Here is a 57671-nt window from a genome sequence, read left to right as displayed (position 1 = left end):
TACATCATAATTCTTTAGATCATTGTAAGTAATGGGCGTAGATTGGCGAAGCTCGTGTACATCATAGCCATTGCTCGCGAGGGCTTGGCCGAAGTCTGAAAATCCACCATCAATCACCCAATCTGCTGCGCCAGCTGTCTGTCCATGAGTATTATCAAACAGCACTTTTTTACCAGCGTTCTCATTGACCACTTTCGCTGCAATGAAGGGGGCTGGGTCCGCCGGACCTTCTGCCCGTACCGGTTGCATGCTGCCCGCAACACCAGCATACAACGATAAAGTGAAAACCATAGCAGTTGCATATTTGAAGCTACGGGATGTAAAACGACGAAAGATTCCCATTCTTTCCCTCCTGTTTGTTGGTTTAAAGCCCTTCTGGGGGGCATCAGATACAAATTTTAGCATTCATTTATGTTCGAATATGCATTGTTTTGTAAATCTTTAGGAATAATGGATAGGAAGGAAATTCCAATAAAAGAGATACACTGTATGCAGCAATGTGAGCACCGCAAATAGGATTTTCCCGGCAGCCCGGGTTCTTCTTTCCCCTGTAATCAGCTTTGCGCCATTCACGATCAATACCCACACGGCAATGAGTGCTGAAATGAGTGGCAGTGTGCAAATTCCCCAGATATACCACGCGGAATAGCCATACACGATCTGATTGTTACCATAGACGACCTGCACTCCGAGAAAAATCGTGTTTAGTGACGCAATGAATGCAAGGTTGGACGAAATGTGATTATTCGTTTTACGGATAGCTTTGATCACATATCTTACGATCCAAATTAGCAAGGTTGTGATGAAAAATAAGGAGGCGGCTGCATAGCTGACAAGCAGAGTCCAGGTGCGGTGCCAAAGTGTCGTTTGCTTCATGGTTTTACTATCCGGGGCAACCATCATCCACGTACCGTTTTCCTGATACAGCAAAATTTTAAGCTGGCCCTCCTTTTCCACAAACAATCCATCGCCTGCTGCTTGAAAAACTTTGTCTGTTGCTTCATTCTCATTTGGGTATTTTCCTTTAACAATTAACGTATGATCATCTTGAATTCGCACGGTGTATGTAATGTTTCCCAGTATTCGAATCCATTTTCCCCACCCATGAACAGGATTAGAATCCACCTGATATACACCCTCAATCTCTGGCGAAAGCTTCACTTGCGTGGTAGAACGAGCCAGTGACTGAGAAGCGGCCTGCGGATTTGCGGGCAGCATTTGGGCTATCGCATCGATGACTTTTCCATGAAGCAGAGTGTCCGTGTCAGCTGAATTAATGATCACAAAAATGCCGATCTTTTGTGACGGAATCAGTACCATTTCGGAAATAAAATCATCAATTTCCCCGGTAGCCCACAGCATAGGTACTCCTGTCTCCAAATGACCACGAAAAAATCCGTAGCCCACGCCATCCAGGCGTGCATCGACTGCAAATTGCTGCGCATGCATCACTTTTACCGTATGTGGTTGGAGCACCACTTTGCCCTCATACTTGCCTTGGTTTAAATGAGTGATCAAGTAATGGGAAAACTCGTTGGGTGTGACGTTCAACGCTCCTGCTCCGGGCAGATTGATATACGACAAAGGCTGTTTCAAATACGCTCCATCCTTCCACTGATACGACTGGGCCTGTGCAGGATGATTTAACGGCAATTCCAGTGTCGCGCTGGGCATATTCATCGGCTGGAACAGATGTGTACGAAGGTAATCATTCAGTCCCTGACCGCTTACTTGCTCCACGATATTACCGATCAGACCGAAGGCGACATTACTGTATTCATACTGAATTCCAGGTTTGCGGATAGGTGGCTGATTTTGAAAATACGTGCTGAGATACTGTTCTGTGGGTAAAACGCCTGCCCGAGTCGAGCTGTTAATGTCGTACAGCGCTTCATCCAATCCTGAGGTATGTGTCAAAAGCTGATGCAAATTGAAAGGCTGATTCTGGTATTGCGTAGCTTTATAGCTGTGGAGATAGTTATTCACGTCTTCATTCAAATCAAGCTTGTTTTGCTCAACCAGCTGCATCGTGGCGCTTGCACTAAATGATTTGGTTAGAGAGCCGACACGAACAATGGTCTTTGCTGGATCGAATGCCATTTTCCGCTCCAGATCTGCATATCCGTAGCCTTTACTAAAAAGAATTTGGGTTCCCTGAGTCACGACGACCGCAGCCCCCGGAATATGCAATTTTTCCAATTTTGTAACCATGATATCGTCCACTTTTTTTTCCAATGAATTAGGTGTTATGCTGTCTATTGCCCATGCCGGAGCAATGAGCAGGTTCCAGAGAAACAACGCTGCTAAAAATGCGGATAGGTAGCAAATGCCTTTATTCTTCATATTGAAGTACCATCCTTACGTATGAAGTTGATTTAATGATTTGAACCGTGCGGTGATTGCATAGCGAGCAGATATTTATACTCCGTATGGAAGCCATCAGCATGGCGCTATGGAATCATCGCACTTCCCATCGCGGGAGTGCACATAATAAAGCGAATCCTGATCGAGTCGTGTAAGCAGACGGCATCTTACCTGTCGATCAGGATTCATGTGTTACAGATTAAAAAATTAGTGATTCAGTTCTTAAAATCATCAACCGTAGATTTTCAAGATTTATGATGTGCTAAATCTTGTGTCATGTCTTTGTCCGTGTTCCGAGTTATCTTTTGTATTGCGGCACGGATACTTTTTACATTTTTCTCGATAAATCCGGGTTCCAGTAGTTCATAATGATTACCAATCAAGCTATGCTCTTCATAGCTACCTTGTGTAGCGTCTTTCCATAAAAGTCGATTATCTCCTGTACCCCTCACCGTTTCCGATCCAACGGCGACAAAGCCGTGAATATTCGCCTGAACGCTCTCTGTATTCACAAGCTGGTTGCCATACACCGCGTAAGCGATCATTTTACGTTGGTACGTTTCATTCAACAGCTCACGGTAGGAGTCGGGAACCTGTTCCAGCATGTCATGAATTTCATGCTCTGTTTCTTCAGCTGTGAAGGGCAGGGCTTCCGCCCTTTTGACCGAATCGAGCATAAAAATATCTGATACGGTATGACCTTGACGTTCCAGTGTGTCAGCAACCTTATGCGCCAGATTACCACCTATGGAATAACCAAGCAGTACATACGGACCTTGCGCTTGCGTGCTGACGATCAAATCAACGTAACGTGCCAGCATGGCCTGCTCATCGGCAGCATCATCCACGAACTCCAATCCATACACGACTGCGTCCTGATCCAGTTGTTTGGCCAGCTCCGCGAACGACAGCCCGTATCCAAGCATAGGAGGAAAGCAGAAGATGGAGATCGGACCGTGTTCATTCAACCGTATGATTGGACTATCGGCCTTGTATTCCAGATCCGCTTTCAATAATGTGAGCGCCTGCTCTTCTATAGTCGGGAAGTCCATAACACTACGGATGGGGAGCTCAATGTCTGTGGCAAGGTGAACTTTGCGTATAAGCTCCAGTACTTTCAAGGAATGTCCACCCAACGTGAAAAAGTCATCATGGATACCCACTTGTGGAATTTCAAGCACTTCCTGCCAAATGGATGCCAGCAACTGCTCCACATCGGTTCGCGGGGCGACATATTCTATACCCGTGTGCAGCCCTTTGTCCGGCACAGGTAAAGCTTTGCGATCGATTTTGCCGTTTGTCGTCAGCGGAAGCCGATCCAGTTGTACAAATGCGGATGGAATCATATAGCTCGGCAGACTGGCCGACATCGCAGCTCGAATCTCACGGACGGTCAGCTGTTCATCGGCAGTGAAGTAAGCACATAATTGCTGTTGACCCGTTCCATCCCGCAAAGCGATAACGACGCTATCCCGCACGGACGGTACACTTGCCAGCCGCGCCTCCACTTCGCCCAGCTCAATCCGGTAACCGCGAATTTTAACCTGTTGATCAATCCGTCCGGCGTATTCCAATATGCCGTCTTCACGCCAGCGAACAAGATCGCCTGTACAGTACAGGCGATCTCCGTCCACCCACGGGTTAGCAAGAAATCTCTCAGCCGTCAGCTCAGAACGATTTAAATAACCACGTGCAACTCCGTCTCCGCCGACAACCAGCTCACCCCATGCTCCGACCGGCTGCAGGTTAAATGACGAATCCACAACATACGCCGTCGAATTGCGGATGGGGCGTCCGATCGGTACAGAATCCAGCTGTTCTTCCGTAATGTGATACGTCGTCGAAAAGGTTGTATTTTCCGTGGGTCCATAGCCGTTAATGATGTTCATATCCGGGTTATCACGCAGGACCCGGTTAATATGGGGTGCAGACAAAACATCACCACCAACCAGCAAATACTTCACATCGCCGAAAAGTTTACTATCCTGCTGTGAAAGTTGATTAAATAGCGGTGTAGTCAGCCACATCATGGTGACGCGATGATCCCGTATCGTCTCTTTAAGTTTGGCCGCGTCCAATAGATCATCCTTATGCACAAGAACAAGCTGACCGCCGTTCAGCAGCGCGCCCCAAATTTCAAACGTAGATACATCAAATACAAACGCGCAAGTCTGCAGCATTCGGGTCGATTCATCAAATGGCACATAATCCGTATTGCGGACAAGGCGCACGACACTATGATGCTCAACAACGACACCCTTAGGCTTACCTGTTGAACCTGAGGTATAAATGACATAAGCAGCATGATTACCCGCTCCATCTATACCCAGATTGGAGGCATTTGCACTGTAGGACGTATCCTCATTCAGATTGACAATCTGTCCGTCAAAATAGCAACGATCCAGCAAATCTTGTTGAGCCAGCAGCAGTTTGGCTCCCGAGTCCTCCAGCATATAACGGATACGGTCCTCCGGATATTGTGGATCTACCGGCACATACGCGCCACCAGCCTTCAAAATAGCGAGTGTTCCCGTAATCATATCCAGCGAGCGCTCCGTCAAAATGCCAACAGGTTCATCGGGTTTCACCCCTGCATCACACAGCGTATGCGCTAATCGGTTGGCTGTCTCATTGAGCTCCCGGTAGGTCAATGATTGATGACCCAAAGCGACGGCAATATGATCCGGCGTACGCTCTGCCTGCTCCTCAAACAATTTTTGGATCGTGTGATTGCTTGGATATGCAGAGGCAGTGTTATTAAACTCTCCTGTAATTTGTTGTTTTTCCGCCGCTGTAACCAGTTCCAGCTCTTCTATGCAAACATTCGGGTTAAGCAAAACTTGCTCCAACAGATTCACAAAATGTCCATGCAGACGCTTAATGCCTGTTTGATCATAACTTAACGCATTATACATAAAACGAATCTTGATGCATTCTCCTGGCATAACGACTAAGCTCAGATCATAGTTAGTCTGCTCCGCAGCCACCACGTTGGAGATCGGGAATAGTTCCTGCCCGTCACTTCCCAGTTCTTCGACCTGCTCATCTACCGGATAATTTTCAAACACCATAATATGGTTAATTAAATCCTGTTTCTGATCGGTCAATGCCTGAATCTCAAACAGTGGATACGTATCATACGCATGAGAAGCCAGAGCCTGCTCCTGCGTTTTCTTCATAACTTCTGCAAAAGATTCCCCTGCCTCACTAAGGATGCGAACAGGAATGGTATTAATGAACAAGCCGATAATATCCTCTACCCCGATAATATCCGATGGACGGCCTGAGACGACACTGCCAAATACGACGTCACTGTGGTTGTTATATTTTTGCAGTAAAATCCCCCATGCGGTTTGTAGTAACGTATTCATGGTCACTTGATATCGCTTAGCCGTCTCCTCCACCCGGAGGGTCAACTCACGTTCCAAAACCGTCACCCAATCACTAGCCGTGTTGCCTCCACTCTTGCGACCGGATTTTACAGCTGGTAATGCTGTTTGCTGCTCATATCCGGATAAATAGCTGCTCCAGTAGTCGGTTGCCGCCTTGCGATCCTGTGCTTCGAGCCATTCAATAAAGCGGCTGTACGGCACTGCGGGTGCTAGCTCTGGTACTCTGCCCTCCTGAAGTGCTGCATAGCTTTCAAACACTTCTTTATTTATAAGGGACAGACACCAGCCGTCCATGACGATATGATGGAAGCTCCATACAAAATGATAGCTGTCTTCTCCGGTACGTAAAATCGCTACACGCAGCAGAACATCCCTACGCAGATCAAAGCCTCGTGCTTTATCTTGTAGCTTGAAATTTTTCACCCGGGTATCTATTTCATCCTTCTCCAGATGGTGTAAATCTTCATATTGAAAGCCGCAATCCTGATTTCGATACACCACCTGCAACGGTTCCGTATCTCTGCCAAAATAAAAATGTGTACGCAGCGCCTCATGTCGCCGAACCAGAATATTCAGGCTTTCTGCAAAAGCCCGAATGTCCATCTGACCTCGCATATCATAAGAAACCTGCTCAAAATACGCGTCATTCGCGGCTGCTTGACTATCTAGCTGGCTGTGAAACAGCATCCCTTTCTGCATCGGGGTCAGTGCATATACATTGTCGATCTCACCTGCAGCACCCATTTCAGATAAGAGGCTGTCCAAACCCTCCACACTCATTCCTTTATAGGAAATATCACTCGGGGTCAGCTCCGGGTGTTCTTTATGGATGCAATGCACCAAAATTTCACGCAGGCTCGATTCCAGTAATTTCGCCAATCGCTCGATCGTCTCCGGTCTATAGCTGGTACGGCTATAGCTAATCGTCAGACCCAGTTGACCTCCCGAAATGATGCCACCAAAATCCAGCGTATACGTTCGAGCCATGGTCGGGCTCAGCGGCATCCCACCCTCATATGAGGATGATTGCAAGTCGTTCCCTTTCATATCCTGATCGAACTGTCCCAAATAGTTAAAGCTGATTTCGGGGTCTGTCGTAAATAGGGCTGGAGATGCCTCCGGTGCCTGTGTCTGATGATCGGCTAAGTATTTCAGTACACCGTAGCCAATCCCTTTTTGCGGGATGCCGCGCAGTCCTTCCTTCACCCGCTTAATCCGTTGCGAAAGTGCCAGTTCTTCCGGCATATCGAGCAAAACAGGATATTGGCTTGTAAACCACCCTATCGTCCGGGTAATGTCCACCTCTGGTAAAATGGCTTCACGTCCATGTCCCTCCAGATTAATCAGGAACCGATCATTTCCACTCCATGCTTGCAATGCCATTCCTACCGCCGTTAGCAACAGGTCATTAATTTCTGTACGGTAGGCACGATTGGCCTGTTTGAGCAGCTGCTCTGTCTCTGCGTGTGTCCACAAAGCAGTAACCGACTCACTATCGCCAATCAATGGCTTTTCGTGCTCATTATACCCGTAATCCTGCGGCAAAGGAGCCCGTTCCGCTTGTGCAAGTTTCCCCCAATACGCTTGCTCACGTTCCATAGCTGGGCTGTTGGCATAAGCGTGCAGCTGCTCGGCCCATGTTTGGAACGAATCTGTTTTATGAGGCAGCTGAATCACCTGTTCACCCTTGGAAGCTTGATCATAGGCAGTCGCCAAATCCTCGAATAAAATGCGCCAAGATACCCCGTCCACCGCCAAATGATGAATCACGACCAGCAGATGATCTCCATCCGGGCAACGGAACAGCCCCAGTCTCATCAGCGGACCTTCACTTAGAGAAATACCAGATTGAATTTCATTGCACTTCGCTTCAATTATCTTCGCCAAATCTTGCTGGTTTACATCGCTGTCATTATAGTCAAAGCACTCTAGATGGTACGGTTCGCCTTCCTCTACACTGCGGTTCCATGCTGTACATCCGTTCTCCGACAAACTAAAAACCATACGCAGTGCATCATGGTGCGATGTAATCTGATGGAGCGCCCGCCGTAGTGCCTGTTCGTCATAGCCTTCCTGACGATAGAGCATGACAGATTGGTTAAAATAGTGTGGTTCTCCCGTTGGCTGTTCAAAAAACCAGCGCTGAATCGGTGTAAGCACTACATTTCCTGTAACCTCGCCCTGCTCGGCTATTCGGTTAACAGGCTGAATATATGTGCTTAGTCCTGCAATTGTCGGGTATTTGAACAAGTCCTTCATTTCCAGCTTGTATCCAGCCTGAAATAAGCGGGACGATACTTGAATGGCCTTGATGGAGTCACCACCCAAATGGAAAAAGTTATCCTGTATTCCGACTTTCGGGATACCAAGAATGGCTCCCCAAGCCGTAGCCAGTGCCTGTTGGACATCCGTCTCGGGTGCCACATAGTCCATACCTGTATCGAGATTGTGCTCAGGTGCGGGCAGTGCCCTGCGGTCTACTTTGCCATTCAGCGTCAAAGGCAGTCTGGAGAGCTGCACAAAGTAGGACGGCACCATATAGCCAGGCAGATCCTGCGACAAAATGTTACGTAAGTCGCTGGCGCTCAGTTCGCTATCTGTTACAAAATAGGCACATAGCTGTTTTTGTCCGTGATCGTCCTGCCGCACGGTAACAACTGATTCCTTCACACCTGGAATCGTGGACAAACGGGTTTCAATTTCACCCAGTTCAATGCGGTAGCCGCGAATTTTGACCTGTTCATCCATTCTTCCCTTGTACTCCAGTACACCATCAGCACGCCAACGCACTAAGTCCCCTGTACGATAGCAATATTCTCCAGACCGGAATGGACTTTCAATAAATTTTTCCGCCGTAAGCTCGGGCCGATTCAGATATCCACGCCCAACACCATCACCACCGACGATCAGTTCCCCCCAGGCCCCGATAGGTTGCAGCTTCAACGAACGATTGACCACATAAGCGGTCGAGTGATCAATTGGACGGCCAATGGGAATAGCCTGGGTTTGCGGTTCTGTAATGTCATAGATGGTGGAAAAGGTGGTGTTCTCCGTCGGCCCATAAATATTGGCTAGGCGAAGCTGCGGGTACTCCTTCAACACACGATTGACGTGCGGTACAGACAACACATCACCACCCACGAGCAACTCCTTCAAGGACGCAAATACTCCGATTTCTTGCTGCGAATACTGATTGAATAAAGCCGTGGTCATGAACATCGTGTTAACACGATACTTGTCAATTGCCTGTTTGAGCTTGGAGGCATCCAGAATAGTGTCATGACTTACCACATACAGTTGTCCCCCGTTCAGCAGCGTTCCCCAGATTTCAAATGTGGAGGCATCGAACACAACTGCGCCCAATTGCAGCATACGTGTATTTTCATCAAGCGTGGCATAGCTTTTGTTTTTCACTAGGCGCACGACATTACGGTGCTCAATCATCACGCCCTTCGGCTTGCCTGTCGTACCAGAGGTGTAGATCACATACGCAAGATCCGAGGAAGATCCCCCTGTTGTAATCGGAAGTGTTCCATCCGTATGAGCGTCAAATTCAGATTTGGTACTCCATCGTTGTTCATCACTCAAATCGATGACCGGAATGCCTGGTTCAAAAGGCATCTGCTCACGTCGTTGTAACAGTAACAGCCCCGCACCGGAATCCTCCAGTAAATAACGGATACGCTCTTCAGGATAATCAGGATCAATGGGAACGTAAGCCCCTCCGACCTTCAAAATCGCCAGCATACCGACGACCATTTCAATGGAGCGTTCAGCCATAATTGCTACTCGCTGTGTCTCTGGCTCGGACCCGCGCCGTATCCCATGGGAAGCGAGAATGCGTGCCAGACGGTCGGCACGTTCATTCAGCTCACGGTAGGTAAGCTGCATGTCCGCAAAGGTGATGGCCAGCCGATCAGGTGATTGTGCTACCTGTTCCTCGAACAGCACATGCAGTGCTTGATCTCGTGGATACGGATAGTCTGCTACCGTATCATTGAATCTCTGCACAAGCAGCTCTTTTTCTTGGGCCGAAACCATTTCTATAGCCGAAAGAGCGATATCCGGCTGTTGAGTAACCGCATTGATAAGCTGCTGCAAATGTTCAGTCAGTCGTTCAATGGTTTCTCGTTTGTACAGCCGAGTTCCGTATTGAAGAGCACAGGAAATTTGTTCCCCATCCTCCACTGCGAACAGACTCAAATCAAATTTGGCCGTCGTTTGCTCACTTGGATAAGATGCCAATTGCAGCCCCGCCAGCTGCTGCTCTTTTTGCTCTATGTTTTGTAGTGCAAACATGGTATCAAATAACGGATTACGGCTTAAATCTCGATCCACGCCCAGCTTCTCCACTAGCTCTTCAAACGGATAATCCTGATGTTCAAAAGCCTTTAACGCGTTTTCCTTGACCTCCAACACATAATCGCGGAACGTTTTCCCGCCTTCTGGATAATTACGGATTGCCAGTGTATTCACGAACATCCCGATCAGACTGCCCAGATCCGCATGGGGCCGCCCTGCAATTGGCGAACCGACAATAATATCCTCCTGCCCGCTATAGTGGCTAAGCAAAGCCGAATAGGCAGCCAACAACACCATATATAATGTCGATTCCGTCTGCACCGCAATGCTTTTTAAGCCTTCGCTTTGTCGTTGGTCAAGCGTAAATTCCAGCACATCTCCTTCAAAGCTTCTCACCGCTGGGCGTGGATAATCAGTCGGTAGATCAAGCACTGGTAGCTCTCCTGCGAAGGTATTGAGCCAGTAGTTTTCCTGTTCCCGGTAGCGTTCACTTTGCTGCTGCTTCTGTTGCCAAGCGGCGTAGTCTTTATACTGAATGCGTAACGAGGGCAGCGTGTCGCCTGCATATAAATGAATGAAGTCCTGAATTAGTACATTTATAGAGGTGCCGTCCGAAATGATATGATGCATATCCATGAGCAAAATATGATGCTCTGGGTCTGTTTCAATCAAACCAACTCGGAATAACGGAGCCTGCCCCAGATCGAATGGTTGGACAAAGTTACGTACCAGCTCATCCGTTTCCTTTGCGGTAGCTCCGTGAGCATTAGTCAATTCCATGCAAAAAGGAACCTCGTCATGTACTCGCTGGACAGGTTCACCGTTCATGGTCTCAAAACTTGTGCGCAATGTTTCATGGCGATTAATAAGCTGACGGAATGCACTATCCAGTGCCTTGTGATCAAGTGAACCGGTCAGAGTTAGGACACCAGGTATGTTATAGCTAATTCCCGCTCCATCTAGCTGATTGAGGATATACATCCGTTTTTGAGCCGAAGAGACCGCATAAAATGGCTTATTCTCCGTAACAGGGATGGATTCATAAGTGGTTTGCTCCAGTGCTTCAATAACTTGCGCCAGCTGTTCAATGGTCGGATGCTGGAACAGATCCTTTAGCTGCACATTTCTATGCAATTCCTTATAGATGAGTGATATGACATGTGTCGCCCGCAGGGAATGTCCTCCTGCCTCAAAAAAGTTATCCTTAATGCCAATGCGCCCAAGCTCAAGCACATCTTTCCAGATGCTAGCCAGTTGTGCTTGTAATTGATTTTGAGGAGGTACATATTCTGCGCCTGAGCCTACACCTCCCTCTGGCTGTGGCAACGCTCGGCGATCCACCTTGCCATTGGGCGTCAGTGGCAATTGCTCTAGCTGTACAAAATACGACGGTACCATGTAGCCCGGCAGCTCCTGACTCAAAGCGCTACGCAGCTCACTTGTCGCTACTTCCGTTTGGGTGACCACATATGCGCAGAGCAGCTTTTGCCCCTGCTCATCTTCATGTGCAATTACAACAGCTTCTCGGACTGCCTCCAGCTTCAGCAGCTGTGCTTCCACCTCGCCCAGCTCAATCCGGTAGCCTCGAATTTTCACCTGCTCGTCGATCCGTCCCTTATATTCCAGCGTCCCGTCCGCATTCCAACGCACCAGGTCCCCTGTTCGATAGCAGCGTTCGCCACCACGGAACGGGCTGTCAATGAACTTTTCGGTCGTCAGTTCTGGGCGGTTGCGGTATCCGCGAGCCACCCCGTCACCGCCGACAATCAGTTCCCCCCAGGCTCCAACAGGCTGGAGCTGCATCGAACCGTCCACGACATATGCCGTCGAGTTATAGATCGGGCTGCCAATGGGCACAGATCCCGATTGAACGCCAGTAATGGCTTGTGTGGTAGAAAAAGTCGTATTTTCCGTCGGACCGTAGCCGTTAATAATATGTAGATTCGGATGGGCCTCCAATACCCGATTAATATGCGGTACGGACAGCACATCACCACCGACCAATAGCTCCCGCATCCCCTCAAATAGTTCCAAGTCCTGCTGGGATAGCTGATTAAAGAGTGGTGCGGTCAGCCACATCGTGGTAATGCCGTGATTGCGGACAACTTCCTTGAGCTTGGGCGCGTCCAAAATAACATCCTGACTCACCAGCACCAGCTGTCCACCGTTCAATAGCGCACCCCAAACTTCGAAGGTGGACGCGTCAAAGACAACAGACCCGGTCTGCAAAATGCGTGTGTCGGCATTCAAGCGTGCATAGTTTGTGTTTGTCACCAAACGCACGACATTACGGTGCTCCACCATAACCCCTTTGGGCTGGCCTGTAGTCCCTGAGGTGTACATAATATAGGCCAAGTGACCAGCTGCGCTCGCCTGTGGTTGTTCTTTAGCTGCATAAGTCCGCTGTATTTGTTCTGGTTCTGCTTGTTCTGATTGCGTAGCTTTTGGTTGCATGATTTCTGGTTGTATGGTTGTCGTAGAAGCAAGTTCGGGACTGGCCGAAATGGAGTAGAACGGATCTAGGCAGTCCACGTATCCCGGATCAGTATTCGTCCCGTGATCATTCGGTAAAATGGGATCGTAACGATCAGCATCATCCGTTCCATAAATTGCGGCATCGCTAAGGTCAAGCACCATTCCCTTAAAATCAGTGGGCCGATGTTCCATTCGCTGCACGAGCAGTATGTCCGCACCGGAATCCTTCAGCAAATAGCGTACACGCTCATCCGGGTAATCAGAATCAATGGGTACATACGCTCCACCTGCTTTGAGAATTCCGAGCATACCGACAATCATCTCAATCGAGCGTTCAGCTACAATGCCGACCGTCTGCTCGGTGCGGATTCCCTGCTTACGTAAAGAATGAGCCAGTCGGTTGGCCTTTTCATTCAATTCTGCATAGGTTAGGCTATCTTGCCCATACACTACCGCCACCTGCTGTGGTGTCTGCTTCGCCTGTTTCTCGAACAATTCATGAATAGACGCATGACGTGGATAATCCACATTTGTATCGTTGAAGGTATGGAGCAGCTGCTCTATTTCTTGCTCTGACAGCACTTGTGCTGTGGAAATCGCCAACTCTGGCTGCTGCAAAACAATAGTGTACAGCCGCAGAAGCTGCTCAACAAAGTGCTCAATCGTCGTCTCGCTATAACGGTCGCTACTATACTTTACGTTTAGGGAAACCGCTTCATGTTCCCATTGAAACTGGAAATCTAGTTCAGATTGTACGTGATCCAAAAAATCAGAAATATGAATATTTCGCAAGGATACTGTGGTGTGAATAAGAGGCTTTCCATCCTCATCACGTTGAATGTCAAGTAATTCAGAATAGTTCCAAAAAGGAATGTTTTGATGTTCAATAGCTTCGCCGACAGAGGTTTTGATTTGAGACAGCAAGGCTTTGAAGGTTGTGCTGGAATCCAGCGTATTTTTCAATAAAAGTAGATGGTTGATCGGCTTTGTAGCACCGTTGCTAGACTTGGCTACCGGAATGCCCAGCAGCACACGTTCCTCACCTGTGTATTTATGCAATAAGCTCTCTACTCCAGCAAGCAGGACCATAAACACGGCCCATGGAGCGCCACCTGTTATAGATGATATTCTTTGGGAAATTTCAGTTGGAAATGTGAGCGTGTACATATGGGAATTTAAACTCGTTACAGTTGTACTTCTGGACACATGGTTAGTGTATGGTAGGCAGATGGTATGATCCTCAGATTCCAGTTTATGACTCCAGTAATTTTTTTCCTTCTCAAATAAGGCTTTCAATGACATCCCTCCTGCTTCTCGGGGCCTGTTCCCCGGTTGGATGGTGCGTTGTTACGTACATGAGCGTTGTGTCAGAAAAAGAATACTTTGCAGGCAAGGGCAGTCGGACAAGCCGCCGCCCTCTGCACACGCAAAGTGAACTCATTGCATTTTAGAAAACGGATTTAAAAAACAAAGTCGATGGAATCCGGTGAGAAGCCTTCCGGCCGCTCGTCCGAGTTCACCTGAATATCGCCTAACAGCAAATCTGGATCGATTCCAATCTGGGACAGGATCGCTATCAAATCTCTGGTTAATCTCTCAATAGCGTCGGCCCCAAACAGCTTCGTGCAATATTCAAACGAACCCTTGATTTCCCCGTCTTCATCACTCATAGACAAGGTCAAATCGAATTTGGAGATGCTGTGCTCCTGAACATATGGACTGAAGGACAGCGTTTCTAGCTTCGTTTCCTGCGACTCTGTATTTTGCAGTACAAACATGGTGTCAAACAACGGGTTACGGCTTGCATCCCGTGCTACATCCAGCTTTTCCACCAACTCTTCCAGTGGATAATCCTGATGCTCAAAGGCTTGCAGCGTACGATCTCTGGCTTCCTGCAAGTAGCTGTGGAACGTTTGGTTGCCCTTCGGCTGATGCCGGATGGCTAGCGTATTGACGAACATTCCGATCAGTGGCTCCAGCTCAGGCAACAAGCGGCCTGCTACTGGCGTACCGATGATCAAATCGTCCTGACCGCTGTATTTGGACAGCAGAACGGTGTAGGCGCTCAACAGCACCATGTACAGTGTACTTCCGGTTTGTGTCGCAATTCGGTGCAGTTGCTCGGATACATTCGCGTCCACTGTAAATTCATACATCGCACCTTCGAAGCTGCGAACAGCAGGTCTAGGATAAGCAATTGGCAAATTCAGTACCGGCAACTCTCCAGCTAAATGCTCCAGCCAGAAGTGTTCCCGGCGTTGGTATGATTCACGCTGCATCTCCTGCTGCTGCCACACGGCGTAGTCTTTGTACTGAATTTGCAGCGGCTCCAATGCCTGTCCTTCGTACAGTTGTACCAACTCCTGCACGATATTGTTCGACGATACACCGTCTGAAATAATATGGTGCATGTCGTACATCAGGAGATGGCGCTCTGGTCCGGTTTGAATAAGACGGACACGCAGCAGTGGTGCCTGGCGAAGGTCAAAGCTGCGTACAAAGGACTCGATATAGGCATCGGCTTCGGACTCCCTGGCTTGCAGGTGCTCTACTGCAAACTCCACTTGATCGTACACCCGCTGTACGACCTCGCCTTCCAGCATTTCAAAGGAAGTCCGCAGCGTTTCATGACGAGCTATTAACTGACGGAACGCATCCTCCAGCCGATCGGCCTGAAGCGGTCCCTCCACGGTTAGTACACCCGGCATATTGTAGCTGAGATCCCCACCTTCCAGATGGCTCAAAATGTACAGTCTTTTTTGAGCCGAGGAAACCGGGTAGTATGCCTGTTTCGCCGCCGCAGGAATCACCGTATAGGTGTCTGTGCCGTGCGTTGCGATGAGCTGGGCTTGCTGCTCAATCGTAAAGTGTTGGAACACTTCACGCAGCGTAATCCGGCTGTCCAGTTCCTGATGGATTTTGGCCACCAGCGTCGTTGCCCGCAGGGAGTGCCCACCCACGTCAAAGAATGAGTCGGTGACTCCTACGCTGGACAGCTTCAAGACATCCTGCCAGATTTGGGCTAGCTTGGCTTCCAGCGGCGTCCGCGGTGCAACGTACTCCAGGCCTCCTTCGAGGCGTGCTTCCGGCGCCGGCAGCGTCTTGCGGTCGATTTTCCCGTTCGGTGTCAGCGGGAAACGATCCAGTTGTACCACATACGTCGGGATCATGTAATCGGGCAGCTTCGGCTGCAGCGCATTCCGTAGCTCCGGCAAACTCAGGGACGCTGAAGCTATGATGTAGGCACACAGGTCCTTATGTCCGTCTTCGTTTTCCCATGCTGTGACCACGGCTTTCTGAATGCCATCCACGGTCAGCAGCTGCGCTTCCACCTCACCCAGCTCGATCCGGTAACCCCGGATTTTCACCTGATGGTCGATCCGGCCCAAATACTCAATACTGCCGTCTGGCATCCACCGTGCCAAGTCGCCCGTGCGGTACATCCGGTTTGCGTGAGTGCTGTCCGCTGGATCGGTTGCTGCCGCATCAGCGAACGGATTCAGGACGAACTTCTCTGCCGTCAGCTCCGGCAGGTTCAGGTATCCTCGTCCCACACCTGCACCCCCGATATAGAGTTCACCTGCGATACCGATCGGCACCAGCTGTTGCTGGCTGTTCAGGATGTACACAGACTGGTTCGCGATCGGCGTTCCGATAGATACCGTATGCTCCCCTTTTTCCAGTAGTGCGTTCAGGGACTCCACATCTTCAATCGTATAAGCGGTCGCATCTACCGTCGTTTCGGTCGGACCGTACACGTTCGTAATCACCGGACGATACCCGGACCACTTGTGCAGGAACACTTGTACCAGCTGCACGGATAATGCTTCGCCACCGATCAGGTAATGCTTCACTTCCGGCGCTTCCGTCACACTGACGCTTTCGTTCAAAATATGCAGATGCGCAGGTGTGCCGTCCGACAGATCAATCCGGTGCGTGCGGTAGTAGGCGATCAAATGCTCTCCGCTCAGACTGACGTCACGGGACACCACATGCAGAGTGTGGCCTAACAGCAAGCTGGCAAAGATTTGCTTCACCGAAGCATCAAATACAAATGCTGACAGCCATGCGACATGAAGCGGCTGTTCGTAACGGCTGTATACTCGTTTCCATAAAGCATCTACCAGATTGCTAACACTGCCCTGCTCGATCATGACCCCTTTCGGCTGACCGGTGGTGCCTGACGTGTAAATCATATAGGCCAGGTTATGCGGGCCGGCGACAGGGATCAGGTTGCTCGCATCCTGTGCTCCCAGTTGAGCTTGAACGTCCTCGTCATCCAAGACTACAGCTCGAACTGTGGATGGCAAGCTGAGCGACAGGTTGGCAACTCTACTTGTAATCACGACCTTGGCCCCACTGTCTTGGAGCATGTAGTCGATGCGCTCCTGCGGATACATCGTATCCATCGGCACATACGCGCCTCCGGCCTTCAGTACCCCCAGAATGCTCACCAGAATATCCGCAGAACGTTCCAGCAATACGCCAACCGGTTGATCTGCTTCGACCCCTTTGGCTCGTAACACACGAGCCAATTGGTTCGCACGCTCATTCAGCTCAGTGTAGGTCAGCGCGGTGGCCCCAGACACAACGGCTATCCGCTCAGGGTTGCGCTCAGCTTGCTCTTCAAAGCGTTCGCTGAGCGAACGGCCTTGTAATGCTCCAAGCAGGCTGTGCGCATTCGGATCATTGAACACCTTCAGAATCTGCTCGGTTTCTTCTACCGTAATCAACTCCAGCTCTCCCAGCTTCGCATCCGGGTTCGCCGCCACGGCTTCGGCCAAGCGAACAAAGTGACGCGTCATCCGTTCTACCGTTTCGCGCTCGTACAACGCAGTTGCATACTGCAATCCGAACTGGATACCCGCCTCTTCCTCTCTGGCTTCCAGCGTCAAATCAAACTTCGCTGGCGTTTGTTCCAAGCCGTATGGACGGAAGCTCAGATCTGCCAGTTGCAGTTCGCCTTCCTCGGTGGTTTGCAGGGTGAACATCGTATCGAACAGTGGATGGCGGCTCATATCCCGCTTCACATTTAGCTTTTCCACCAGCTCCTCAAATGGGTAGTCCTGATGTTCATAGGCTTGCAGTGCACAAACTTTCACTTCTTCCACGTAGCTGCGGAAGGTATGTTCCGCTGTCGGATAGTTTCGCAATGCCAGCGTTCCGACGAACATCCCAATCATCGGCTCCAGATCGGCATGCGGTCGTCCGGCAATCGGTGTGCCAACTACGATGTCCTCTTGCCCGCTGTATTGGTGTAAGAGCGCGGTGTACGCCGCCAGCAGCACCATATACAGCGTGGAGCCTGTGTGCGCCGCCAGTTCCTTCAGGCGTTCGCTAGCTTCGCGCTCCAGCCCGAACACCACCGTATCGCCTGCGGTACTTCGCACCGCCGGACGGGCAAAGTCCGTAGGTAGATCCAGTACAGGCAGTTCCCCCCGGAAGGTGCCCAGCCAGTACGCTTCCTGACGTTGCATCCACTCCTGATGGGCTTCGCTTTGCTGCCATACCGCATAATCCTTGTACTGTATCCGCAATGGCGAAAGCTCTTCACCGTCGTATAAGCGGACAAATTCATCGGTCAGTACTCCCATGGACACGCCATCCGAGACGATGTGGTGCATATCGAGCATGAGTAAATGCTGCGATTCCTGCTCGGTTCCTTGTACGCCCAAATCTACCAAGCCTACCCGCAGCAGCGGAGCAGCTTGCAGATCGAACGGACGGACAAAGCGGCGTACCAATGCCTGCGTTTCTGGGCTGACTACCATATCTGCGGCCATGTCTGTATGCGCAGTCCTATCTTCGGCCTGTACCTTCGTATATTCCACCACAAATGGTACAGTATCCTCGATCCACTGCATCGGCTCACCGTCCACCAGCTCAAAGCGAGTGCGCAAGGTCGCATGACGGGCAATCAGTTGACGGAACACGTCCTCCACTCGCTTCACGTCCAACGGACCACTCACTTGCAGCACTGACGGCATGTTGTAGTTCACATCATTCGGGTCGAACTGATGCAGTACATACAATCGTTTTTGCGCCGAGGAAAGCGGGTAGAAGTTGCGTTCTTCCGTCACCGGAATGGACGCATACGCCACTTGATCCAGACCTTCCATGACCGTTGCCAGTTGTTCAATCGTTGGCGCTTCAAAAATACTGCGCAGTGGAAGCGGCTTGTTCAGCTCCTTGTGAATTTTCGAGGCCAGCGTCGTCGCCCGCAGCGAGTGTCCGCCAATCTCGAAGAAGTTTTCCTTCACACCGACCTGCGCCAGACCCAGCACATCCTGCCAAATTTGCGCCAGCTTCACTTCTACCCACGTCCGCGGTGCGACATAATCAGCTCCGCTTTGCAGGTTGCCTTCCGGTGTTGGCAGTGCCTTGCGGTCGATTTTACCGTTCGGTGTCAACGGCATCTGCTCCAGCTGTACCAAATACGAAGGCACCATGTAGTTTGGAAGCTCCTCGCCCAGTAAGCTGCGCAGCTCACCAGCGCTTACTTCCCGTTCAGCAACATAGTACGCCACCAGTTGGTTTTGCCCCTGTTCGTCCGCTTGTGCCAGTACGATGACCTCTTGTACGTCCTCCACCTTCAAAATTTGTGCCTCGACTTCGCCCAGCTCGATCCGGTAACCCCGGATTTTCACCTGATGGTCGATCCGGCCCAAATATTCAATGTTGCCGTCTGGCATCCATCTGGCCAAGTCACCCGTACGGTACATTCGTTCGTAGCCGGCTTCACCAGCTGCAAACGGATTTGGTATAAATTTCTCAGCCGTCAGCTCTGGGCGATCCAGATAACCACGGGCCAGACCCGGACCGGACACGCACAGTTCACCCGCTACGCCTACCGGAGCCAAATGTCCATGCACATCCACCATGTACACCCGATGATTCGGTATAGGGCGTCCGATGGAAATGAGTTGTCCTGCTCTCTCGTCCTCGGATACCGGCCAGACGGACGTCGCCACCGAGTTTTCGGTTGGACCGTAGCCGTTGTAGTACGCCACCTGATCCTTCCACTTGTATACCAATTCTGTTGAGGATGCTGAACCCGCAGTGAACAGAACACGCAGGTATGGCATCCGCTCCGGCTCCAGATACACCGCATAGGTCGGTGGTAACGTCGCCACCGTAATCTGATGTTCTGTCATATAATGTTCGAATCTCTCATAGTCCAAAATCGTCTCTGACGTTGGTACATACAACGTGGCTCCGCAGAACAGCGCCTGGAAGATTTCCCAGCAAGCCGCATCAAACGAATAGCTAGCAAACAGCAACGTATGATCCGACGTGCGGATCTTGAGCGTCTGATCAAAATACGTTTTCAGATTGCATAGACCGCGATGCTCCAACATAACACCCTTCGGCTGACCCGTCGTACCTGACGTATAAATGACATAGGCCAGATCGTTCGGACCAGACAACGGCTCCAGATTGGAACCATCCTCGTGATACACACCCTGTGCCCCATTCAGCACCAGCACGCTACCGTCGAAAGCCACTTTATCAACCAGATGGTTTTGCGTTAACAACAGCTTCGCACCCGAGTCGTCCAGCATGTAGCGGATACGCTCCTCTGGATAGGTCGGATCGATGGGCACATATGCGCCCCCGGCTTTTAAAATCCCGAAGATGCCCACGATCATGTCCACCGAACGCTCGGTCATCAGACCCACCAGTCGATCCTTCGTCACGCCTTGACTACGCAAGGTGCGCGCCAGACGATTCGCACGTTCATTCAGCTCGCGATAGGTCAGCTGCTCTCCTTCAAAGAACAACGCTGGCTGTTCCGGTGTCTGCACCGTTTGTGTCTCGAACAAGCCATGAATCGTTTGCTCGCTTGGATACTCAGCAGCTGTATTGCCCCATACGGTGAGAATTTGCTCACGCTCCTGCTCACTTACCATATCCAGCTCCTGCACCCGAATGTCCGGCTTCGCTACCACCTGCTCCAACAGCTGTATCAGATGGCCCTGAGTCCGTTCAACGGCTTCCCGATCATATAACTTCGCATTGTATTCAAATCGGATTTTCATCGCTTCCTGCGGCATAACAACCAGATTGAAATCATAGTTGGTTTGTTCAATCATGCCGGCATTGCGAATTTCAAAGTCCGACGCTGCACCTTCGCCAAGTTGCTCGACCTGCTCCTCCACCGGATAGTTTTCAAACACGATAATGTGGTTGATCAGGTCTTGCTTTTGCTCGGTCAAGGCTTGAATTTCATACAGCGGATACGTTTCATAATCTTGAGAAGTCAGCGCCTGCTGCTGATTCGTTCTGATCAGGTCGGCAAAGGTGTCCTCAGCCCCACTGCGGATACGTATTGGAATGGTGTTAATGAACAAGCCCACCATGTTTTCGATCCCCGAAATATCCGCTGGACGACCAGACACTACACCACCAAAAACAGCGTCATCACTACCGTTGTACTTTTGGAGCAGCAAGCCCCAAGCTGTTTGCAGCAATGTATTCGGGGTCACGTGGTGCTGCTTGGCCACCATTTCCATACGTCCAGTCAAATCCTTGCCCAGATCACACAGGATATGCTCAAATTGTGCATCGCCCGCTTTCACGCCTACTTTTCCGGTCGGAATCGAAGTTTGCTGATCATAGCCGAGCAAATAATCCTTCCAGTAGGAAGCTGCTGCTTCTTCATCCTGTGCTTCAAGCCACTCAATATACTGACTGTATGGAGTCACGGGGGCAAGCTTCGGCTGTCTATGCTCCACGGCTGCAAAATAAGCCTCAAACACCTCATCCGTGACTAACGCCACACACCAGCCATCCATCAAGATGTGATGAGAGCTCCACACAAAATAATAATCCTCATCACCTGTTCGTAAAATCGCCACGCGCATCAACGCATCCCGGGACAAATCGAATCCGGCTGCCTTGTCCTTGCGAATAAATTCCTGCACATACGCGTCACGTTCCTGCTCATTCAGATGACGCAAATCTTCACATCTGAAACCAACCTCCTTGCGGCGGAAAATCACCTGCACAGGCTCATCCTGCCAACCGCTGATGAAATTAGCTCTAAAGATCTCATGCCGCTGCGCCAAATGATTCAAGCTATCCTGGAAAATATCCGCTTGGAAACGTCCGTGCAAATCAAAGGTCGTTTGTTCAAAATAAGCCCCGGATGCTGCATCCATCAGACTATGGAACAACATGCCTTTTTGCATCGGCGTCAACGCATAGACATTTTCCAGTTCCCCGATGTCACGAGTCCGTTCTACCAATTGATCCAGCTCGGCCATCGTTACATGTTTAAGCATGACATCGCTTGGCGTCAGTTCTTGCTGTTTGCGGCCTGTGCAATGCGTAATGATTTCCTGCAAGCTGGTTCTGAACTGTTCAGCTAACTGCTCCATCGTTTCATGGCGATATTCCTGCTTGCTGTAGCTGATTGTCAATTGAAGCTTGCCTTCCGAAATCAGTCCGTTCATATCCAGCGTGTGCGTTCTGGCTGCATGGGCGCTAAGCTCTGCACCGCTAGAGTAAGGAGATACGCCAAAGGACTGACTTTGCATATCTTGATCAAATTGTCCCAAATAGTTAAAGCTGATTTCAGGTTCGGTCACAAAACGCTCTGGCTCACATGCTGCGGACAGGTATCTCAACATCCCGTAGCCAATGCCCTTTTGCGGAATGCGGCGGAGTCCTTCTTTCACCTGTTTGATGCGCTGTGAAAGGTCTTGCCCCACGCTCATATCCAGCACCACCGGGAATTGGGTCGTAAACCAGCCCACGGTGCGCGTAATATCCAGTTCTGGCAGAATGGATTCCCGCCCATGGCCTTCCAGGCTCACGAGCACTCGTTCCAGGCCCGCCCAGCGATGAATCGTCAGTCCCAATGCGGTAAGCAGCAAATCATTCATCTCCGTGTTGTAGGCACGATGCGCCTGTTTTAACAACTGCTCCGTTTCCTGAGCTGTCCACGTAACTGTCATGTTCTCGCTGTCCCTATTCAAGGAATGAGAAGGGGACTCGTCTTTTGGAAGCGGCTGATATACGCCATGTTCCATTTCCTGCCAGAATGCAAGTTCTGCTGCCATAGCCGGACTATTCGCATATTGAGACTGCCCATCCGCCCAGGTGCGGAACGAATCCGTTTTGTGCGGAAGGCGAGCCGTTTGTCCGTTCAATGCCTGCTCGTAGGCGGTTGTAATATCCTCGAACAAAATGCGCCAAGATACGGTATCCACCACCAAGTGATGAATCGCCATCAGCAAATGATCACCATCTGGGCAATGGAACAGCCCCAGTTTCACCAGCGGTCCTTCGCTTAACTGAATACCCGCCTGAATTTCATTCACTTTAGCCTCGATCGCCGCTGACACCTCAGTCTCATGGCTGAGGTCTATACGTTCCAGCGTATACAGCTCGCCCTCCCCAATTGCGCGGTTCCAGGCTTCATATCCGTGCTCCGTAGGACGGAAAACGATCCGCAGTGCGTCGTGATGGCTAACGATTTGATCCATCGCCGTGCGCAGGGCCGGTTCATCAAAACCATCCTTGCTATGCAGCATGATGGACTGGTTATGATGATGAGCATCCGTCAGGTTTTGCTCAAAGAACCAGTGTTGAACAGGTGTCAGCTTCACAGCGCCCGCCACTTCGCTCTGATCCGCCAATCGGGTCACCGATTGAACTTTCAGTGCCAAGGCAGACACGGTTGGATGACTGAACAGGTCTTTCATCTCCAGTCGATAACCTGCTTGCAGCAATCGGGAGGATACTTGCAAGGCCTTAATCGAATCGCCACCCAGCTCAAAGAAGTTATCCTGCGTGCCTACCGCTTCCACGCCGAGCACCCCGGCCCATACCGCAGCCAGTACTTGCTCCACCGTCGTACGCGGTGCCACATAGGCTGCACCCGTATGGATGCTTCCTTCCGGTTCCGGCAAGGCCTTGCGGTCGATTTTACCGTTGCTGGTCAGCGGGATCGTCTCCAGTCGCATCAAACGTGCAGGCACCATGTGCGCTGGCAGTCCGGCTTCCAGTTCGGCCTGTACCTCCTCGATCCGCAGCTCAGCTTCTCCTGTGATGTATCCGCACAAGTACTTGTGTCCACGCTCATCCGTCCGGTCGATGACTACCGCTTGACGTACACCCGGCACCCGCTGGATCGCCGTTTCGATCTCGCCCAGCTCGATCCGATAGCCCCGGATTTTCACTTGATAGTCCATCCGGCCGATAAAGTCCACATTGCCGTCCGGCATCCATCGCGCCAAGTCACCTGTGCGGTATAATCGTTCACCTGGCACGAACGGATTGGCTACGAATTTCTCGGCCGTCAGGTCCGCACGGTTCAGGTATCCCCGTGCTACCCCAATTCCACCGATGCACAACTCGCCCAGTACGCCGATCGGCACCGGATTCAGCTGGCTGTCCACGATGTAGAAGCGTGCGTTCAGCCATGCCTGTCCAATCGGTACACTGCCACTGTCCGGCAGCTTCAACAGTTCTTCGTCGTAGAAGCTGGAGTCGATCGCCGCTTCCGTGACGCCGTAGCTGTTCATAATGCGGATATCCGCACCAAATCGTTCTTGCAGCACCCGATAATCCGTCACGCTGCAGCTATCCGAGCTGGTAATCAGCAATTCCAGACTGCTCATGTCCAGTCCCTGCTCATATACATGCTGCATAAACGGTACGATCAGGGCTGGAGTCGATTCGAACACGGTAATCTGATAGTCGCGAATCCAGCCATACAGACGGCTCGGATCAATGCGGTCGTCTTTCGGACAGATAACCATTGTGCCGCCGTTATAAAGCGTCCGCGCGATATCACCGACGAACACGTCGAAGGAGAAGCTTGCCAGCTGCAGCAAACGTACCGGGAACTGGTTCAGGCGATAATCCCGACGATACGCCGCGGCGGTATTCACCAAGCTGCGATGCTCGATCATGACGCCCTTCGGACGTCCCGTTGTTCCCGACGTGTAGATCACATACGCCAGATCCTGCGGTTCGTTGATGTGATTGACGTCTGTGGTATCTCCGGTGTACAGCGACTCATCGTCCAGTGCCAGTACGGTGTGCAGACGCAGCCCTGTTGCGGGTTCGGATGTAGGTTGGCTTTCCTCGAGCCATGCCTGTGCACGCTCCTGCAAGCCGATTTGGGTCAACAGTACCGTCGCACCACTGTCCTCCAGCATGAAACGAATACGTTCGGACGGATAATCTGCATCCAGCGGCACATAGGCGCCTCCTGCCTTCCACACCGCCAATACGCCGACCAGCATGTCGACCGAGCGTTCACTCAAGATGCCAACAATCGATTCACGGCCAATGCCTTCATTTCGCAATCTACGGGCTAATTGGTTCGCACGCTCGTTCAGTGTGCGGTACGTCAGTTGTTGTTCCTCGTACACCACCGCCACATGATCTGGTATAAGCTGGGTCTGTTCTTCCACATAAGTATGGAATAAGCCTCCTGCTTCAGCAGTAACATCCGATACTCCCACATCTCCAAAACCGTAGATGATTTGTGCCTTCTCCTCGACAGTTACCATATCCAAAGCTGCCAGTGGCTGCTGCGGATGAAGGGTAATGGCACGAACAAGTTCGGTAAAATGCTGTGCCAATCGCGCGATGGTCTCAGGCTTGTACAGCGCCGTGCTGTATTCCAGACTGCACAGAATGCCTTCCGGCTGCTCCACGGCATCCAAGGTCAGATCAAATTTGGCCGTATGATTGTCCGTCGGATACGTCTTAAAGGTCAGTCCCTCCAGCTCGAACTCCTGCTGTTCAAATGTTTTCAATTCAAACATGGTGTCAAACAGCGCATTCCGGCTCGTATCCCGCGTTAAATTCAGCTTTTCAACCAGCTCTTCAAAAGGATATTCCTGATGTTCGTAAGCACTGAGCGCATGCTCTTTGACCTCTTGCAAGTAGTCTAGGAACGTTTTGTCACCAGACGGATAATTGCGGATTGCCAGCGTGTTGAGGAATACGCCTACCAAGCTCTCCAGTTCCGCATGTGGTCTTCCGGCAATCGGCGTGCCGACGATAATGTCTTCCTGTCCCGAATATTTATGCAAAAGCGTGCTATACGCGGCCAGCAATACCATGTACAAGGTGGAGCCGGTTTGCGCGGCCAGCTGTTTCAACTGTTCGCTGTCCTCCAGGCTGATCGCAAATTCCAATCGCGCTCCTTCCAGACGCTGTACGGCTGGTCTTGCAAAATCCGTAGGCATATCCAGCACCGGAATGTCACCAGCCATCGTGTTCAGCCAGTAGCTTTCCTGCTCACGAAGACGCTCACTTTGCATATCGGCATGCTGCCAAACCGCATAGTCCTTGTACTGGATGCGCAGTGGCGGCAGTTCCTTGCCTTCATACAATTGAGAGAACTCCTGCACGATAATTCCTTCCGTGACGCCATCCGAAATAATATGGTGCATGTCATAGAGCATGACGTGTCGCTCCGGTCCGGTTTCCACCAGCTGAACTCGCAGCAATGGTGCTTGTGCGAGATCAAATGCACGTACAAAGTCCTGTGCGTACTGCGGTGTCTCTTCTTCGCTTGCCTGCACATGCTCCACGCTGAATGCGACGCCCGATTCAATCCGTTGAATCACCTCACCATCCACCATCTCGAATCGGGTTCGCAGGGCTTCATGACGGGCAATCAGCTGGCGGAAGGCTTGTTCCAGTCGTTTTTTATCCAAGGAACCTTCGATAATCAACGCTCCTGGCATGTTGTAGCTAACCTCTCCACCTTCCAGGTGACTCAGCACGTACATCCGTTTTTGCGCCGAGGAAACAGGATAATATTCACGCTCCTCCACCACAGGAATAGATACATACGTTTGCTGGGTCTGATCTTCACCCATCAACTGCACCAGTTGCTCAATCGTCGGATATTGGAAAATATCTCGCAACGCCAGCTTGTGATTCAGCTCCTGATGGATTTTCGCCATCAGGGTGGTAGCGCGCAGAGAATGTCCTCCCACTTCAAAGAAGTTATCCTGGATGCCTATTTGATGATGATTCAGAACGCTTTGCCAAATACGTACCAACTGCTCTTCCAGCGGTGTGCGCGGTGCCACGTACGCCGTGCCTCCTTCGAGGCGCGCTTCTGGCGCAGGCAACGCTTTGCGGTCAATTTTTCCGTTCGGTGTCAGCGGGAAACGATCCAGTTGTACGACATAGGTCGGGATCATATAGCCCGGCAGTTTGGGCTGGAGTGTGCTGCGCAGATCCGGCAAATTCAGCGCCTCCGAGGCTACGACATACGCACACAGATCCTTGTCTCCGTCTTCGTTTTCCCAGGCGGTGACGATGGCTTTCTGAATGCCGTCCACGGTCAGCAGCTGCGCTTCCACCTCGCCCAGTTCAATCCGGAAGCCCCGGATTTTGACTTGATCATCCATCCGGCCGATAAAGTCTACATTGCCGTCCGGCATCCATCGCGCCAAATCGCCTGTACGGTACAACCGTTCACCTGGTACATACGGATTCGCTACGAATTTCTCGGCTGTCAGGTCTGCACGATTCAGGTAGCCTCGTGCCACCCCGGCTCCGCCAATGCACAGCTCACCCAGTACGCCGATCGGCACCGGATTCAGCTGGCTGTCCACAATGTAGAAGCGTGCGTTCAGCCACGCCTGACCAATCGGCACATGGCCGCTGCTTGGCAGCTTCGACAGCTCTTCGTCGTAGAAGCTGGAGTCAATCGCCGCTTCGGTGACGCCGTAGCTGTTCATAATGCGGATATCCGCACCAAACCGTTCTTGCAGCACTCGGTAGTCCGTCACGCTGCAACTATCCGAGCTCGTGATCAGCAGCTCCAGACTGCTCATGTCCAGCCCCTGTTCATGCACATGCTGCATAAACGGTACGATCAGGGCCGGAGTCGATTCGAACACGGTAATCTGGACATCGCGAATCCAGTCATACAAACGGCTAAAATCAATCCGGTCGTCTTTCGGACAAATGACCATCGTGCCGCCGTTATAGAGCGTCCGCGCGATATCCCCGACGAATACGTCGAACGAGAAGCTCGCCAGCTGTAGCAGTCGGACTGGGAATTGGTTCAGGCGATAATCCCGGCGATACGCCGTAGCCGTATTCACCAGGCTGCGATGCTCGATCATGACGCCCTTCGGCCGTCCGGTTGTCCCGGATGTATAGATCACATACGCCAAATCGTGCGGTTCGTTGATGTGATCGACGTCTGTCGTATCTCCGGTGTACAGTGACTCATCGTCCAATGCCAATACGGTATGCAGACGCAGCCCTGTTGCCGGTTCGGATGCTGCTTCGCTGTCAGACTTCGAATCTGATTTTGAGCCTAAGTTTTCATTTAGGCTGTCTCTTTCCATCGTTTCAGCACCAGCCGCTGTTTCCAACTCACCCTCAGTCTGCCCTCCGGCCAAGGCCTGTCGGCTTTCCCCAAGCCATATCTGTGCTTGCTCCTGTAAGCCGATTTGGGTCAACAATACCGTCGCACCACTGTCCTCCAGCATGAATCGAATCCGTTCAGACGGATAGTCTGCATCCAGCGGCACATAGGCGCCTCCCGCCTTCCACACCGCCAGTACGCCGACCAGCATGTCTACCGAGCGTTCACTCAAAATGCCGACAATCGACTCGCGTCCAACGCCTTCATTCCGCAATCTCCGCGCCAATTGGTTCGCGCGCTCGTTCAGTTTCCGGTAAGTGAGCTGCTCCTCCTCGTACACCACTGCCACGTGATCCGGCACAAGCTGTGCCTGTTCTTCCACAAAGGTATGGAATAAGGCTCCTGCTTCAGCAACAACATCCGATACTCCTACATCTCCAAATCCATAGATGATCTGTGCTTTTTCCTCGGCAGGTACCATATCCAAAACTGCCAGCGGCTGCTGCGGATGCAGTGTAATTGCACGTACGAGTTCGGTAAAATGCTGTGCCAATCGCGCAATGGTCTCAGGCTTGTACAGCGCCGTGCTGTATTCCAGACTGCACAGAATGCCTTCTGGCTGCTCCACTGCATCTAAAGTCAGATCAAACTTGGCCGTATGATTTTCCAGTGGATAGGAGCTCAAGGTCAAACCTTCCAGCAGTAACTCCTGTTGCTCCAAGGTTTTCAACTCAAACATCGTGTCAAACAGCGCATTTCGGCTCGTATCTCTCGTCAAATTCAGCTGTTCAACCAGTTCTTCAAAAGGATAGTCCTGATGCTCATAAGCACTGAGCGCATGCTCCTTCACCTCTTGCAGATAATCCAGAAACGTTTTGTCGCTGGACGGATAATTGCGAATCGCCAGCGTGTTAATGAAGACACCCACCAGATTACTGAGCTCCGCATGCGGTCGTCCTGCAATCGGCGTGCCGACGACAATGTCCTCTTGGCCCGTGTATTTGTGCAAGAGCGTAGTGTACGCCGCCAGCAGCACCATGTATAGGGTAGCGCCTGTTTGCGAAGCCAGTTCTTTCAGGCGTTCACTAACCTCACGCTCCAATGCAAATTCGATCGTATCCCCTGCCGTACTCTGCACCGCCGGACGGGCAAAGTCGGTTGACAGATCCAGTACAGGCACTCCGCCCCGGAAGGTGCCCAGCCAGTACGCTTCCTGACGCTGCATCCACTCCTGATGGGTTTCGCTTTGCTGCCATACGGCATAGTCTTTGTACTGAATCCGCAATGGCGACAGTTCTTCACCGCCATACAAGCGGACAAATTCATCGGTCAGTACCTCCATCGACACGCCATCCGAAACGATATGGTGCATGTCGAGCATGAGTAAATGCTGGGATTCTTGCTCTACTCCTTGGACACCCAGATCCACCAAGCCTACCCGCAGCAGCGGTGCAGCTTTTAGATCAAACGGACGGATAAACTGCCGTACCCGTTCTTGTGCTTCCTCGCTAATCCTCGTGTACGTAGCCGTAGTCGTACTCTCTACCTGTACCTTCGTATATTCCACCTCGAATGGCACGGTATCCTCAATCCATTGCATCGGCTCATTGTCTACCAGCTCAAAGCGGGTACGCAAGGTTGCATGACGATCAATTAGTTGACGGAACACGTCTTCTACTCGTTTCACATCCAGCGGACCGCTCACTTGCAGCACTGACGGCATGTTGTAGTTCACATCACTTGGATCAAACTGATGCAGTACATACAGTCGTTTTTGTGCTGAAGATAACGGGTAGAAGCTGCGTTCTTCTGTTACCGGAATGGACGCATATGTTACTTGATCCAGACTTTCTAACACCGTTGCCAGTTGCTCAATCGTTGGTGCTTCAAAAATACTGCGCAGGGGAAGCGGCTTGTTCAACTCCTTGTGAATCTTCGAGGCCAGTGTCGTCGCCCGCAGCGAGTGTCCGCCAATCTCGAAGAAGTTTTCCTTCACACCGACCTGCGTGAGGCCCAGCACCTCCTGCCAAATGTGTGCCAGTTTCACTTCCACCCACGTTCGCGGTGCGACATAATCGGCTCCGCTTCGCAGGCTGCCTTCCGGTGCTGGTAGGGCCTTGCGGTCAATTTTTCCATTTGGACTCAGCGGCATTTGCTCCAGTTGTACAAAGTAGGACGGCACCATGTAGCTTGGCAGTTCCCGGCCCAGCTCACTTCTCAGCTCGCTGGCTCCTAGCTCTTGCCCCGCGACATAGTAGGCCACCATGTGTTTTTGGCCCGTTTCGTCTGCACGAGCCATGACAACCGCTTCTCGCACGGACGCTACTTGGAGCAGCTGCGTTTCGACCTCGCCCAGCTCAATCCGGTACCCCCGGATTTTCACCTGATGGTCGATCCGGCCCAAATATTCAATGTTGCCGTCCGGCATCCATCTCGCCAAATCGCCGGTGCGGTACATCCGCTCATACCCGGCTTCCCCGCCGGCAAACGGATCTTTCACAAATTTCTCGGCCGTCAGCTCCGGACGGTTCAGATACCCACGTGCCACACCGACACCACCGATGCACAACTCCCCTGCAACCCCAATCGGCTGCAATTGCTCCGTGCCTTCCTTCACGATGTACAGGCGAATGTTTTGAATCGGTTTTCCGATCGGAATGACTGCATATTCTTCCGTCGGCTCGCAATCAAAGTACGATACGTCCACCGTCGCTTCGGTTGGACCGTACAGGTTGATCAGCTTCGCTCCGGTCAGGCTCGACACGAGCCGCTGGAAGCGAGCCACATGCTGTGGCGGCAAGGCTTCACCACTGGCAAAGACATGACGCAGCGTTGCCAGTTTCGCTTGCATTACTTCCCGTGGCTGCTGCTCCACATACTCCAGGAACGCATGCAGCATGGCAGGTACAAAGTGCATCGTGCTCACGCCATCGCGGGCAATCGTGTCCACGATCTCTTCCGGGTTCTTTTCTCCGCCCACGGACAGCAGGCTCACCTTCGAGCCGACCAGCGACCACCAGAACAGCTCCCACACCGACACGTCGAAGGTGAAGGCGGTCTTTTGCAGAATCGTATCTTCCGCACTCAAGCCGTACCGATCATGCATCCACAAAATCCGGTTCAGAACGGAATGGTGCTCAACCATAACGCCCTTCGGTTTTCCCGTGGAGCCGGACGTATAGATGACATAGGCTACATGATGCGGCCCGGCCAGTGGCTCCAGATTCGAGCCGTCTTCGTGGTAAATGTCTTGGCCAGCCTGCTCATGACGATCCAGCACCAGCACCTTGCCGTCGAAGCTCAAGGATGCTTGCTCCGCCAGATGCGATTGCGTCAGCACCAGCTTCGCTCCCGAATCCTCCAGCATGAAGCGGATGCGGTCGGCCGGATATTCTGGATCAATCGGCACATAGGCTCCGCCGGCCTTGAGAATCGCATAGATGCCTACAATCATGTCCAATGAACGGTGAACCAGAATGCCCACAGGCTGATCCGGTTTAACCCCTTGCGCACGCAAGGTGCGTGCGAGACGGTTCGCGCGCTCATTCAACTCCGCGTAGGTCAACGATTCCGATCCGCACAACACTGCTGCCTGATCCGGTGTATTCGCTGCCTGCTGCTCGAACAGTGCACTTAGCGTTTGATCCTGCGGATAGGCTACCGCCGTATCCCCCCAGACCTGAACGATCTGTGCCCGCTCTTCCGGTGTCACCAATTCCAGCTCATTCACACGGATATGCGGATTGTCAATTATTTGCTCGATGACATGCAGTACATGTCCCTGCATCCGCTCGATCGTAGACCGATCGTATACATTGGCGTTATATCTAAACATGATACGGAAGGTTTCATCTGGCATCACAATCAAGTCCAGATCATAATTCGTTTGCTCAACAACCTCTACATTCGTAATTTCAAAAGCGGATGGACGAACTTCACCCAACTGCTCGACTTGCTCCTCAACCGGATAGTTCTCAAATACCATAATGTGGTTAATCAGATTTTGCTTCTGCTCGGTCAGCGCCTGAATTTCATATAGCGGGAAGCTGTCATATACCCCCGAAGCCAACGCTTGCTCCTGCGTTTTCCGCATGATGTCCACAAACGTGGCATTCCGTTCACTTTGAATCCGAACCGGGATCGTATTAATGAACAGACCGATCATATGCTCTACACCCGCAATATCCGTCGGACGTCCAGATACGACACTGCCGAATACAACATCCTCATTGTTGTTATATTTCTGCAAAATAAGGCCCCACACGCTCTGCATCAGTGTATTAATCGTGACCTGCTGCTGCTTTGCAATCCGGTACATGGCTTCGCTCCGCGTTGAATCCAGATCTACCGTTATTTTTTCAGAAATATATTCGCTGGTTTCACTTGCTGTAGTGGATACAGTATGATCCCTGCTGTCCGCCACGTGGTCTTTTGATGCGGTATCCGATCCAGGTAACAACGTCTGCTGTTCAAAGCCCGCCAAATAGCTGCTCCAATACTCTTTTGCCGCACGTTCATCCTGACGCTCCAGCCATTCAATATATTGACCATATGATGTAACAGGAGCAAGCTCCGGCTGCTTCTGCTCCAGCAGCGCAAAGTACGTACCAAACACTTCGCCTGTAACAAGCGATAAGCACCAGCCATCCATGACAATGTGATGGAAGCTCCAGACCAAGTGATACGTTTCTTCATCGGTCTGCAATACCTGTACGCGCATGAGCGCATCCGTACCCAGATTAAAACCTCTAGCTTGGTCTTCCTGCTTAAACGCCTGGATATACGCCTGTTGCTCCGCTTTCGGCATTTCGCGTATATCCTGGAAGGAAAGGTCGCTATCTTTGTGACGGAACACGATCTGCAATGGCTCCTGACTGTGCCCTGTCTCAAACCGATGGAAATTCGTCCGCAGTGCTTCATGACGCTGTGTCAGCAGATCCAGGCTCTTACGGAAAATAGCAACATCAAAGCTGCCTTTTTGATCAAACGATGCTTGCTGGAAGTATGCAGCTGAGTCTGGCTCCATCAAGCTATGGAACAGCATCCCCTTCTGCATTGGCGAAAGAGCATACACATTTTCCAGTTCGCCCACAGAATCCGTTTGCTCCGTCAATTGCTCCAGTTGTTCCAACGACAAGCCTTTGAACAAGACATCGCTTGGGGTTAGTTCGCTCCGCTCTTGGGAGGCACAATGCGCGATCACTTCCTGCAAGCTTTCCTGCAGCAACTGCGCAAAGTTTTCTACATTTTGCTGATGATATACTTGGCTGTCATAGCGAATCTCCAGTGTCAGCCCGCCCGCTGTAATCATGCCGTTCACATTCAAAGGATGCTCCAGTACAGTATGGTCACTCATCGGCTCTCCACCTGGATGCGAAGACAGCGTGATATCCCCATTTTCTAAGTCCTGATCAAACTGTCCCAAATAGTTAAAGCTAATTTCAGGCTGCAAGGTCAAGGAAGGATGGACATCATGCTGAGACATATACTTCAAAATACCGTAGCCAATACCCTTATGCGGCACATGACGCAGATCTTCCTTCACCCGCTTGATTCGCTGCCCTACTTCTGCCTTCCCATCCACACCCAGCAGTACTGGATACTGACTCGTAAACCAGCCCACGGTACGGGTGATATCGATATCTGGAACAATGGCTTCCCGGCCATGGCCCTCCAGATTGACCAGCACACGCTCCTGACCGCTCCAGTTATATAACGCGGTGCCGAGTGCGGTTAACAGCAGATCATTGACCTCTGTGTTATACGCCCGATGTGATTCCTGCAGCAGCAGCCGGGTTTCCTGTTCGCTCCAAGCCACGGTCACCGTCGCAGTGTCTCTGATTAGAGAATGTTGTCCCTCCGCTCTCTCTTGATCCTTAGGCAACGATGCGAATTCCATTTGATCGAGATGCTGCCAATATTCGCGTTCATTTTCGATCGCCGGGCTATTCGCATATTGAGACAAGCGTTCTGCCCAGTCGGAGAAAGAGTCCGTTTTATATGGCAGGAGAATCGCTTCTCCCCGCACGGCCTGCTCATACCCCGTGGCAAAATCCTCAAACACAATCCGCCATGAAATCCCGTCTACGACCAAATGGTGGATCGCAATCAGTAAATGATCTCCATCCATGCAGCGGAAAAGTCCCAGCTTCACCAGCGGTCCTTCGTCCAGACGAATAGAACTTTGGATAGCATTGGCTTTCATTTCAATTACTGCTGCAACATCTGTAATGTTTTGCACATCCGTTAGATCAACAACGTCCAGATGATACAGCTCGCCTTCGTTCACACCGCGATTCCACGCTTCATAGCCCTGTTCGGTCTGACGGAAGATCATACGTAGCGCATCATGATGCTCAGTTACCTTGGCCACCGTTTGATGCAATGCGTCTATATCGAAGCCTTGTGCTCTATACAGCATCACCGATTGGTTGAAATAATGTGGCTCTGCTGAGGATTGTCCAAAGAACCATTGCTGTATTGGGCTCAATTTAACTGCTCCCGAGACCACCCGCTGATCGGCTGTACGGCTGACCTTGTGTACATGACCGCTCAGCAACGAAATGGAAGGATATTGGAACAAATCCTTCATCTCCAGCTTGTAGCCCGCTTGCAGCAAGCGGGACGATACCTGGATCGCTTTGATCGAATCGCCGCCCAGATCAAAGAAATTATCCAAAATGCCGACTCTCTTTGCTCCTAATACAGCCTGCCAAATGGACACTAACGTCTGCTCCAGCGCGGTGCGCGGCTCTACATAATCCGCTCCGCTTTGCAAGCTGCCCTCCGGTGCTGGCAGGGCCTTGCGGTCGATTTTACCGTTTGGTGTCAGTGGCATCTGCTCCAGCTGGATGAAGTACGAAGGCATCATGTAGTTGGGCAGCTCCTCACCCAGTAAGCTACGCAGCTCCCCAGCGCTTACGTCTCTTTCAGCGACATAGTACGCCACCAGTTGGTTTTGCCCCTGTTCGTCCGCTTGGGCCAGTACGATGACCTCTTGCACGTCTTCCACTTTCAAGATTTGTGCCTCGACCTCACCCAGCTCGATCCGGTAGCCCCGGATTTTCACCTGATGGTCAATCCGGCCCAAATATTCGATGTTGCCGTCTGGCATCCATCTCGCCAAGTCACCCGTACGGTACATTCGTTCATAGCCTGCTTCACCAGCCGCAAACGGGTTCGATACAAATTTCTCCGCCGTCAGTTCTGGACGATCCAGATATCCACGCGCCAGACCCGGACCGGACACGCACAGCTCACCCGCTACGCCGACCGGAGCCAAATGTCCATGCACATCCACCATGTATACCCGATGATTCGGCACAGGACGTCCAATGGAAATGAGTTGTCCTGCCCTTGCATCCTCGGACACCGGCCAGATGGACGTTGCAACTGAGTTTTCAGTTGGACCGTAGCCGTTGTAGTACGCCACTTGATCCTTCCACTTGTATACCAGTTCGGTGGAAGATGCTGAACCCGCAGTGAACAGAATACGCAGGTGTGGCATCCGCTCTGGCTCCAGATACACCGCATAGGTCGGCGGCAAAGCTGCCACCGTGATGTGGTGATCCGCCATATATTGCTCAAACCGCTCGTAATTCAAAATCGTCTCTGTCGTTGGCACATATAACGTGGCTCCGCAGAACAGCGCTTGGAAGATTTCCCAGCAAGCCGCATCAAACGAATAGCTAGCGAACAGCAACGCATGATCCGACGTGCGGATTCGAAGCGTCTGATCAAAATACGTTTTCAGATTGCACAGCCCGTGATGCTCCAGCATAACGCCCTTCGGCTGCCCGGTTGTACCCGATGTATAAATCACATACGCCAAATCATTTGGACCGGACCACGGCTCCAGGTTGGAACCATCCTCGTGATACACCGTTTGCGTTCCATCCAGCACCAGCACTTGGCCATCGATAACTGCTTTGTCCACCAGATGACTTTGTGTCAACAGTAGCTTCGCACCCGAGTCGTCCAGCATATAGCGGATACGCTCTTCCGGGTAGGTTGGATCGATGGGGACATATGCGCCTCCGGCTTTTAAAATCCCGAAGATGCCCACGATCATATCCACCGACCGCTCGGTCATCAGACCCACCAAACGATCCTTCGTCACGCCTTGACTGCGCAAGGTACGAGCCAGGCGATTGGCGCGTTCATTCAGCTCGCGATAAGTCAGCGTTTCTCCTTCAAAGAACAAGGCTGTCTGCTCCGGTGTCTGCGCCGTTTGCGTCTCGAACAAGCCATGAATCGTTTGCTCGCTTGGATACTCGGTCGCCGTATCTCCCCATGCGCTGAGAATTTGCTCGCGCTCCTGCTCGCTTAACATATCCAGCTCATGTACACGGATGTCCGGATTCGCTGTCACCTGCTCCAGCAGTTGCACCAGATGGCCTCGGACTTGCTCTACACTTTCCCGTTCAAAGGCCAGGGCATTATAGCCAAAGCTCATGTGAATGGTGTTCCCGGGCAGTACCACCAGGTTAAAGTCATAGTTGGTCTGCTCGACAGACTCGGCTCCGGTGATCGTGAAGCTGGACTCATCACCGCTGCCTAATTGCTCGATTTGTTCCTCGACCGGATAGTTCTCAAAAATAAGAATATGATTGATCAAATCCTGCTTAAGCTCCGACAGTCCCTGAATTTCATACAACGGATACGTATCATAGGTATGGGAAGCAATCGATTGCTCCTGGGTTTGCTTCATCACATCGGAGAATAAACTGTCCACTTGACTGCGGATACGCACCGGAATCGTATTGATAAACAGACCAATGATGTGCTCCACATTTGGAATGTCTGCCGGACGTCCAGATACCACGCTGCCAAACACGACATCATCGGTGCCATTATATTTTTGCAGCAAAATACCCCAAACGGTCTGCATCAACGTATTGATCGTCACCTGATAACGCTTGGCTATGCGCTGAATACCAGCTGTGAGATCCGCGCCCAAATCAAAATCCAGACGCTCAGCCTGATACCCTGTTTTGCCCTGGATTTTTGCCTGTGGCAAACGGGACTGCTCCTCGTATCCTTCCAGAGCCTTGCTCCAGTAGCTCGATGCGGCCTGACAATCCTGCTGCTCCAGCCATTCGATATATTGACTGTACGGCGTTACAGGGGCCAGTTCCGGTTGTTTATGGGCCAGGATCGCAAAATAGCTCGCAAACACTTCGTTTGTCACCAGCGACAAGCACCAGCCATCCATCACGATATGATGGAAACTCCATACAAAACGGTACGTCTCCTCACCTGTGCGCAACACAGCGACACGCATCAAGGCGTCTTGTGCTAGGTCAAAGCCTCTTTGCTTGTCTTTACGCGTAAATTCGAGCATGTATTCGTTTTGCTGCTCGTCCTTCATGTCCCGCAGGTCTTCCACATACAGTTCACTGCGCTTATTGCGGTACACGACCTGAAGCGGTTCATCCTTCCAGCCGCTGTAGAAGTTCGTCCGCAGTACCGTATGCCGCTGCATTAAAACATCCAAACTGGCCGCAAATGCAGCGATATTAAAATGTCCTCGCAGATCAAAGGAGGCCTGTTCAAAATATGCTCCCGATTGCGAATCCATCAGATTATAAAAGAGCATCCCCTTCTGCATCGGGGTCAGTGCGTATACATTTTCCAGCTCACCGATACGTGTTGCCTGTTCCGCGATCTGTTCCAGCTCTCCAGTCGTCAAACCTTTAAAGGACACATCACTTGGAGTCAGCTGAGGCTGCTTTTGAGCGACGCAATGCGTAATCACCTCTTGCAAAGCGGATTGAAGCAGTCCTGCCACACGTTCCAGCGTTTCTTTACGATACTGCTTACGGCTGTAAGCAATCGTCAAGCGCAGCGTGCCTTCCGAGATCATCGCGTTTAAATCCAGCGTATATTGCAGCGGTGAATGTGCATCCTCTGTCTCCCCTGCACTATAGGGTGACAATGCGATTCCACTGTTTTGTAGATCCTGATCGACTTGACCCAAATAGTTAAAGCTGATTTCCGGTTCTGCTGCAATCGCATGCGCTTCACCTGATCCGGACGCAGGGGACAGGTAGCGCCAAGTGCCATAGGTTAGCCCTTTATGCGGAATCCGGCGCAGGCCTTCCTTCGTTTCTTTAATCCGCTGAGCCAGTGTCATTTCCTTGTCGGTCTCCAGCAGCACTGGATACAAGCTCGTAAACCAGCCTACGGTACGTGTAATATCCATCTCTTGCAGGATCGCTTCCCGGCCATGGCCCTCCAGGTTCACCAGTACCTGTCCGGCGCCTGTCCAATTGTGCACCGCCAGTCCCAGCGCGGTCAGCAGCAAATCATTGACCTCGGTGTTGTAGGCGCGATGGACCTGCTTTAACAGCTGCTGCGTTTCAGCTTCGGTCCACTCTACCGTCAGCACTTCGCTGTCTGCATTCAAAGAGCCCTCATAGGCAAAATCCTTAGGCAGCGGCGCCGCTTCGGCTTTGGCCTGTTCCAGCTGCTTCCAATAAACTTCATCCGAGGCAGCCTCAGGGCGGTTGGCGTAAGACAACAACTCCCGTGCCCATGCTTGGAAGGAATCCGTTTTATAGGGCAATCGTACAGGCTCGCCTTTGCTCGCTTGCTCGTAGCCAGTAGAGAAATCCTCAAACAGAATCCGCCACGACACCCCGTCTATCACCAAATGGTGAATAGCTATGAGCAAATGATCGCCCTCGGCTATGTGGAACAATCCCAGCTTCACCAGCGGTCCTTCGGACAGGTGAATGCTGCTTTGAATTTCATTTGCCTTCGCTTCCAGCGCTTCCGCATAAGTTTCCTGTTCACGGTAATCCACCGTTTCCAGCGTATACAGCGTGCCTTCCTCTACAGGGCGTGTCCAAGCCGTATAACCTGCGGGAGCCTGACGGAAAACCGTACGAAGCGCATCATGATGCTTCACGATGTGATCCATGACTTGGCGAACTGCCGTCTCATCAAAGCCCTCGGCACGATAGAGCATGACCGCCTGATTAAAGTGCTGCGGACGCTCGCGCTCCTGCGCAAAGAACCAATGCTGGATCGGAAGCAAAGCGGTTTCCCCGCTTACTTCTCCTTGATCTGCCATACGACGGACCTCGTGCATATGCGGTGCCAGTGTTGCAACCGTTGGATACTGGAACAAATCCTTCATGTCCAGCTTATAACCGGCCTGGAACGTACGCGATGCGATTTGGATGGCTTTGATGGAATCGCCGCCTAGATCAAAGAAATTGTCCAAAATACCGACTGTCTGCAGCCCCAGTACCGACTGCCAGACCGCTACCAGTGCGCGTTCTTGCGCCGTACGCGGCTCTGCATAATCAGCTCCAGTTTGCAGGCTGCCTTCCGGTGCCGGCAAGGCCTTGCGGTCGATTTTGCCGTTGGGACTCAGCGGCATTTGCTCCAACTGTACAAAGTACGATGGCACCATATAGCTTGGCAGCTCCCGGCCCAGCTCACTTCTCAGCTCGCTGGCTCCTAGCTCTTGCCCCGCGACATAGTAGGCGACCATTTGTTTTTGACCCGTTTCATCCGTACGAGCCATGACCACCGCTTCTCGTACCGATTCCACTTGGAGCAGCTGCGATTCGACCTCGCCCAGTTCAATTCGGTAGCCCCGGATTTTCACCTGATGGTCGATCCGGCCCAGATATTCAATGTTGCCGTCCGGCATCCATCTCGCCAAATCGCCGGTGCGATACATCCGTTCATAGCCTGCTTCACCACCCGAAAACGGATCAGTTACAAATTTCTCGGCCGTCAACTCCGGACGGTTCAGATAACCTCGTGCCACACCGACACCACCGATGCACAGCTCCCCTGCAACCCCGATCGGCTGCAATTGCTCCGTGCCTTCCTTCACGATGTACAGACGAATGTTTTGAATCGGTTTCCCGATGGGAATGACTGTATATTCTTCCGTCGGCTCGCAATCAAAGTACGATACGTCCACCGTCGCTTCGGTTGGTCCATACAGGTTGATCAGCTTCGCTCCGGTCAGGCTCGACACGGTTCGTTGGAACCGGGCCACATGCTGTGGTGGCAATGCTTCGCCGCTGGCAAAGACATGACGCAACGTTGCCAGCTTCGCTTGCATCACTTCCCGTGGCTGCTGCTCCACGTACTCCAGGAACGCATGCAGCATAGCGGGTACAAAGTGCATCGTGGTTACGCCATCGCGGGCAATCGTGTCGACGATGTCTTCCGGGTTCTTTTCCCCGCCCACGGACAGCAAGCTTACCTTCGAGCCCACCAGCGACCACCAGAACAGCTCCCACACCGACACGTCGAAGGTGAAGGCCGTCTTTTGCAAGATCGTATCTTCCGCACTCAAGCCGTATCGATCATGCATCCACAAAATCCGGTTCAGCACAGAATGATGCTCCACCATCACGCCCTTCGGTTTTCCTGTGGAGCCGGAGGTATAGATGACATAGGCTACATGATGCGGCCCGGCCAGTGGCTCCAAATTCGAACCGTCTTTGTGGTAAATGTCTTGGCCATCCTGCTCCTGACGATCCAGCACCAGCACCTGGCCGTCGAAACTCAGTGAGGCTTGCTCCGCCAGATGCGATTGCGTCAGCACCAGCTTCGCGCCCGAGTCCTCCAGCATAAAGCGGATGCGGTCGGCTGGATATTCTGGATCAATCGGCACGTAGGCTCCGCCTGCTTTGAGGATCGCGTAGATGCCTACGATCATGTCCAGCGAACGGCGGACCAGAATACCGACTGGTTGATCCGGTTCAACACCTTCCGCACGCAAGGTGCGTGCGAGACGGTTGGCTCGCTCGTTCAGCTCCGCGTAGGTCAACGACTTTGCTCCGCACAACACCGCCACTTGCTCCGGCGTGTTCGCTGCCTGCTGCTCAAACAGACTGCTTAGCGTTTGATCCTGCGGATAGGCTACCGCCGTATCGCCCCAGACCTGAACGATCTGTGCCTGTTCTTGCGGGGTCACCAATGCCAGCTCATTCACACGGATATTTGGGTTGTCTACGATTTGTCCGATGACGTGGTCGATATGACCCTGGATACGCTCCATTGCAGACCGGTTATACACCAGCGCATTGTATTCAAGTAGGATAGAGATATCTTCGTCAGGCACGACAATCAGGTTGAAATCGTAGTTGGTTTGCTCGGCAAGTGCCACATTGGCAATCGAGAAGCCAGTTTGTGCCTTTGTCTCGCCGGAACCGCCCATCTGCTTCATCTGCTGCCCAATCGGGTAGTTTTCAAAGACCATGATGTGATGAATCAGGTCTTGTTTTTGTTCAGTCCGTGCCTGAATATCGTACAGCGGAAACGTATCATAGACACTGGAGGCCAAAGCCTGTTCCTGTGTGCGCTGCAATACTTCAGCAAATGTAGCATTCCGTTCACTTTGAATCCGAACCGGTATGGTATTGATAAACAATCCAATCATGTTCTCCACACCTGGAATGTCTGCCGGACGACCGGATACCACACCACCAAACACAACATCCTGATTATTATTGTATTGCTGTAAAATAACGCCCCACACACTTTGCAGCAAGGTGTTAATCGTGACATGTTGTTGCTTGGCTATTTGCTTTAATGCGGCACTCCGTTCTTTACCCAACATAAATGGCAGCTTTTCCGAAACATAGCCAGAATTTGAACTTCCACCACTTCCGTCTGGTTCTTCATCCCGTGCGGCTACAGAAGCTTGCGCATTCTCACCAGGCAACAAGGTTTGCTGCTCAAAGCCTGCCAAATAGTCACTCCAATAACGGGTCGCTTCCTGTGCATCCTGATCTTGCAACCATTCGATATAGTCACTATACGGCTTGACAGGTGCGAGCTCTGGCTGCTTGTTCTCCAGCAAGGCAGCATAGGCACCAAACACTTCGTCTGTCATCAGCGACAGGCACCAGCCGTCCATCACAATATGATGGAAGCTCCATACAAAACGGTATGAGCTTTCACCCGTGCGGAAGACGGATACGCGCATAAGCGCATCCTTGCTTAAATCAAAGCCTCGAGCTTTGTCCTGGGCCACAAATTCAGCTACAGCCTGTTCACACCCTCTAACGTCCTCATAAAAGAAGCTCGGACTTTTATGGCGATAGACGATTTGCAAGGGTTGACCATGCCAGCCGCTGTAGAAATTCGTCCGTAATATAGCATGTCGACTAACCAGCAGCTTCAGACTTTCCTCGAATGTGGACGGTGCAAAATGGCCCTCCAGATCAAAGGTCGCCTGTTCAAAATACACGCCTGTTTCAGCATTCATTAGACTGTGGAACAGCATGCCCTTTTGCATGGGCGTTAGCGGGTACACATTTTCCAATTCCCCAACCGTCTTGGTCTGCTCCTTAATCGTATCTAATTGCTCCAGGGTCAGACCTTTGAACAGTACATCACTTGGAGTTAATTCGATCCGATCTCGTGTAACACAATGCTCGATAACTTCAAGCAGATTGGATTTCAACAGGTTGGCTAACATTTGGACCGTATCTTTACGGAAGGCTTTGCCGTTATATCGAATGTCCAGTTCCAGGATGCCGTTCGTTACGATTCCGCTCACATCGAGCGCAAATTTCATCTTCGTCCGGTCACTAACGACCGATCCCATCGAGTAAGGAGACATACGAATATCGCTGTTTTGCAAGTCCTGATCCAGCTGTCCGAGGTAATTGAAGCTCACTTGCGGCTCGGCAAAAGCTTGATGTTGAGCGAGATTCAGTGCATCTGCTTGCTGACCCATGGCTTGGCCAGATTCACTCAAATATCTCCAGATTCCGTAGCCCATTCCTTGATTCGGAATATCACGCAGACTCTCTTTGACCTGTTTGATGCGTTCCGACAAAGCCTGATCACGACCGATGTCCAGCCATATCGGATATGGACTCGTAAACCAGCCTATGGTACGAGAAATGTCCGTATCCGGCAAAATGTTCTCACGTCCGTGTCCCTCTAAATGAATCAGACTGCGTTCATGGCCGGTCCATGTGTACAGCATCATGCCCAAAGCCGTCAGCAACAGATCGTTCACTTCCGTGTTGTACGCGCGGTGCGCTTGCTTCAATAGTCTCTCTGTCTCTTCTTCCGTAAGCTGGAAGACCACTGTATCGGTGTCAGCCAAAGTAAATGAGTCAGCCTGCGCTTGATCCTCAGGCAATCGTACTTGGTCAGACAAAGCGACTGCGTTCCATTGCTCCCAGTAGGCGTGCTCACTGTCCATGGCTGTGCTATTCGCATACTTGGAAAGTTTTTGTGACCAGGAACGGAAGGAATCCGTTTTGTCCGGCAGCTGAAGCACTTTCTGATGAACGGCCTGTTCATAGGCAGTAGCCAAATCCTCAAACAAAATACGCCAGGATACCCCGTCCACCACCAAATGGTGAATCACCATCAGCAAATGATCGCCATCTACACAGTGGAACAAACCTGCTTTAAACAGCGGCCCTTCATGCAGTTGGATACTCCTTTGAATTTCACTGGCTTTCGCCTCAATGGCTGCGCTGAGCGTGGCTTTATCCGTCAAGTTCGTAAAGTCCACCACATCCAGATGATACAGCTCACCTTCCTGTATTCCGCGATTCCATGCTTGATAGCCTTGTTCTGTCTTGCTGAACACCATCCGCAGAGCATCATGATGCTCTGTTAGTTTGCCAAGCGCCTGACGCAGAGCCGACTCGTCGAACCCCTGCTCCCGGTGCAGTATCACCGCCTGATTAAAGTGATGCACGTCTACTTGCTCCTGCGCAAAGAACTCGCGCTGGATCGGAAGCAACGCCGTTTCTCCGCTTACTTCTCCCTGATCTGCCCTACGACTGACCTCGTGCATATGCGGTGCCAGGGTTGCGACGATGGGATAGCGGAACAAATCCTTCATGTCCAGCTTGTAGCCTGCCTGGAACGCACGGGACACAATCTGAATCGCCTTGATCGAATCGCCACCCAGATCAAAGAAATTGTCCAACATACCGACGGTTGGCACACCCAGGACGGACTGCCAGACCGCTACAAGCGCTCGTTCCGGTGCAGTGCGTGGCGCTACATAATCCGCACCGCTGTGCAGATTGCCTTCCGGTGCTGGCAGGGACTTGCGGTCGATTTTACCGTTCGGTGTCAGCGGCATCTGCTCCAACCAGATGAAATACGACGGCATCATATAGCTTGGCAGTTCTTGTCCCAGCTCATGTCTCAGCTCACCGGCTCCCAGTTCTTGACTCGCCACATAGTACGCCACGAGCTGTGTTTGACCCGTTTCGTCCCCACGAGCCATGATGACCGCTTCTTGTACCGACTCCACCTGCAACAGCTGCGATTCGATCTCGCCCAGTTCGATTCGGTAGCCCCGAATTTTCACCTGATGGTCCATCCGCCCCAAATATTCAATGTTGCCGTCCGGCGTCCATCTCGCCAAATCGCCTGTATGGTACATCCGCTCATGGCCTGCCTTACCCCCAGCAAACGGATTAATCACAAATTTCTCGGCCGTCAGTTCTTCACGTTTCCAATACCCACGGGCCAATCCTTCCCCGGCAATACATAACTCGCCCGGCACACCGACGGGCTGCAATTCTCCACTCGCATTCATGATATAGATTTGGGTATTCGCAATAGGACGTCCAATATTAATATGCTGAGCATGGGTCAGTTCCTGCACGGCCGACCACACCGTCGTTTCTGTAGGTCCGTACATGTTATAAATACGGGGACCGTCTATCTCTTGCAGTGCTGCGAGCAGCTTGGACGGAAGAGCTTCGCCCCCAACCATAATTGCCTTCACGCTTTGCAGCACGCGCGAGCCTGCTTCATGACCCAACAGCATTTGTAACCGGGATGGGGTCATTTGCAACATCTCAATCGAATGTTGAGTAATCAACTCACCCAGCGCCTGAGGATTCACCTGATGCTGGCTGTCGCCAAGCACAACCGTCATTCCACCCAACAGGGGGAGAATGGTTTCCAATACGAAAATATCGAATGAAATGGTCGTCAGTGACAACATGGTTTGGCTCGCTTCAAAATCAATGACTTCGCGCATCCCAGTAATAAAGTTGAGGACCGAGCGATGCTGGAGCATAACTCCTTTCGGATTTCCAGTCGAACCCGACGTATAGATGACATAAGCCAAATGCTCTGGGCGGGCAATCGTCTCCAGGTTGCTACTTTCTCCCTGATACAATGCGGCATCCTCAAGAAACAGGGTATTGGCATGGCAATGGTGTTCTTCTGCCAGTTCACGACGGGTCAGAAGCACTGCGGCCTCGCTGTCTTCCAGCATGTATGCAATACGAGAGGATGGAAATTCGGGATCAATCGGCACATAAGCACCGCCTGCTTTTAGCACAGCCAGCAGACCTACGATCATTTCCACGGAACGCTGCACCATCAGACCGACCAGTTTGTCAGGTCCTACTCCCTGGGCTTGAAGCATTCGAGCCAATGAATTGGCACGTTCATTCAGCTCCCGATATGTCAGACGCTGATGTCCAAACACCAATGCTACCTGATCCGGCGTACACTCCACCTGATCCTCGAACAGCTGATGAATCGTCTGATGGGACGGAAATGCACAAGCGGTGTCATTAAAGGCCGCTGTAATCTGTTGTTTTTCTGCTGCTGTGAGTAGTTCCAGCTCTTCCACCCGAACATGCGGGTTGAGCGAAATTTGCTCCAGCAAACGTGCAAAATGTCCATACAAGCGCTCAATACCTGCTTGATCAAAGCTGAGCGTGTTATACATAAAACGAATCTTGATACCTTCTCCTGGCATCACGACGACGTTTAGATCGTAGTTCGTTTGCTCTGTAGCCACCACATTCGAAATTGTAAATGGTTCCTGTCCTTCACTGCCCAGCTGCTCTACCTGCTGCTCCACCGGATAATTTTCAAATATCATAATATGATTGATCAAATCCTGCTTCTGCTCGGTCAGTGCTTGAATTTCATACAGCGGGAACGCATCATAACCATTGGAAGCCAGCGCCTGCCGCTGTGTTCGTCTCATCAGCTCGACAAAACTTTCACCTGGTTCAGACTGCACACGCACTGGAATTGTATTAATAAATAGCCCGATCATGTGCTCCACACCTGGAATATCCCCTGGACGACCGGACACAACGCTGCCAAACACGATATCCGTACTGTTGTTATATTTTTGCAACAGAACGCCCCATACGGTCTGAATCAGCGTATTGATCGTGACCTGATTTTGCTTCGCTACCCGTTCGATCTGAGCAACCAGCTCTGGCTGGAAGTCACATTCCAGATCTTCAGCGACATATAGCCCGGCTTGCATCGATTTAGGCTGTGTTTTTTGCTGAGGAAGCGTAATTTGCTGCTCATAGTCCGCCAGATACCCACGCCAATATTGCAAAGCTGCCTCACGGTCCTGACGTTCCAGCCATTCGATAAATCGACTGAACGGCGTGACAGGCTCCAGCGCTGGCTCATGACCGGCGCGCAGTGTCAGATAGCTGCCAAATACCTCCTGTGTCATAAAGGACAAGCACCAGCCATCCATCAAAATGTGATGGAAGCTCCAAACAAAGTGATACGTTTCATCCCCCGTTTGCAAAATGGAGACACGAATGAGTGCATCCTCTGCGAGATTGAATCCTTTCGCTTTGTCCTCGATGGCAAAAGCTTCAACACGAGCTTCTCGTTCCTCTTTTTCTAGTCCGCGCAAGTCTTCATAATATAATTCTCCGCTACGGTTGCGGAAAACGACCTGTACAGGCTCATCCTTCCATGAACTGATAAAGTTCGTCCGTAATGCCTCATGACGCTGTACGAGCAGGTCAAAGCTTTTACCGAAAGCAACCACATCAAAACAACCGTTCAACTCAAAGGTTGCCTGTTCAAAATAAGCTGCCGAATTTTCATCCATCAGACTGAAGAAGAGCATGCCCTTTTGCATCGGTGTCAAAGCATACACATTTTCCAGCTCACCCATATCTTGCGTATCCTTCACCAATTGCTCCAGCTCGTCCAGCGTTACATGGTTTAACAGGACATCACTTGGGGTCAACACCGTTCTTTCTTGGGCGACACAATGATGAATCATCTCACGCAAGCCGGATGCCAGCAGCTCTCCAAGTCGTGCAATCGTCTCATGACGGAATTGCGTTGTACCGTAGCGAATCGTGAAAATCAGTTCTCCATCCTCGATGACTCCATTGATATCCAGTACAAAATCCATAGCCGCATTCGTGCTGACAGGCACACCGATGGAATAGGAGGAAGGCTCCAGATCATTGCCTTTATAATCCTGATCGAATTGTCCCAAATAGTTAAAACTGATCTCAGGCTGAGCCTTTAACTGCACGCCTGCTTTCTCCAGGACATTCGTATCCGACAGGTATCGTAAAATACCATAGCCGATGCCTTTCTGCGGAATATGACGCAGCCCTTCCTTGACCCGTTTGATCAGACGAGCCGTATTCCCCCCTTGTCCCAGACTTCCATCCAGTACAACCGGGAACTGGCTCGTAAACCAACCGACTGTCCGCGTAATATCCACATCCGGTACAATAGCTTCCCGTCCATGGCCCTCCAGGTTGACCAGCACCCGTTCAGAACCAGACCAGTCATATACGGCTTTTCCGAGCGCAGCCAGCAGCAGGTCATTCATTTCCGTGTTGTATGCGCGATGAGCTTGTTTGAGCAACTGCTCGGTTTCCTGCTTCGTCCAGCGGACCGTCACAACCTCACTGTCCCCAAGCAGTGCATTGTCATTCGCAAAATCCTTTGGCAAAGGCTTCGCAAGACTGGCTTCTGCTTGTTCGATATGCTGCCAGTAAGCAAGCTCCCGCTCCATCGTCGCGCTATTCGCATAGGCCGACAGCTGCTCGGCCCAAGTCTGGAACGAATCTGTTTTATGCGGTAGTCGGATAGCTGTGCCTGTTTTGCCTGCAATAGCCTGCTCATAACCGGATGCCAAATCCTCCAGCAAAATACGCCACGATACACCGTCCACAACCAAATGATGAATGACGATTAGCAAATGGTCGCCCTCAGCGCAGTGGAACAGACCGAGCTTCACCAGCGGCCCCTCGCTCAAATGAATGCTCGCTTGAATTTCACTCGCCTTAGCTTCTACAGCGGTGGATTCGTCTTCAACTCCACTAAAATCTACAATGTCCAGCGTGTATAGCTCGCCTTCCTCTACACTGCGGTTCCAAGCTGCATAGCCTTGCTCCGTCTCACGGAATACCGTGCGCAATGCGTCATGATGCTGGACAATACGGTCCATTGTACGGCGTAGCGCGTTGACGTCAAAGCGCCCAGCTCGGTACAGCATCATCGCCTGATTGCTGTGGTGCAGATCAGCAGGCTGCTGCTCGAAGAACCATCGCTGAATGGGTGTCAGATCTACCTTGCCTACTGCTTCTTCCTGACTGGCCATCTTACCATCTGTACGAAGCAAAGGACTGAGCGCCGCTACCGTCGGATTGCTGAAGAGATCCTTCATGTTCAATCGATAGCCTGCTTGCAGCAAGCGGGACGATACTTGCAGTGCTTTGATCGAATCGCCGCCCAGTTCAAAGAAGTTATCCTGCGTGCCTACCGCTTCCACGCCGAGTACTCCGGCCCACACTGCAGCCAGTACTTGCTCTGCCGTAGTACGTGGTGCCACATAGGCTGCACCCGTATGGATGCTTCCCTCCGGTTCCGGCAAGGCCTTGCGATCGATTTTGCCGTTGCTGGTCAGCGGAATCGTCTCCAGTCGCATCAAGCGTGCTGGCACCATGTGCGCTGGTAACCCGGATTCCAGTTCTGCTTGTACTTCCTCGATCCGCAGCTCAGCTTCTCCCGTGATGTACCCGCACAAGTACTTGTGTCCACGCTCATCCGTCCGGTCGATGACTACGGCTTGACGCACACCCGGTACCCGCTGGATCGCCGTTTCAATCTCGCCCAGCTCAATCCGGTAGCCCCGGATTTTGACCTGGTAGTCCATCCGACCGATAAAGTCCACATTGCCGTCTGGCATCCACCGCGCCAGGTCACCTGTGCGGTACAATCGTTCACCGGCTACATACGGATTCGCCACGAATTTCTCGGCCGTCAGGTCTGGGCGGTTCAGGTATCCACGTGCCACTCCAGCACCGCCAATGCACAGCTCGCCCAGTACGCCGATCGGCACCGGATTCAGCTGGCTGTCCACGATGTAGAAGCGTGCGTTCAGCCATGCCTGACCAATCGGCACACTGCCGCTACTTGGCAGCTTTGACAGTTCTTCGTCGTAGAAGCTGGAGTCAATCGCCGCTTCCGTGACGCCATAGCTGTTCATAATGCGAATATCTGCGCCAAACCGTTCTTGCAGCACCCGATAATCCGTCACGCTGCAGCTATCCGAGCTGGTGATCAGCAGTTCCAGACTGCTCATGTCAAGGCCCTGTTCATGCACATGCTGCATAAACGGTACGATTAAAGCCGGTGTGGATTCGAACACCGTAATCTGATAATCGTGAATCCAGCCATACAGACGGCTTGGATCAATGCGGTCGTCTTTCGGGCAGATGACCATCGTGCCACCGTTATAGAGCGCCCGCGCGATATCGCCGACGAACACGTCGAAGGAGAAGCTTGCCAGTTGCAGCAGCCGTACCGGGAACTGGTTCAAACGGTAATCCCGTCGGTATGCCACAGCTGTGTTTACCAAACTGTGATGCTCGATCATGACACCCTTCGGACGTCCCGTTGTACCGGACGTGTAGATCACATATGCCAGATCCTGCGGCTCGTTGATAGGTTCCACATCCGTGGCATCTCCGGTGTACAACGACTCATCGTCCAGCGCCAATACAGTACGCAGACGCAGCCCTGTTGCCGGTTCGGATGCTTCTTCGTTGTCAGAACTCGAATCTAATTTAAAACTTACGCCTTCACTCAGGCTGCCTCTTTCCATCGTTTCAGCGCCAGCCGCTATTTCCAACTCGCCCTCAGACTGCCCACCGGCCAAGACCTGTCGGCTCTCCTCCAGCCATGCTTGCGCGCGTTCCTGCAAACCTGTTTGCGTAAGCAGCACCGTAGCGCCGCTGTCCTCGAGCATAAAGCGGATACGTTCGGATGGATAATCTGCATCCAGTGGCACGTATGCACCGCCGGCCTTCCATACCGCCAGTACGCCGACCATCATGTCCACCGATCGCTCGCTCAAAATACCAACAATGGATTCACGCCCAATGCCTTCATTCCGCAATCTACGAGCAAGTTGATTCCCACGCTCGTTCAGCTCGCGGTACGTAAGCTGCCGCTCCTCGTATACCACTGCCACATGATCCGGCACAAGCTGCGCTTGTTCTTCCACATAGACGTGGAACAACCCTTCTGATTGCTTTTCATCACTCCATGCAGCTACGCCCACGGATCCAAAACCATCGATGATTTTTGCTTTTTCCGCAGCAGTCACCAGCTCAAGTTCATCTACCAGCGCATCTGGTCGGTTAATCGCTTCTTCAATCATATGCAGCAAATGCTCGCGGATTTGCTCTACAGCCGTGCGTTCCAATACTTGCGCGTTGTACTCCAAATGGACATGAATTTCATCGCCCGGCACAACCGTAATGTTGAAATCATAGTTCGTTTGCTCCGACACGGAAGCATTTGCAATCGTAAAGCCATTCGTGCCACGACTGCCCATTTGCTCCATGCGCTGTTCCACCGGGTAGTTTTCAAACACCATAATATGGTTCACCAGGTCCTGTTTCTGCTCTGTTAGGGCCTGAATTTCATACAACGGATAGGTTTCATAGGCACGGGAAGCCAGTGCCTGCTCCTGTATCTGCTTCATTAACGCAGCAAACGTCATATCTTTCTCACTGTGAACTCGTACAGGAACCGTATTAATGAACAAACCAATCATTTTATCGATGCCCGGAATATCCGCTGATCTGCCGGATACGACACTGCCAAATACAACATCCCGACTGTTGTTATACCGTTGCAGCACAACGCCCCACGCTGCTTGCAGAAGGGTATTGACCGTTACTTGCTTCTGCTTAACCAGCTTGTTCATCCGTTCCGTCACTTCGTGGCCCAGTGTAAACGAAAGCTTGTCCGCTTCATATTCTTTAGCGTGACTGTCCAGCTGTTTTACCTGCGGTAATACGGTCTGCTGCTCAAAGCCAGCAAAATAATCACTCCAGAACCGTTCAGCCTCCACGTTGTCCTGCCGATCCAGCCATTCAATGTATTCGCTGTATGGTGTTACCGGAGCGAGCTCCGGCTTGCGGTCTTCGAGGATGGCAAAGTACGTATTAAATGCTTCCCCTACAACAAGGAACAAGCACCAACCGTCCATCAAAATATGATGGAAGCTCCACACAAAACGATACGACTCCTCGCCTGTACGTAAAATAGACACCCGCATCAGCTCGCCTGAGCTGAAATGAAAGCCTTCGGCTTTGTCGCGCTCAGCAAAATCAGCAATATATGCGTCCTGCTCACCTTGTTCCATCGAACGTACATCTTCAAAACGGAACCCGGCGTGCTTGTGACGGTACACCACCTGTAAAGGCTGCTCATTCCATCCGCTATAAAAATTCGTTCTGAATATTTGATGGCGATCCACCAGCTGATTTAGGCTTTCGGCAAAAGCCTCCACTTGAAAGCTGCCTTGCAGATCAAATGTCGCCTGCTCAAAGTACGCCCCGGATTGCGGCTCCATTAAGCCGTGGAACAGAATGCCTTTTTGCATGGGTGTGAGCGAATAAATGTTTTCCAGTTCTCCCGCATTAGCCGTCTGCTCTACAATATGATCCAGCTCTCCAGCCGTCAGTCCTTGGAAGGACAAGTCGCTTGGTGTCAGCTCCGGCAACTCTTTACCCACACAGTGAGCCAATACCTCACGTAAGCCCTCCTGCAACAGATCAGCCAGCTTTTTGATTGATTTTTTCATAAACATTTTGTTGCTGTAGCTGATCGTCAGTTCCAGTGCACCGTCCGTGATCATGCCGTTGATATCCAGAGCATACCGCTTGGTCAACGTGTCACTCATGGAAGCTCCGATGGAATAAGGAGACATGCGGAAGGCATTATTCTTTAAATCCTGATCGAATTGTCCGAGATAGTTAAAGCTGATTTCTGGCTCGGCAACAAAAGCTGCTTCTCCTTCACCGCTAGCAAGATATCTCAAAATCCCGTATCCAATCCCTTTATGCGGCAAACGGCGCAGCCCTTCTTTGACGTTCTTGACACGCCGTCCTACATTCCGATCCTCGCCCATATTGAGTACAACCGGGAATTGACTGGTAAACCAACCGACTGTGCGCGTAATATCCATATCCGGCAAAATGGCTTCCCGTCCATGACCCTCCAGATTTACAAGCACCTGACGGATGCTCGCCCACTCCTGAATTGCAGTGCCCAGAGCTGTCAGCAGCAGGTCGTTTGCTTCCGTATTGTAGGCCCGATGAGCTTGTTTCAAGAATTGTTCTGTTTCTTCTACCGTCCACGCTACGGTCAGCGTCCGATCATCGCGAAGCTGTGGCTTGGCCTGAGATTTACGATTGTAATCCTTAGGCAAGGATGCCTGGCTTTTCCCTGCTTCCTCAATTTGCTCCCAATACGCACGCTCCTTCTCCAATGCTGTGCTGTTCGCATAAGCTGACAGCTGATTAGCCCAAAGGCGGAAGGAATCCGTTTTATTCGGCAAACGGACAGACTCGCCCCGTAAAGCCTGTTCATAGCCGGTTGCCAAATCCTCCAACAAAATACGCCAAGACACACCGTCAACCACAAAATGATGGATTGCTACCAACAAATGGTCTCCATCGTTGCAACGGAACAGACCCAGCTTTACCAGCGGTCCTTCATCTAGACGGATGCTGCTTTGGATTTCGTTGGCTTTGTTCTCCAGCAAATGAGCAAAGTCAGACTCCCTTGTATAATCCACCACTTCGAGGCTATACAGCTCTCCTTCTTGCACGCCTCGGTTCCATGCTTCATACCCACCGTCTGCATTCTGGCGGAATACGATGCGCAAAGCATCATGATGCTCGACAATGCTTTGCAGTGCCTGACGAAGCGCCGTTTCGTCCAGTCGATCCTCACGATGCAGCATCAGAGCCTGGTTATAGTGCTCAGGATTGGATGGCTGCTGTTCAATGAACCAGTGTTGAATCGGTGTCAATGCCACGGTTCCACTAACTTCTCCTTGATCGGAAACGCGGGTCACCCGCTGCACCCGTCCATTCAGCTCAGCAATCGTCGGATACTGGAACAACTCCCTCATTTCCAGCTTGTAACCATTTTGCAGCAGTCTTGAAGACACTTGGATGGCCTTGATCGAGTCGCCGCCCAAATGGAAAAAGTTATCCAGAACACCAATCTGTTCGATTCCCAGTACAGATTGCCATACCGATACCAATGTCCGCTCTACCTCATTACGGGCTGCTACATAATCCTCGCCGGAATCCACGCTTCCCTCCGGTTGCGGCAACGCCCGACGATCCACTTTGCCATTTGGTGTTAACGGCAATTGCTCCATCTGCACAAAATACGACGGCACCATATAACCCGGCAATTCTTGGCTCAAGGTGCTTCGCAACTCACTAGCCGCGATATCCACAAGGGTGACTACATATGCGCAGAGCTGTTTCTGTCCCTGCTCATCCTCACGTGCAATGACGACAGCTTCTTGTACCGCATCTAGCTTCAAGAGCTGCGCTTCCACCTCGCCCAGCTCAATCCGATAGCCCCGGATTTTCACCTGTGCGTCGATCCGTCCTTTGTATTCCAGCGTTCCATCCTCATTCCAGCGAACCAAATCGCCTGTACGGTAGCAGCGCTCTCCGCTACGGAACGGACTATCTACGAATTTTTCAGCCGTTAAATCAGGACGGTTCCGGTAGCCACGTGCCACCCCATCACCGCCGACGATTAGCTCACCCCATGCCCCTACAGGCTGAAGCTGCATGGAACGATCTACAACATACGCTGTGGAGTTGTGGATCGGACGCCCAATCGGCACCGCTTCTGATTGCACTCCAGCAATCGCATGAGTTGTAGAAAAAGTTGTATTTTCCGTCGGACCATAGCCGTTAATAATCCGCAGAGACGGATAAGCCTCCAGCACCCGGTTAATATGCGGTACGGACAGCACATCACCACCGACCAGCAGTTCTTCTACCCCCTCGAACAGCTCCAAGTCCTGCTGAGATAGCTGGTTAAAGAGCGGCGCAGTCAGCCACATTGTCGTGATACCATGGTTGCGCACGGCTTCCTTGAGCTTGGGAGCGTCCAAAATAACATCCTGACTCACCAGCACGAGCTGTCCACCATTCAATAGCGCACCCCAAATTTCGAAGGTGGACGCGTCAAAGACAACGGCGCCAGTTTGCAAAATGCGCGTGTCAGCACCCAGTTGCGCATAGTTTGTATGCTTTACCAAACGCACGACATTGCGATGTTCTACCATAACCCCTTTGGGCTGTCCGGTCGTGCCCGAAGTATACATCAAATAAGCTAGTCGGTTTCCAAATTTCCGTTCTTGTGTCCCAGCAGTGCTGTCTACGACAGACGAGGACGATTCCTTTAAAATCTCATTTTTCGGATTTGTATAATCGGCATAATCCACATGATAAGCCTCGTTTTGCTCCCCATGTACGGTATTCAAGCCTTGGTCATCCTCTGCCGCGTACACCTTAGCATCGCTTAGATCCAGCACGATTCCGGTGTATTCCTCCGGTTGCTGTTCTGCACGCTGCACCAGCAACAACTTCGCTCCCGAATCTTCCAACAGGTAACGTACACGTTCAGCCGGATAATCAGGGTCAATGGGTACATATGCACCGCCCGCTTTGAGAATCGCCAACATGCCGACGATCATATCCGTGGAACGCTCAGCAACGATACCTACAGTTTGCTCGGCGGTAACACCGTGTCCGCGCAACGTGTGAGCCAGTTGATTTGCTTTTACATTCAGTTCGCCATAAGTTAAACGGGCATTTCCAAACACAACTGCTGTCTGATTCGGTGCATGTTCAGCCTGTTCCTCAAACAACTCATGAATGCCTGCTTCGTGTGGATATTCCACCGCTGTAGCATTGAATACGTCGACGATTTGCGCCCGTTCTTCCTCACTGATCAGCGACAATTCCTGTATCCGCTTGTGTGGGCCCTGCACCATATGCTCCGCCACACTCAAAAATTGCCGAATAATTCGGGCAATTTCCTGTTCACTAAACAGCTCGGTACGATAATCCAGATACAGCACGAGTCTATCATCATCCAGCATTTCAACCATGTGAATATCGAAGTCGTTCACCGTATCTCCGCAGAAATCGTTATCAACCTGCTGAATCGCTTCATCAAACCGGGAGAAACTCAAGGTGCGGTACTGAATGGAAGCACCAAACAGACGCTGAATGTCCAGGCTGCTTTGCTGTTCACGCAAATCCTGAATAATTTTGTTGTACGGGTAACGCTGATGCCGCAAAATGGACGCCTGCTCCTTCCCTACACCTTGCAGAAAGGTCAGCAGTTCGGATTCTGGTTCGACCAACAGACGCGTAGCCACGGTGCTGACGAACATACCGATGGTATCCTTTTCCTTCTTAGACGTACGGTTGGCATAGAGTGTCCCCACGGTTAAGTCCTGCTCCCCCGTCACTTTATGCAAATAAATATACAGAGCCGCCAGGAAGAACGTGAAAATACTAATTTTATGCTCTTCGCAAAAAGCCGTAACACCACGATACAACTCATGTTCCAGTATAAAGCTCTCCCGGCGTGCAGCTGTACTCAGTGTCAGCGGGTTATATGATTTCAAACCTGTAGTCTCAGGCAAATCGGCAAACTTTTCCGTCCAGTACGTTTTGTCCTTTTGATAACGGTCTGATTGCTCATAACTTTGCTCTACCTGGATAAAATCCAGATAGGGATTGCCTTTGGTCGGCGCATCTTGGCCTGTACCATGCACAATATCCATATAATGTCCTGTGATTTCATTAATGGCCTGATTCATGGACACGCCGTCTGAAATAATATGATGCATTTTAAAATTAAACCAGGTTTCTTCTGTTCCGAGCTGCAAGATAACAAATCGGTACAGCTGCGAATCCAACAATGAGAACGGCTGTGGATTATGACGCTTTAACCATACATTCGCTTCTTCCGGGGTAACTTGGATCGTTTCTATACTTTCTGCCGTAAATGGCTCTACATATTGATATGGAATCCCATCCTGAGCAGTAATTTTGATACGAAAAGAATCATTTTGGGCAATTACCCGATTCATTGCTTGCTGCAAGACATCTATGCGAACAGTTCCCCTGATCTTTACAGTAGCAATAATTGTTGAAGTGTTCCGATGAGGATACAAAAGCTCCGTATACCAAATACGTTGCTGTGGCTGGCTTAAGGAAAACAATTGAACATCTTGCTGTGTCATCCGTCTCTCTCCTCACAAAATAGATATTTGGTAAAAAGGAAATCGCATATTCATGCGGTTTGTTCCTCGGGATGCTTTCGAAATTGAAGCTCATACAGCTCTGCATAATGGCCGCCCTCGGCAAGGAGCTGATCATGGGTACCTTGCTCTTTCAGTTCGCCATCGGCAAGGACACAGATCGTATCCGCCCGTTCAATCGTAGACAATCGATGGGCAATAACTAATGTCGTACGATCCTTCATCAACTCATTTAAGCCCTGCTGGACTTCATATTCCGATTCTGCATCCAAAGCCGAGGTCGCTTCATCCAATAGCAAAATCGGTGCATTTTTGAGCAAAGCACGGGCAATTGCAATCCGCTGTCTTTGACCGCCGGACAAATTGGCTCCGCGTTCACCGACAATCGTGTCGTACCCCTCTGGCAACTCGGCTATGAAGCCTCTGGCATAGGCTGTTTTGGCTGCAGCCTCCACTTCCTCATCCGTGGCAGTCGGTGAGCCAAAACGGATATTATCCGCTACTGTACCGTGGAACAGCGTAGCCTCCTGTGGTACATAGGCCATCAAATCCCTGACCTCATCCAACGGAAATTCTTCTGCCAAACGACCACGAACCCGCAGCACACCTTCATCCGGTGGGTAAAATCCCAGCAACAACTTCATGACTGTGCTTTTGCCACCACCACTCGGACCGACAAGTGCAGTGACCTGCCCTTCCGGCACGACCAAGTTTAACCTTTGCAGCGTTGGATGGTCAGGCTGATAGCCAAAGGTGATGTCGTGCAGCTCTAGCGCAGCCGGAGTCTGTTCAATGGCGTGGTCTGAACGTAAGGTTTCAACATCGCCATAGAATTCCCCAGATTCACGGGCTGATAAAGCTGCCGTCTCGGGATCGCTAAGCCTAGTCAGCGGTCCCTTCTTTTTAGCCGCGGGGAACTGTTCCTCTTCCTTCGACTCATCCAGAATTTCGCGGATACGCGCCAAGCCTGCCAAGGAGTTTTGTAACAGTGTTACAGCCGCCCCTAGCTCCAAAAATACCGTTGAAATACCGGTTTGCAGTTGTACAATCTGTCCCAATACTCCCAGTTCCATTTGCTTCTGCGATACCAGAATCAATCCGGCGACAAGCACACCGCCCAGCGTAATGAACTCTATGACAAAATTGCACATATCCTGCAAGCCCATATGACGTCCCTGCCGGATGCTGATGCGATTGATGTCCTCGCTTGCATCGTTACATAGTCCACCTACCTTTGTCCTCAACCCAAACAACTTCACCGTCTGCAAACCGGAAAGCAAATCACTCAATCGTTCCGTGAACCTGCTCATCCGTCCCTGTAACTCTTCACTCGTCTTTCGCATTTTCTTCGCGAAATGAGCATTTATCCAGGCTGAAGCCAGCCCAAGTACAA

The 57671-nt window shown here is 51.3% G+C and carries 5 protein-coding genes (2 of these 5 only partly in view); all 5 read right to left on the bottom strand.

Annotated elements, in window-relative coordinates; genetic code table 11:
- Window positions 1–342 carry the 5' portion of an endonuclease gene (locus MKX46_RS01320; RefSeq protein WP_069011680.1) on the bottom strand. 2715 nt of this gene lie to the left of the window's left edge, so 342 of the gene's 3057 nt are visible here — the first part of the coding sequence; its start codon is at window positions 340–342; its stop codon lies beyond the left edge, outside the window.
- A 99-nt stretch (window positions 343–441) separates the two neighbouring features.
- The gene (locus MKX46_RS01315; RefSeq protein WP_069011683.1) at window positions 442–2343 is read right to left on the bottom strand and encodes a serine hydrolase domain-containing protein; all 1902 of its coding nucleotides are present in this window, start codon (window positions 2341–2343) and stop codon (window positions 442–444) included.
- A 266-nt stretch (window positions 2344–2609) separates the two neighbouring features.
- On the bottom strand, window positions 2610–13829 hold the full coding sequence (locus tag MKX46_RS01310) for an amino acid adenylation domain-containing protein (protein WP_341070791.1): 11220 nt from the start codon (window positions 13827–13829) through the stop codon (window positions 2610–2612).
- Window positions 13830–13993: 164 nt separating this feature from the next.
- Window positions 13994–56260: a non-ribosomal peptide synthase/polyketide synthase gene (locus MKX46_RS01305; RefSeq protein WP_341070790.1), complete on the bottom strand. Its 42267-nt coding sequence runs from the start codon at window positions 56258–56260 to the stop codon at window positions 13994–13996.
- 50 nt (window positions 56261–56310) lie between these two features.
- Window positions 56311–57671 carry the 3' portion of an ABC transporter ATP-binding protein gene (locus MKX46_RS01300; RefSeq protein WP_341070788.1) on the bottom strand. The gene runs 505 nt beyond the window's last position, so only the last 1361 of its 1866 coding nucleotides appear in the window; its start codon lies off the right edge, out of view; its stop codon occupies window positions 56311–56313.

Source organism: Paenibacillus sp. FSL P4-0113 (assembly GCF_038009305.1).
In the GTDB taxonomy this organism is placed as follows: Bacteria; Bacillota; Bacilli; order Paenibacillales; family Paenibacillaceae; genus Paenibacillus; species Paenibacillus polymyxa_D.
The sequence above is the reverse complement of the archived record's forward strand: the minus strand, read 5'-3'. Positions and strand labels throughout refer to the sequence as shown.

What these genes read in the sequence shown, in the direction of transcription:
- MKX46_RS01305 (WP_341070790.1), bottom strand. Translation starts at nt 56,260, where the DNA reads ATGACACAGCAAGATGTTCAATTGTTTTCCTTAAGCCAGCCACAGCAA.
- MKX46_RS01315 (WP_069011683.1), bottom strand. Translation starts at nt 2,343, where the DNA reads ATGAAGAATAAAGGCATTTGCTACCTATCCGCATTTTTAGCAGCGTTG.